50 protein-coding genes and 2 pseudogenes (1 of these 52 running past the window's edge) are annotated in these 57,671 nt (G+C 56.2%); 28 read left to right on the top strand and 24 right to left on the bottom strand.

Annotation, left to right across the window (positions count from 1 at the left end; genetic code table 11):
- From AB1287_RS14505 to AB1287_RS14470, 8 genes are all read right to left on the bottom strand, one after another.
- A protein-coding gene (locus AB1287_RS14505) for a microcin C ABC transporter permease (RefSeq protein WP_312627059.1) crosses the window boundary here: on the bottom strand, positions 1 to 691 show its 5' portion. Its footprint begins 335 nt before the window's first position; 691 of the gene's 1,026 nt are visible here — the first part of the coding sequence; the start codon lies at positions 689 to 691; the stop codon falls past the left edge of the window.
- Entirely contained in the window at positions 691 to 1,785 is a 1,095-nt protein-coding gene (locus tag AB1287_RS14500; RefSeq protein WP_312627058.1) for a microcin C ABC transporter permease YejB, read from the bottom strand. Before AB1287_RS14500 ends, AB1287_RS14505 begins: the two co-directional genes overlap by 1 nt.
- 9 nt (positions 1,786 to 1,794) lie before the next feature.
- On the bottom strand, positions 1,795 to 3,603 hold the full coding sequence (locus AB1287_RS14495) for an extracellular solute-binding protein (protein WP_435618301.1): 1,809 nt from the start codon (positions 3,601 to 3,603) through the stop codon (positions 1,795 to 1,797).
- Positions 3,604 to 3,672: 69 nt separating this feature from the next.
- Complete coding sequence (locus AB1287_RS14490) at positions 3,673 to 5,235, bottom strand: cyclic di-GMP phosphodiesterase (RefSeq protein ID WP_435618231.1); 1,563 nt, start codon at positions 5,233 to 5,235, stop codon at positions 3,673 to 3,675.
- A gap of 190 nt (positions 5,236 to 5,425) precedes the next feature.
- A complete protein-coding gene (gene mepS, locus AB1287_RS14485; protein ID WP_312627054.1) occupies positions 5,426 to 5,995 on the bottom strand; it encodes a bifunctional murein DD-endopeptidase/murein LD-carboxypeptidase in 570 nt (189 codons plus the stop codon).
- Between the two features lie 428 nt (positions 5,996 to 6,423).
- On the bottom strand, positions 6,424 to 7,128 hold the full coding sequence (locus tag AB1287_RS14480; protein ID WP_435618230.1) for a phosphatase PAP2 family protein: 705 nt from the start codon (positions 7,126 to 7,128) through the stop codon (positions 6,424 to 6,426).
- Positions 7,129 to 7,170: 42 nt separating this feature from the next.
- A complete protein-coding gene (locus AB1287_RS14475; RefSeq protein WP_312627050.1) occupies positions 7,171 to 8,148 on the bottom strand; it encodes a CobW family GTP-binding protein in 978 nt (325 codons plus the stop codon).
- Between the two features lie 124 nt (positions 8,149 to 8,272).
- The gene (locus AB1287_RS14470) at positions 8,273 to 9,739 is read right to left on the bottom strand and encodes a mannitol dehydrogenase family protein (RefSeq protein ID WP_435618229.1); all 1,467 of its coding nucleotides are present in this window, start codon (positions 9,737 to 9,739) and stop codon (positions 8,273 to 8,275) included.
- A 207-nt stretch (positions 9,740 to 9,946) separates the two neighbouring features.
- Here AB1287_RS14470 and uxuA point away from each other — a divergent pair, with 207 nt between their 5' ends.
- On the top strand, positions 9,947 to 11,137 hold the full coding sequence (gene uxuA / locus AB1287_RS14465) for a mannonate dehydratase (protein ID WP_435618228.1): 1,191 nt from the start codon (positions 9,947 to 9,949) through the stop codon (positions 11,135 to 11,137).
- A 133-nt stretch (positions 11,138 to 11,270) separates the two neighbouring features.
- Here uxuA and yeiP read toward each other — a convergent pair whose 3' ends face one another.
- Positions 11,271 to 11,843, bottom strand: a complete 573-nt coding sequence (yeiP, locus tag AB1287_RS14460; RefSeq protein ID WP_435618227.1) for an elongation factor P-like protein YeiP — start codon at positions 11,841 to 11,843, stop codon at positions 11,271 to 11,273.
- A gap of 133 nt (positions 11,844 to 11,976) precedes the next feature.
- On the opposite strand from yeiP, the gene AB1287_RS14455 reads away from it, so the two are divergent.
- The gene (locus tag AB1287_RS14455; RefSeq protein WP_312627136.1) at positions 11,977 to 12,231 is read left to right on the top strand and encodes a YkgJ family cysteine cluster protein; all 255 of its coding nucleotides are present in this window, start codon (positions 11,977 to 11,979) and stop codon (positions 12,229 to 12,231) included.
- On the opposite strand, the gene setB is transcribed toward AB1287_RS14455, so the two are convergent.
- Entirely contained in the window at positions 12,228 to 13,409 is a 1,182-nt protein-coding gene (gene setB, locus AB1287_RS14450) for a sugar efflux transporter SetB (protein ID WP_435618226.1), read from the bottom strand. The two genes, AB1287_RS14455 and setB, sit on opposite strands and share 4 nt — an antisense overlap.
- Before the next feature lie 368 nt (positions 13,410 to 13,777).
- Here setB and fruB point away from each other — a divergent pair, with 368 nt between their 5' ends.
- From fruB to fruA, 3 genes are read left to right on the top strand one after another with little or no spacing between them, the layout of a single operon-like run.
- A complete protein-coding gene (fruB, locus tag AB1287_RS14445; protein WP_435618225.1) occupies positions 13,778 to 14,908 on the top strand; it encodes a fused PTS fructose transporter subunit IIA/HPr protein in 1,131 nt (376 codons plus the stop codon).
- On the top strand, positions 14,908 to 15,846 hold the full coding sequence (gene fruK / locus AB1287_RS14440) for a 1-phosphofructokinase (RefSeq protein ID WP_312627038.1): 939 nt from the start codon (positions 14,908 to 14,910) through the stop codon (positions 15,844 to 15,846). The genes fruB and fruK overlap by 1 nt, the downstream gene beginning before the upstream one ends.
- Positions 15,847 to 15,862: 16 nt before the next feature.
- Positions 15,863 to 17,548: a PTS fructose transporter subunit IIBC gene (gene fruA / locus AB1287_RS14435; protein WP_435618224.1), complete on the top strand. Its 1,686-nt coding sequence runs from the start codon at positions 15,863 to 15,865 to the stop codon at positions 17,546 to 17,548.
- A gap of 119 nt (positions 17,549 to 17,667) precedes the next feature.
- On the opposite strand, the gene nfo is transcribed toward fruA, so the two are convergent.
- A complete protein-coding gene (gene nfo, locus AB1287_RS14430; protein WP_312627034.1) occupies positions 17,668 to 18,525 on the bottom strand; it encodes a deoxyribonuclease IV in 858 nt (285 codons plus the stop codon).
- Between the two features lie 85 nt (positions 18,526 to 18,610).
- Complete coding sequence (locus tag AB1287_RS14425) at positions 18,611 to 19,660, bottom strand: YeiH family protein (RefSeq protein WP_435618223.1); 1,050 nt, start codon at positions 19,658 to 19,660, stop codon at positions 18,611 to 18,613.
- A gap of 105 nt (positions 19,661 to 19,765) precedes the next feature.
- Between AB1287_RS14425 and yieE the strand changes: the two genes are divergently transcribed.
- The 3 genes from yieE (at position 19,766) to cirA (ending at position 24,483) form a co-directional block, all read left to right on the top strand.
- Entirely contained in the window at positions 19,766 to 20,632 is an 867-nt protein-coding gene (yieE, locus tag AB1287_RS14420; protein WP_435618222.1) for a DNA-binding transcriptional regulator YeiE, read from the top strand.
- 146 nt (positions 20,633 to 20,778) lie between these two features.
- The gene (gene lysP / locus AB1287_RS14415; protein WP_312627031.1) at positions 20,779 to 22,248 is read left to right on the top strand and encodes a lysine-specific permease; all 1,470 of its coding nucleotides are present in this window, start codon (positions 20,779 to 20,781) and stop codon (positions 22,246 to 22,248) included.
- 270 nt (positions 22,249 to 22,518) lie between these two features.
- Positions 22,519 to 24,483, top strand: a complete 1,965-nt coding sequence (cirA, locus tag AB1287_RS14410) for a catecholate siderophore receptor CirA (RefSeq protein ID WP_435618221.1) — start codon at positions 22,519 to 22,521, stop codon at positions 24,481 to 24,483.
- A 112-nt stretch (positions 24,484 to 24,595) separates the two neighbouring features.
- On the opposite strand, the gene fghA is transcribed toward cirA, so the two are convergent.
- Positions 24,596 to 25,432 carry an S-formylglutathione hydrolase gene (fghA, locus tag AB1287_RS14405; RefSeq protein ID WP_435618220.1) on the bottom strand — a complete coding sequence of 279 codons (837 nt, stop codon included), beginning with the start codon at positions 25,430 to 25,432 and terminating at the stop codon, positions 24,596 to 24,598.
- 138 nt (positions 25,433 to 25,570) lie between these two features.
- Here fghA and AB1287_RS14400 point away from each other — a divergent pair, with 138 nt between their 5' ends.
- The 7 genes from AB1287_RS14400 to mglC all read left to right on the top strand — a co-directional run bounded on the left by AB1287_RS14400 (position 25,571) and on the right by mglC (position 33,752).
- Entirely contained in the window at positions 25,571 to 26,704 is a 1,134-nt protein-coding gene (locus AB1287_RS14400) for a YbfB/YjiJ family MFS transporter (protein WP_435618219.1), read from the top strand.
- Positions 26,705 to 26,818: 114 nt separating this feature from the next.
- Positions 26,819 to 27,484, top strand: a complete 666-nt coding sequence (gene folE / locus AB1287_RS14395) for a GTP cyclohydrolase I FolE (protein ID WP_312627024.1) — start codon at positions 26,819 to 26,821, stop codon at positions 27,482 to 27,484.
- Between the two features lie 19 nt (positions 27,485 to 27,503).
- Positions 27,504 to 28,661, top strand: coding sequence for a DUF418 domain-containing protein YeiB (gene yeiB, locus AB1287_RS14390; RefSeq protein WP_435618218.1), 1,158 nt, complete (start codon positions 27,504 to 27,506; stop codon positions 28,659 to 28,661).
- A gap of 155 nt (positions 28,662 to 28,816) precedes the next feature.
- Positions 28,817 to 29,842 carry an HTH-type transcriptional regulator GalS gene (gene galS / locus AB1287_RS14385; RefSeq protein WP_435618217.1) on the top strand — a complete coding sequence of 342 codons (1,026 nt, stop codon included), beginning with the start codon at positions 28,817 to 28,819 and terminating at the stop codon, positions 29,840 to 29,842.
- A gap of 284 nt (positions 29,843 to 30,126) precedes the next feature.
- Positions 30,127 to 31,125, top strand: a complete 999-nt coding sequence (gene mglB, locus AB1287_RS14380) for a galactose/glucose ABC transporter substrate-binding protein MglB (RefSeq protein WP_312627018.1) — start codon at positions 30,127 to 30,129, stop codon at positions 31,123 to 31,125.
- A gap of 80 nt (positions 31,126 to 31,205) precedes the next feature.
- A complete protein-coding gene (gene mglA / locus AB1287_RS14375) occupies positions 31,206 to 32,726 on the top strand; it encodes a galactose/methyl galactoside ABC transporter ATP-binding protein MglA (protein ID WP_312627016.1) in 1,521 nt (506 codons plus the stop codon).
- A 15-nt stretch (positions 32,727 to 32,741) separates the two neighbouring features.
- On the top strand, positions 32,742 to 33,752 hold the full coding sequence (gene mglC / locus AB1287_RS14370) for a galactose/methyl galactoside ABC transporter permease MglC (RefSeq protein WP_312627014.1): 1,011 nt from the start codon (positions 32,742 to 32,744) through the stop codon (positions 33,750 to 33,752).
- Between the two features lie 69 nt (positions 33,753 to 33,821).
- On the opposite strand, the gene AB1287_RS14365 is transcribed toward mglC, so the two are convergent.
- The 5 genes from AB1287_RS14365 to AB1287_RS14345 form a co-directional block, all read right to left on the bottom strand.
- Positions 33,822 to 34,739, bottom strand: a complete 918-nt coding sequence (locus AB1287_RS14365; RefSeq protein WP_435618216.1) for an SIR2 family protein — start codon at positions 34,737 to 34,739, stop codon at positions 33,822 to 33,824.
- Positions 34,739 to 35,461: an outer membrane permeability protein SanA gene (gene sanA / locus AB1287_RS14360; protein WP_435618215.1), complete on the bottom strand. Its 723-nt coding sequence runs from the start codon at positions 35,459 to 35,461 to the stop codon at positions 34,739 to 34,741. The genes AB1287_RS14365 and sanA overlap by 1 nt, the downstream gene beginning before the upstream one ends.
- A gap of 122 nt (positions 35,462 to 35,583) precedes the next feature.
- Positions 35,584 to 36,468, bottom strand: a complete 885-nt coding sequence (cdd, locus tag AB1287_RS14355) for a cytidine deaminase (RefSeq protein WP_435618214.1) — start codon at positions 36,466 to 36,468, stop codon at positions 35,584 to 35,586.
- A gap of 125 nt (positions 36,469 to 36,593) precedes the next feature.
- Positions 36,594 to 37,289, bottom strand: a complete 696-nt coding sequence (locus tag AB1287_RS14350; RefSeq protein WP_435618213.1) for a CidB/LrgB family autolysis modulator — start codon at positions 37,287 to 37,289, stop codon at positions 36,594 to 36,596.
- Positions 37,286 to 37,687: a CidA/LrgA family protein gene (locus AB1287_RS14345; RefSeq protein WP_435618212.1), complete on the bottom strand. Its 402-nt coding sequence runs from the start codon at positions 37,685 to 37,687 to the stop codon at positions 37,286 to 37,288. Before AB1287_RS14345 ends, AB1287_RS14350 begins: the two co-directional genes overlap by 4 nt.
- A gap of 222 nt (positions 37,688 to 37,909) precedes the next feature.
- On the opposite strand from AB1287_RS14345, the gene dusC reads away from it, so the two are divergent.
- Entirely contained in the window at positions 37,910 to 38,857 is a 948-nt protein-coding gene (dusC, locus tag AB1287_RS14340; RefSeq protein WP_312627004.1) for a tRNA dihydrouridine(16) synthase DusC, read from the top strand.
- Positions 38,858 to 38,864: 7 nt separating this feature from the next.
- Here the strand turns inward: dusC and AB1287_RS14335 are convergent, their stop codons facing one another.
- Positions 38,865 to 39,599: a class I SAM-dependent methyltransferase gene (locus AB1287_RS14335; protein WP_312627003.1), complete on the bottom strand. Its 735-nt coding sequence runs from the start codon at positions 39,597 to 39,599 to the stop codon at positions 38,865 to 38,867.
- Between the two features lie 226 nt (positions 39,600 to 39,825).
- Between AB1287_RS14335 and mdtQ the strand changes: the two genes are divergently transcribed.
- Both mdtQ and AB1287_RS14325 read left to right on the top strand, forming a co-directional pair.
- On the top strand, positions 39,826 to 41,265 hold the full coding sequence (gene mdtQ, locus AB1287_RS14330; RefSeq protein WP_435618211.1) for a multidrug resistance outer membrane protein MdtQ: 1,440 nt from the start codon (positions 39,826 to 39,828) through the stop codon (positions 41,263 to 41,265).
- A 118-nt stretch (positions 41,266 to 41,383) separates the two neighbouring features.
- A pseudogene (locus AB1287_RS14325) lies at positions 41,384 to 42,097 on the top strand (SDR family oxidoreductase).
- A 12-nt stretch (positions 42,098 to 42,109) separates the two neighbouring features.
- Here the strand turns inward: AB1287_RS14325 and AB1287_RS14320 are convergent.
- Positions 42,110 to 42,676 carry a DedA family protein gene (locus tag AB1287_RS14320; RefSeq protein WP_312627000.1) on the bottom strand — a complete coding sequence of 189 codons (567 nt, stop codon included), beginning with the start codon at positions 42,674 to 42,676 and terminating at the stop codon, positions 42,110 to 42,112.
- A gap of 165 nt (positions 42,677 to 42,841) precedes the next feature.
- Between AB1287_RS14320 and AB1287_RS14315 the strand changes: the two genes are divergently transcribed.
- Complete coding sequence (locus AB1287_RS14315; protein WP_312626998.1) at positions 42,842 to 43,429, top strand: Yip1 family protein; 588 nt, start codon at positions 42,842 to 42,844, stop codon at positions 43,427 to 43,429.
- Between the two features lie 176 nt (positions 43,430 to 43,605).
- Positions 43,606 to 44,553: a D-alanyl-D-alanine endopeptidase gene (gene pbpG, locus AB1287_RS14310; protein ID WP_435618210.1), complete on the top strand. Its 948-nt coding sequence runs from the start codon at positions 43,606 to 43,608 to the stop codon at positions 44,551 to 44,553.
- Positions 44,554 to 44,655: 102 nt separating this feature from the next.
- Here pbpG and AB1287_RS14305 read toward each other — a convergent pair.
- Positions 44,656 to 45,209 (bottom strand): annotated as a pseudogene (locus AB1287_RS14305) (N-acetyltransferase family protein).
- A 96-nt stretch (positions 45,210 to 45,305) separates the two neighbouring features.
- Positions 45,306 to 47,069: a D-lactate dehydrogenase gene (dld, locus tag AB1287_RS14300; RefSeq protein ID WP_435618209.1), complete on the bottom strand. Its 1,764-nt coding sequence runs from the start codon at positions 47,067 to 47,069 to the stop codon at positions 45,306 to 45,308.
- Between the two features lie 211 nt (positions 47,070 to 47,280).
- Between dld and bglX the strand changes: the two genes are divergently transcribed.
- The 5 genes from bglX to AB1287_RS14275 all read left to right on the top strand — a co-directional run bounded on the left by bglX (position 47,281) and on the right by AB1287_RS14275 (position 53,527).
- Positions 47,281 to 49,578 carry a beta-glucosidase BglX gene (bglX, locus tag AB1287_RS14295; RefSeq protein WP_435618208.1) on the top strand — a complete coding sequence of 766 codons (2,298 nt, stop codon included), beginning with the start codon at positions 47,281 to 47,283 and terminating at the stop codon, positions 49,576 to 49,578.
- Between the two features lie 217 nt (positions 49,579 to 49,795).
- Positions 49,796 to 50,704, top strand: coding sequence for a glycine betaine ABC transporter substrate-binding protein OsmF (locus tag AB1287_RS14290; RefSeq protein ID WP_435618207.1), 909 nt, complete (start codon positions 49,796 to 49,798; stop codon positions 50,702 to 50,704).
- Between the two features lie 4 nt (positions 50,705 to 50,708).
- The gene (locus AB1287_RS14285; protein WP_435618206.1) at positions 50,709 to 51,866 is read left to right on the top strand and encodes an ABC transporter permease; all 1,158 of its coding nucleotides are present in this window, start codon (positions 50,709 to 50,711) and stop codon (positions 51,864 to 51,866) included.
- Positions 51,859 to 52,806, top strand: a complete 948-nt coding sequence (locus AB1287_RS14280; protein WP_435618205.1) for an ABC transporter ATP-binding protein — start codon at positions 51,859 to 51,861, stop codon at positions 52,804 to 52,806. Before AB1287_RS14285 ends, AB1287_RS14280 begins: the two co-directional genes overlap by 8 nt.
- Positions 52,790 to 53,527, top strand: a complete 738-nt coding sequence (locus tag AB1287_RS14275) for an ABC transporter permease (RefSeq protein WP_435618204.1) — start codon at positions 52,790 to 52,792, stop codon at positions 53,525 to 53,527. Before AB1287_RS14280 ends, AB1287_RS14275 begins: the two co-directional genes overlap by 17 nt.
- On the opposite strand, the gene AB1287_RS14270 is transcribed toward AB1287_RS14275, so the two are convergent.
- On the bottom strand, positions 53,502 to 53,615 hold the full coding sequence (locus AB1287_RS14270) for a protein YohO (RefSeq protein ID WP_097161866.1): 114 nt from the start codon (positions 53,613 to 53,615) through the stop codon (positions 53,502 to 53,504). The genes AB1287_RS14275 and AB1287_RS14270 overlap by 26 nt on opposite strands.
- Positions 53,616 to 53,674: 59 nt before the next feature.
- Positions 53,675 to 54,406, bottom strand: coding sequence for an HTH-type transcriptional regulator MlrA (mlrA, locus tag AB1287_RS14265; RefSeq protein ID WP_435618203.1), 732 nt, complete (start codon positions 54,404 to 54,406; stop codon positions 53,675 to 53,677).
- Positions 54,407 to 54,617: 211 nt separating this feature from the next.
- Between mlrA and AB1287_RS14260 the strand changes: the two genes are divergently transcribed.
- Genes AB1287_RS14260 through AB1287_RS14250 form a run of 3 tightly spaced genes read left to right on the top strand, consistent with a single transcriptional unit; the run spans position 54,618 to position 57,543 of the window.
- Positions 54,618 to 56,306 carry a LytS/YhcK type 5TM receptor domain-containing protein gene (locus AB1287_RS14260; RefSeq protein ID WP_435618202.1) on the top strand — a complete coding sequence of 563 codons (1,689 nt, stop codon included), beginning with the start codon at positions 54,618 to 54,620 and terminating at the stop codon, positions 56,304 to 56,306.
- The gene (gene btsR / locus AB1287_RS14255) at positions 56,300 to 57,025 is read left to right on the top strand and encodes a two-component system response regulator BtsR (RefSeq protein WP_435618201.1); all 726 of its coding nucleotides are present in this window, start codon (positions 56,300 to 56,302) and stop codon (positions 57,023 to 57,025) included. The genes AB1287_RS14260 and btsR overlap by 7 nt, the downstream gene beginning before the upstream one ends.
- 47 nt (positions 57,026 to 57,072) lie before the next feature.
- The gene (locus AB1287_RS14250) at positions 57,073 to 57,543 is read left to right on the top strand and encodes a DUF1456 family protein (RefSeq protein ID WP_312626978.1); all 471 of its coding nucleotides are present in this window, start codon (positions 57,073 to 57,075) and stop codon (positions 57,541 to 57,543) included.
- The last annotated feature ends 128 nt before the right edge of the window (positions 57,544 to 57,671 follow it).

Raw genomic sequence — 57,671 nt, 5'->3', positions numbered from 1 at the left:
TGCGGGTACGCAGAAACTCGGCGCGAACCACGCCTACCAGCGTCATCCAGCCGAACAGCACGGTGATCGCCAGCAACCACCAGAAGTTAGGCTGCACGACGCTTGAGAGCAATATAATGAGAAACAGCGTCGGCATGCCCGACCACACTTCGATAAAGCGCTGGCCCCAGAGATCAATTTTGCCGCCGTAGTAGCCCTGTAGCGCGCCCGCCAGCACGCCCATGACGCTGGAGCAGAGCGTCAGCATCAGGCCAAATAGCAGGGAAATGCGAGTGCCATAGAGAATGCGCGCCAGCACGTCGCCGCCGTTGGCGTCGGTGCCCAGCCAGTTTTGTGCCGAAGGCGGGGAAGGGAAGGGCTTGTCGGTGGCGAAGTTGATCGACGTTGCGCCAAAGCGAATGGGTGTCCAGAGCACGCGGCCATGCTCCTTCAGCTGGTTTTGCAGCCACGGATCCTGGTAGTCTGCGGCGGTGGCAAACTGGCCGCCGAACTCTTTCTCGCTATAAGTTTTCAGCACCGGGAAATAGAACTCACCGTGATACTCCACGACCAAAGGCCGATCGTTGGCGATAAGTTCGGATCCCAGGCTGCAAATAAAAATAATCAGGAACAGCACCAGTGACCAGAAGCCCCGGCGGTTGTGGCGAAAACGTGCCCAGCGGGCCTGATTGACGGAGCTTAAGCGTGGCATCAGCGGCCCTCAAAATCGATGCGCGGATCGACCAGCGTATAGCTGATATCGCTGATGATGTTCAGCAGCAGGCCAATCAGAGTGAAGATGTACAGCGTGCCGAACATCACCGGGTAGTCGCGGGATACCGTGGCTTCGTAGCCGAGCAGACCGAGGCCGTTGAGAGAGAACATGACTTCGATCAGCAGCGATCCGGTGAAAAACATGCTGATAAAGGTGGCCGGGAAACCGGCGATCACCAGCAGCATGGCGTTGCGAAAGATATGTCGCCAGAGAATGTGCTTTTCGCTGACCCCTTTGGCGCGCGCGGTGACGACGTACTGCTTACGAATTTCGTCGAGGAACGAGTTTTTGGTCAGCATCGTCAGGGCAGCAAAGCCGCCAATTACCGTTGCCAGCACTGGCAGAGTGATGTGCCACAGGTAATCGGTGATTTTCTGATACCAGGGCAGCGTGTCGAAATTGGCGGAGACCAGCCCCCGCAGCGGGAACAGATCGTAGTAGCTCCCGCCCGCGAACAGCACGATCAGGACGATGGCGAACAGAAAAGCGGGAATGGCGTAACCGATGATGATGAACGCGCTGCTCCAGATGTCAAAGCGGCTGCCGTTGCTGACCGCCTTGCGGATACCTAACGGAATCGACACCAGATAGATAATGAGCGTGCTCCAGAGCCCGAGCGTTATCGACACCGGCAGGCTCTCTTTGATCAGCTTCAATACGGAGGCGCTGCGAAACAGGCTGTCGCCAAAATCGAAGCGCACGTAGTTCCAGAGCATGCTGAAGTAGCGTTCGTGCATCGGCTTGTCGAATCCGTAGCGGTGGGTGATTTCGGCGATCACTTCCGGATCGAGCCCGCGGCCGCCGCGATACTGACTTTCACTGAGGTTGCTGACGCCGGTGCGGGCATGCGTCGCGCCCATGCCGTCGGCGCCGCTGCCAGGCAGGCTGCTCTTATCGCCGAACTCAATGGCGGCAATCGCCTGGTCAACCGGGCCGCCGGGGGCAATCTGGACGATAAAAAAGTTGATAGTGATAATGGCCCAAAGCGTGGGAATAACCAGCAGCAGCCGGCGAATGAGGTAAGCGCCCATGTTTACTCCTTAGCGCCGGGCTTCCGGCAGTTTCGCCGCTTTGTTCACGTCGTACCACCAGTTGTCAAAGCCCAGTGAATAGACTGGACGTACCGTCGGGTGAGAAAACTTATCCCAGTAAGCCATGCGATCCGAGGCCATATACCACATGGGCAGCTGGTAGTAATTCCAGGTTAATACGCGGTCCAGCGCTCGTCCAAGCGGCAGCAGTTTTTGCTTGTTGCCTTCAGCTTTGATCATTTGGCTAATCAGGTTATCAATCACCGGGCTGCTGACGCCAGGGCCGTTATAGGATGAGTTGATGTAGGCCGATGCCCAGGATATTTGCAGATCGCTGCCGCTCGGCCACGGCATCGCCCGCCACAGGCGCGGCATCATGTCGTAGTCGCGGGTGCGCATGCGGTTGGTAACCTGCGACATATCCACCTGGCGAATATCCATCGTCACACCCAGGCGTTTTAAATTGTGCTGAAACGGCATTACCCACTGATTGTTTCCGGCTGAGGGCAAGAGTAGCTCGAACTGCAGCGGTTTACCGGTTTGGGCATTGACGCGCTGCTGGCCTTTCAGCACCCAGCCCGCGTCAGTCAGCAGCTTGTCCGCCTTCAGTAAATTCTCACGGTCGAAGCCGTTGCCGTTGGATTTTGGCGGTTCATAAATGGCGGTGAAAACTTCTGGCGGCAGCTCTTTTTTCATTGGGGCAAGCAGCACCAGTTCATCAGCATTGGGATAGCCGCGTGCGGCGTATTCCGTATTCTGGAAATAGCTGTTCGTACGGCTGTAAGCGCCATAAAACAGCGCTTTGTTCATCCACTCAAAATCAAACGCCAGACCGATGGCTTCGCGAACTTTGCGATCGGCAAACACCGGGCGCTGAATGTTGAACGTCAGCCAGCGTGTGTCCTGTGCGGAGTCGTTTTTCTCTTCTTCTTTGACGATGTAGTGGTTGCTGAAGTTTTTGCCGATATAACGCGTCGCCCAGTTTTTCGGGCTGCCTTCGGTACGGAAATCAAACGCACCTGCCTTAAAGGCTTCGAATGCCACGTTATCGTCGAGGTAGTAGTCGTAGCGGAGAGTATCGAAGTTCCAGCGCCCGCGGTTGACCGGCAGATTCGCCGCCCAGTAGTCCTTCACGCGGGAATAAACCACGTACTGGCCCATGCGCCAGGAGGTGATTTTATAGGGCCCGTTCGCCAGCGGTGGGGCAGAAAGCGGGTCGCTAAGCTTATGGCTGCGCCAGAATTTTTCGGGCATTACCGGCAGGGTGAACAGGCTCAGCATGTCTTCCTTGCCCGGTTTAGCCAGCTCAAAACGGACGGTAAGCGGAGCGATAGCTTTAACCGTGGTGCCTTTATAGATCAGGCGAAACTGCGGCACGCCTTCGGTCATAAATTTGTTGAAGGTAAAAGCGACATCTTCCGCCGTGACTTTACTGCCATCATGAAAGCGCGCGCGTGGGTTGATGGTAACTTCAGCCCAGGAAAAGTCATCTGCGTAGCGCGCCATGTCGGCAATCAGAGGATAGTAGCTGCCGGGCTCGTCATCTGATGTGGTGAAGAGTGAGTCGTACAGCGACTCTGTGCGCACAGCAGCGTTGCCGCGCAATGCATAGCGGTTGAAGTTATCGAAAGTGCCGAGAGCTGACAGCGTGACGCTCCCGCCTTTTGGCGCGGCGGGATTAACGTAATCGTAGTGGCTGAAGTTAATGGCGTACTTCGGTTCACCGATGACGGCAAACGCGTAGCTTTCCTTGATAGTCTGAGCCTGCGCGTTCAGGGTCAACAGCGCGAGCATCAGTAACACTGTGCGCACAACAATCACCGGGGGTTATTCCTTCTGCGGCCATTTTCGGGCAATTCACTCATCCTGTTGAATAATAAGTGACGTTCAGGTGGTTGTGAAATAATTCTCGGGCTTGCCATGGGCCTCGACCAGTTTTTCCAGCGTTAGCGGGCGGCTTATCCAGTAGCCCTGCAGGAAGTTCACGCCATGCTGGCGCAACCAGTTGGCCTGTTCCTGTGTCTCTACGCCCTCTGCTACCGTGACGAGGCTCATTTTCCGGGCGAGCGTCAGCACGGCGTCCAGCACCGGGGAGGTGACCGTTTCTGTACCGATGGCGTTAACGAAACCGCGATCGATTTTCAGATAATCGAAGGAATAGCGCTGAAGATAAATCAGCGCGCTGTGTCCGGTACCGAAATCATCAATGGCAATTTCGTAACCTTCATGATGCAGCCATTCAAACAGCGTGACGGCCTGGCGCTGGTTGAGCATGTCGCGTTCGGTGATTTCCAGCACCAGCTGGAAGTAGTTCGCCGGCAGCATACTGCTGAGATCCCGCAGATCCTGTTTGAAACTCTCGGCCATCAGATGGGCAGGAGCGATATTGATTCCGAGTTTTGCCCCCGGCGGGAGCAGATTTTGCAGCGCCGGTGCGTCTTTGGCGATGAGCTCGAACAGATGACGGGTCAGCGGCACAATCAGCTGCTGGGCCTCGGCAAAGTTGATAAATGCATCAGGTGGGATCTCTCCGGCTGTCGGATGCTTCCAGCGCATCAGCACTTCCACGCCGCGGATCTGCATGCTCTCAGCTTCCACCACGGGTTGGTATACCACGTAGAACTGATTGCGCTTAATCGCAGAGGTAATTTCTTTGCCCGGGCGCAGGCGAACCGTCAGCACGTAGTAGCAGAGCAGGCCAGACAGCAGGCCGCACATCACGCCCATCAGCAGAGAAAACTGCGTATTCTCGCTGGCCCAGGTGTTGCCGTAGACGTTCACCGTTAGCGGCAAGCCGTTGATTTTCGCCGTGCGAATTGGCGTATCTTTTAACAGGCTGGCCGGCTGTGGCTTAGGGCTATAGGTAGAAATGGCGGTACCGTTCGCGATCAGGGCAATGCCGCTGAACTGATTCTGCCGGGAAGAATAAAGGATCCATGGCATCAGGCTTGCATTGATCGAGGTGAATACGCCCCGATTTTCAAGCAGTGGGCTGCGTACCCAGAGGGCAAAAGCGGGGCGCTGTGGCATCATTGGTGTCCCCGGCAGGATCGTCAGATCCAGCGCTTTGCTGACGTCTACCTGCGGCACCAGCTGTTTCATTGGCACGTTCATCTCGCCCGTGGCGGAAGAGCATTTTGCGTGACCATTTTCGACCAGCAGAAAGGCGCGAACGTTAAGGCTGAAAGCCGCGCGGGAGGTGAGCTCGGAGGAGACATCAGAGCAGCGGCTCATGGTGAGAGGCTGGAGTTTATCTACGGTATTCAGCAGCTCGCCAAAATAGTTGTCCAGATACTTTTGCAGATCGTGAATGATGATATCGAACTGCTGCGCGCGCTTATGGTGGAATATCATCATCTGTACGCTGCCCGCTAACAGAGCAACGACCGCACCCAGCAGCAGGCTGGAGAAGAGGATCTTGCGACCGAGCGAGAAGTAGCGCTTGAACATAGCTTCCTGTATCCGTGATATTTAAAAAGGTAATTCAATGCTTTGGGATGCCGGGGCGCATCTTACCAGCATAGTCTATTTCGCCATCCTGGCGGGCACGGACGGGAGAAGAAAAAAAAAGCACTGCTCAGCAGTGCTTTTTTTTATTGTCTTGCTGTCGGCCAAGGGAAAACTAACAGCAAGACAGGCATCAGGAGCGGCTCAGAACGCGGCGTGCTTCGTTGTAGCGCTTGTTCCAGTAAGGCTCATTCATGCTGGAAATGGTCACACCGCTGCTGGTGGAAGCATGCACGAACTGGTTATTGCCGATGTAGATGCCAACGTGGCGGCCCGTGGATCCAGCGCGGAACAGCACTAAATCACCGGTACGCAGCTGTGTGCGCTTAATCGACTTACCCATTTCCTGCTGCTCGTAGGTGGAGCGGGGTAAATCCATGCCGAACTGTTCACGGAAAGTACGCTGAACAAAAGCGGAACAGTCGATACCGCGTTTGGTATCGCCGCCGAGGCGATATCGCACGCCTTTCCAGCTGGCGTATTGATCCATCAGGCGTGATTTCACGTCGAGATTACGCACCATGGATTCAAATTCATCCTGAGAGGCTTGCAGTGACGAAGGATCTTCGTTACTCACACCAAGTGTCTCAGAATGCATATTCTTTGCGGTGTTTGTCGTGCTACATGCAGAAAGCAGGACCGCGACTGCTACAGCGGGTATTGCCCGCAGGATATATCTCAAAATTGGTTGAGATGTGACCATGTTGATTGTTTTCCCTTGAAGTCCTTAACGATAAACATCGTTATAAAATTGCCAACCGTGAGGAGACTAAATACCTGCCATCAATGAGACAATTCCCGAAGGCTAAAATTGTGCAGTGCCGCACAAATTTATTCACTTTCTGAATAATTTATCTCTGGAATGGCAAAACGAGATTGAGATTACCCTATCGATACAGGGCTGGCTAGCGCTTTTCGGGGATTTTTTATAAGAAAATGTGATAGCGAAAGTGAGGATTTTTCTATGGCGAGAAATAGACCTGAAAATGCGCACTAATTAGCCAATTATCTCATTCTTAAGCAAATTCTGATGAAGATAAAATGACGAAAAGCGTTATTTTCCCCTCAGAAAGTTCTCAGGGATCGAAAACGATCCCTGATGACCATGATTAATTTAGGTTGAAAGTTTGTTTAATTATTGTTGCGCGCGGTTGGGAGAAAACGATCAAACAGGGCGATTGTTTTATCGCTGAGCTGCGTCAACAGAATCCAGGGCATGCCAATCAAAACGGCGGTCAGCGATCCAACGGCAATATCGGTGAACCAGTGCGCACCAATCATTACGCGCGGGAAAGCAAAAACCACAAAAATAATCAGGGCTATGGTGAACGCTTTATGGCCAAAATATCGCCACATAAAGGTGGCAAATATCAGCAGCATCATCCCGTGATCGCCCGGGAAGCTGTCTTTTGACGCGTCCTTAGTCGAAATATGCAGCAGATCGCTGACCCGATAAACATTCGGGAAAAACAGCGACGGGCTTGCGCGTTTGACCGGCATTAGATGCTGGGCAAGCTGGTTCACAATCACTGCAGAAAGCAGCATGACCAGGCCAATAATAACGATCTGACGACGGCCCGCGTTATCTGCCTTCAGCCAGAAGCTGAGCATCAGGCAGCCCATGGCCAACAGCGAACAGCCATCAAAGGCGCGGTTATTGGTTATCGCGAGGAACCAGACGTAGGCCCGGCTGTCGGCCAGCCCCTGGCTGAAGAAGTGAAAAATGCCTGAATCGACAGGGAACCAGAATCCATGGTTAACCGGCAAATACCAGCTCATAAACAGGGCCAGTCCGGCAATATTCAGCAGTAATATAAGAGGAAGTCGAGTTTTCATAGCATATTATTTGGATCAAATGAGCGTCGCAACATACCGACCTCAGGTTAAACGAAGTTTCAACAGAGAGGACTGCAAGGCATTCCAGTCCGTTTCGGCGTGATGAATCAGTTCAATGCGGCTGTCCGGTGGGGCGACGGACTGCGTTTCGATATGCAGATCGCTACCCTGACGATTAATTCGTACCAGCCCTTCTGCAATGCGCATCACCCCTTTCACCCGGGAAACCGGTGCCAGACGGGCCCATTCCAGCAGGCCAATGGTATCAAACTGCGTATCGGCATCGAAAATCCAGCCACAGGCATAATGCCCCTGACCGCTGTTCACGCTGCGGCGCCAGCGCTGATGCTCGGGGAGGCTCAGCGCCGCCAGGCCTCTGTTCGACGGACGGCTGTGCGAATGCGCAGCGCTTTCTGGCAGCACAGCCAGGTTACGGCGCGGTAAGTTTAGTAGCGCACCGTCAATAGCGCCCTGAGTCACTTCCACATGCTGGCGTTCACCGCCAAAGTTCGCCCACCAGTCGGCAAACGCCTGCTGACTTTCCGGTGTTGCCCGATCCTGTTTATTCGCCACAATGATGTCCGCTGCCGCAAGCTGATCGCGGAAGTTTTCGTTGGCGATGACTTTTTCATCAAGCAGTTGACGAGGATCCAGCACGCAGAGCGTGGCGCGCAAATCAATCCATGGCTCATAAACCGGGGCGGTGAGAATGTCGAGGATCTGTTTGGGATGACCCAGACCCGTTGGCTCTATCAGCAACCGATCGGGTTTGCCCTGGCGAAGCAGGGTGTTGAGCCCGACCTGCATCGGCAGGCCGTTCACGCAGCACATGCATCCACCGGGAATCTCTTTCAGCAGCGCGCCGCTGTCGGCGAGCAATGCGCCGTCGATCCCAACCTCACCGAATTCATTAACCAGCACCGCCCACTTTTCATTCGTGGGTTTGTTGGCCAGTAAATGGAGAATGGAGGTTGTCTTACCGCTGCCGAGAAAGCCTGTAATCAGATTCGTTAGCGTCACGTGGTCTCCAGGAAAAACGCGGGTAATAGTATAGCAGCGCGTTCTATCCTGGCGAAAAACGGGGGAAAAGAGAAGCCTGGCCCGCGGACAGAGCGCTACTCTGCCCGCTAAAGCGCAGGAAGTGCTAAAGATTCAGGGTTGAAATAAGCGCATGACGGGCACCGTGCTCGCAAAGTCGCCGCCAGGCCTGCTGCACGTTTTCCACAAAAGCCGCGTTCTTCACTAAATCAGTACCGAAAATTTCGCTAAGAGAGAGCAGGGCAGTGACCCGATCGGCTTCGCTGCTTGTCGACACGATAGTCTGTATTTTTTCCGCCAGCGGATCGCGCACGTCAATCGCGTTGCCGTGCTCGTCAGTGCCGCTGACATAGCGCATCCAACCGGCAACGCCGAGTGCAAGCAGCGACCAGTCGCTTCCACGCTCAAGGTGAACCCGAATCCCTTCCAGCAAGCGCTGCGGGAGCTTCTGGCTACCGTCCATTGCGATTTGCCAGGTGCGGTGTTTTAACGCCGGGTTAGTGAACCGCGTGATGAGGCTATCGGCATAAGCCTGCAAGTCAACGCCCTGGATACGCAGCGTTGGAGCCTGCTCCTGCATCATTAACTGCCGCGCTGCCTGGCGGAAATCCTCATCCTGCATGCAGTCACTGATGTGCTCGTATCCGGCTAAATAGCCCAGATATGCAAGGAATGAGTGGCTGCCGTTCAGCATTCGCAGCTTCATTTGCTCCCACGGCAGTACGTCTTCAACCAACTGGACGCCAGCAAGTTCCCATTCCGGACGGCCCGCGACAAAGTTGTCTTCGACAACCCACTGGATAAAGGGCTCGCAGCTGATGGCGCAAGGGTCGTTGACGCCAACGGCGGTGGCAATCTCGGCCAGAGATTCTTCGGTTGCCGCGGGAACGATACGATCGACCATGGTGCCGGGGAAGCTGACGTTGTCTGCGATCCACTGGGCCAGCTCCGGAGAGCGCTTGTTGGCCATCCCCAGCACCGCGTTTTTTACGACGTACCCGTTGTCGGGAATGTTGTCGCAGGAAAGTACGGTAAACGGTGGCAGGCCACGCTCACGGCGGCGGTGCAGCGCTTCGACAAGAATGCCCGGTGCAGAATGTGGTTCAGCAGGATTTTCCAGATCGTGAACGATCCGCGGCTGCGTGACGTCAAGACGACCGGTGGCCGGATCGATGCAATACCCTTTTTCGGTAATGGTCAGAGAAACAATCGCCACCTGCGGCTCGCAGAATTTCTCAACGATCGCTGCAAGAGTATCCAGCTTTGCATTCAGGCATTCATGCACGGCACCGATGATGATCGGCTGGTTGCCGTTGGCACCTTTCTCCAGCACGGTATAAAGATGATCCTGCGCGCGCAGCTGGCTCATCAGCACGTCGCCGCTGAACAGGCTGATTTCGCACAGCCCCCAGTCGCCGCCTTTGGCGTTCAGCACCCGGTCAGTCAGCAGAGCCTGGTGGGCACGGTGGAACGCCCCAAAACCAAAGTGGATAATTCGCGAGCGCAGCTGCTGTCGGTTATAACGGGGTTGCTGCACGTTGTCGGGGAGCGTGGCTGTGGCGATCGTCGTCATTATGTAAAACACCTGATTAACCATTAATTAACAATGAGCAGTGTAAAGTTATATGACAACAAATTGAATTGGTGTGCCGTATTTATCCGGGGAATGTGAGCTGGATCAATCAATGCCAGCGCGGAAATTGACCCTCAGGCAGAAGCATGTATGGTAGTCGTCATCTGAAGGATAAATATTGGTATAACAACTTAAGAGGGTGAGACAATGGAACAAACCTGGCGTTGGTATGGACCGAATGATCCGGTTTCTCTTGATGATGTGCGCCAGGCCGGCGCGACCGGCGTGGTGACCGCGCTGCACCATATTCCGAACGGTCAGGTCTGGCCGGTCGATGAAATCAAAGCACGTCAGGCGCTGCTCGCTGAAAAAGGGTTGACCTGGTCCGTGGTCGAAAGTATCCCGGTTCACGAAGAGATTAAAACCCAGTCCGGCGAGTACAAAACCTGGATTGCCAACTACCAGCAGAGCATCCGCAACCTGGCGGCCTGCGGCATTGATACCGTCTGCTACAACTTCATGCCGATTCTTGACTGGACGCGTACCGATCTGGAATACCAGCTGCCGGACGGTTCAAAAGCGCTGCGCTTTGACCAGATTGCCTTTGCCGCCTTTGAAATTCACATTCTCAAGCGCCCGGGCGCAGAAGCTGATTACAGCGCCGAAGAGCAGCAGCAGGCCAAAGAATACTTCCACGCAATGAGTGCGGCAGAGATAGAAAAACTGACCCGCAACATCATTGCTGGCCTGCCGGGTGCTGAAGAAGGCTATACCCTGGACCAGTTCCGCCAGCGTCTGGCGGAGTACGATCACATCAGCAAAGAGACGCTACGTGAAAATATGGCCGTTTTCCTGCGTGCTATCGTGCCGGTTGCTGAAGAAGCGGGCGTGCGCCTGGCGGTTCATCCTGACGATCCGCCGCGTCCAATCCTCGGCCTGCCGCGCATTGTTTCCACCATTGAAGACATGCAGTGGCTGAAAGAGACGGTCGACAGCATCTACAATGGTTTTACCATGTGTACTGGCTCTTACGGCGTACGCGCTGATAACGACCTGGTAAAAATGATTGAAACCTTCGGCGACCGTATTCACTTCACCCACCTGCGTGCGACCTGCCGTGAAGCGAATCCAAAAACCTTCCACGAAGGTTCACACTTGTACGGTGACGTGAATATGGTGGCGGTTGTGGATGCGATTCTGGCCGAAGAGTCTCGCCGTAAGAAAGCGGGCGACCTGCGTTCCATTCCGTTCCGCCCGGACCACGGTCATCAGATGCTTGACGATCTGAAGAAGAAAACCAACCCGGGCTACTCGGCGATTGGTCGTCTGAAAGGGATGGCGGAAGTGCGTGGCGTTGAGCTGGCGCTGAAGATGACAAAGTATCCAGACCTGCTGTAACAGAGTGCGTCGGATGGCGGCTGACGCCTTATCCAGCCTACAGCAAATAAGCCGTATACCTGTTAAGCACAGCGTTATCAGTCAATAAAAAAGGCAACTCAAATGAGTTGCCCTTTTTGCGTTCTGGCTGAAATCAGTCAGCGCGACCCATATAACGTTTTTCTTCGATATGGATGCGAATTTTCTCACCCGCGCTGAGGTATTCCGGCACCTGAACAACCAGGCCGGTGGTCAGCGTCGCAGGTTTGTTGCGGGCGCTCGCTGAAGCTCCTTTAATGCCAGGAGCGGTTTCAACGATTTCCAGATCGACGGTCTGCGGCAGCTCTAGCGCCAGCAGCTGGCCGTCCCACAGCAGAACCTGCATGTCCGGCATGCCGCCTTCCGGAATGAACAGCAGCTCTTCTTCAATCTGATCTTTGGTGAAGATGTAAGGCGTGAAATCTTCTTTATCCATAAAGACGTATTCGTTGCCGTCGATATAGGAGAAGTCCACGAAACGACGGTTGAGGCTGACGGTATCAACGATATCGTCGCCCTTGAAGCGCTCTTCCACCTTCAGGCCGGTACGCACGTCGGAGAAGCGCATTTTGTACAGAGTCGCTGCACCACGGGCACTTGGGGACTGGATATCGATGTCTTTCACAATCAGCAGTTTGCCGTTGTAATTCAGCACCATACCTTTTTTAATTTCATTCGCTCTTGGCATTGCAGTAATCCTGTTGGGTAAAGTCAAAAATATCGCGTAAAAGTACTCGTGCCGGGCCTTTCAGGCAAGTGGAATTCGCGGGATTTGTGAAAAGGTGATAAGGTGCGTTTCCGCCATAAAGAGAGAGTGAATGATGGACTGCCGACCGGACTGCGGCGCGTGTTGCACGGCACCGTCGATCTCCAGCCCTATCCCGGGAATGCCTGACGGCAAGCCCGCCAATACCCCCTGTATCCAGCTTGATGAACGCCAGCGCTGCAAGATTTTTGGCTCGCCCCTGCGGCCAAAAGTGTGCGCCGGATTGAAGCCTTCCTCAGAAATGTGCGGAACATCTAAAGTGCAGGCGATGAGCTACCTTATTCATCTGGAAGCGCTAACTGCGCCCTAAACGTCCTTAATCCGCCACAGCCCGATGGTGCTGATAACGCACATCACCAGCGCAATCCAGAATACCGCGTGGTAATTCCAGATTTCCGCCACCACGCCTGCCATTGAACCCGCAATGATCCAGCCCACGCGGGTCGTGTTGCTGTAAAGGGTAGTCGCTGAACCGGCCTGACCGGGCATCAAATCCTGAAAATAGAGCATGCCGATACCGGCGAGGATCCCAATGTAGATGGCGTTCAACAGCTGCATGGCGAGCAGCAGCGCAGGCGAGTGTACGGTCAGCATTCCGATGTAAAAACAGAGTCCGGCAATCACCGCAATACGCATCAGGAAGCGCTTGCCAAAGCGTTTGGCGTAGTAGCCGGCAATCAGCATTGTCGGGATCTCAAGCCCCGCAGCGGTGCCCATCATCACCCCGGCGAGTTTTTCCGGTAAATGCAGCTCCTCAATAATGAACAGCGGCATATTGATAATGTAGAGGCTGTTGGTGCCCCACATCAGCGTGCAGATGCCAAACAGCAACAACGCATCACGGAGGTTGGTGCGCGGTACTTCGATATGCGTGCCTGTCACGGGGCGCTCTTTGCGCATGCTCGGCAAAAACAGCCAGACGATAAGCGCACAAACCACATAGGCCACGGCGGCTGAAAGATACATCGTCGTGAAGCCAAAACCCATCGCCAGCGCGTAGGCCAGCGGCGGCCCAACCACCCACGCCAGTGACACCTGCGCGCGCAGAATGGAACTGAACATCACCGCTTCGCGCCCGGTTTTATCGGCATGTTCGCGGGCAAGGGCAAACATCTGTGGGTTAGACGTTGACCCAAAGCTGCTCAGGAAAACACCGACGAACAGCAAAATGAAGTAGTTACGGTTCCAGGCAAACAGCACGCAGGCCATTACCCCGAGCAGGCAACAGAAGACAATCAGCTGTTTACGGTCGCCCTGTCGGTCTGAACGTCCGGCCAGAAACTGGCTGACCAGAATGCCGATCGCCGCGCTGCCGGTAAAGAAGAAGCCGACCATCGCCGGACGAACGTGAACTTCATTCGTCAGAAACAGGCTCAGAGTTGGCGTTTGCAATGCGCCAGCAATGCCCGTCAGAAAGGCGACTAACAGGAAGGCCGATGAGGTCAGATCAAATCCCCGACGCGGGGCTTCTACGGTGGTGTTGGACATGTCGGATTATCAAAAAACAGGAAGACGCAGGAGTTTACGCTGGCCGTCAGAAAATAAACAGTGGATGGGTCAACTTATACACGAAAAATCAAAATAGCATTTCATAATGAGAATGGCTTTCGCTGAAGGTGGCTGAACGACGCGCTGAAGCACACGCCTGGCGTCAGCAAATGTGGCGAGAATGATAACAAAATGTGGAGTGGCTCTAACTTCTGCGATCAAAAAAACGACTTTGCTTGCGGATTAAACAGCGCTGACACAGACTCATTGAAACGTTTCAGCGTCATCTTTTCATCTTACGGGAAGCAGGGTGGCGTATTTTTTCTCATGTTGGCTGAAACGATTCAATTCAGCGAGAGAGGAGAACCATGTTCCAGTTATCAGCTCAGGATATTCATCCCGGCCAACAGGCCGGGAATAAAGAAGAGGCAATTCGCCTGGTTGCGTCAGCGCTGGTCAGCGCCGGTAACGTGGCCGACGGTTATGTTGACGGAATGCTTGCCCGCGAGCAGCAAACCTCGACGTTTCTTGGCAACGGCATCGCCATTCCACACGGTACCACCGACACCCGCGACCAGGTGCTGAAGACCGGCGTTCAGGTTTATCAGTTCCCGCAGGGTGTGGCCTGGGGCGAAGGGCAAACCGCTTACGTCGCCATCGGCATTGCCGCCAGTTCGGATGAGCACCTCGGTCTGCTGCGTCAGCTGACGCACGTGCTGAGCGATGACAGCGTGGCTGAACAGCTGAAAACCGCGACCACTGCGGAAGCGCTGCGAGCGCTGCTGATGGGTGAAAAACAAAGCGATGCGTTGAAGCTCGATAACGACACCCTGACGCTGGACGTTGATGCGGCAAGTCTGATGACATTGCAGGCGCTGAACGCTGCACGTCTGAAGGAAGCTGGAGCCGCCGACGCGGCATTCGTGGCGCACGTCATTAATGACCAGCCGCTGAACCTGGGGCAGGGCATCTGGCTGAACGACAGTGCTGAAGGCAACCTGAAAAGCGCCGTCGCCGTTAGCCGTGCTGCAACACCGTTCAGCGTTGACGGACAATCTGCAGCGCTGCTGGTGACGGTTGCGATGGCCGACGAACAGCCGACTGCGGTCCTTAACCGCCTCAGTGCGCTGCTGCTCGACAACAAAGCTGAACGTCTGCTGAACGCCGACGCGGCAACGCTGCTGGCATTCCTGACCAGCGATGATGCGCCAGCGGACGATCTGCTGAGCGCGGAGTTTGTGGTGCGTAACGAACATGGGCTGCATGCGCGTCCGGGCACCATGCTGGTGAATACCATCAAACAATTTAACAGTGAGATTACCGTGACAAACCTCGACGGCAGCGGCAAACCTGCGAATGGTCGCAGCCTGATGAAGGTCGTGGCGCTCGGCGTGAAAAAAGGCCATCGCCTGCGCTTTACCGCCCAGGGCGAGGATGCCCAGGTGGCGCTGAATGCCATCGGTGAGGCTATCGCCTCCGGTCTTGGGGAGGGCGCGTAATGAGCAGACGTGTTGCCACAATCACCCTCAATCCGGCCTACGATTTAGTGGGGTATACCCCGGAAGTTGAACGCGGCGAAGTGAACCTGGTGCGCACCACCGGTCTGCATGCGGCGGGTAAGGGTATCAACGTTGCGAAGGTGCTGAAAGATCTCGGCATTGATGTGACCGTCGGCGGCTTCCTGGGCAAAGACAACCAGGATGGCTTCCAGCAGCTGTTCAGCGAACTCGGCATCGCCAACCGTTTCCAGGTGGTGCAGGGCCGTACCCGTATCAACGTTAAGCTGACGGAAAAAGACGGCGAAGTGACCGACTTTAACTTCTCTGGTTTCGACGTCACGCCGGGCGACTGGGAGCGTTTCGTCAACGATTCCCTGACGTGGCTGGGTCAGTTCGACATGGTCTGCGTCAGCGGCAGCCTGCCTGCGGGCGTCAGCCCGGAAGCGTTCACCGACTGGATGACGCGCCTGCGCAGCCAGTGTCCGTGCATCATCTTTGACAGCAGCCGTGAAGCGCTGGTGGCGGGCCTGAAGGCTGCGCCGTGGCTGGTGAAGCCGAACCGTCGCGAACTGGAAATCTGGGCGGGTCGCAAGCTGCCGGAAATGAAAGACGTCATTGAAGCGGCGCACGCATTGCGTGAGCAGGGCATTGCTCATGTGGTGATTTCGCTGGGCGCAGAAGGCGCGCTGTGGGTCAACGCATCCGGCGAATGGATTGCCAAACCGCCGTCCGTTGAGGTGGTGAGCACCGTGGGTGCCGGGGATTCCATGGTAGGTGGTCTGATTTACGGCCTGCTGATGCGTGAATCCAGTGAACACACGTTACGCCTGGCGACCGCGGTCGCGGCGCTGGCCGTCAGCCAGAGTAACGTCGGCATTACCGATCGTACCCAGTTGGCCGCGATGATGGCGCGCGTTGACTTACAACCCTTCAATTAACAGCAGGAGAGGCACAATGAAAACGCTGCTGATTATCGATTCCGGGCTCGGACAGGCGCGCGCCTATATGGCGAAGACCCTGCTGGCCGCGGCGGCCCACAAGGCCCATTTAGAGATTATCGACAACCCGAACGACGCCGAACTGGCAATCGTGCTGGGTTCAACGCTGCCGGCTGATAGCGCGCTGAACGGCAAGCAAGTGTACCTCGGCGATGTAAATCGCGCGGTGGCGCATCCGGAACTGTTCCTGAGCGAAGCTAAATCGCACGCCACGCCGTATGCAACGCCTGCGTCAATTGCGCCCGCAGCGAAAAGCGGTGCCAAACGTATTGTTGCCGTAACGGCCTGCCCGACGGGCGTCGCGCACACCTTTATGGCGGCTGAAGCGATTGAAACCGAAGCCAAAAAACGCGGCTGGTGGGTGAAAGTGGAAACCCGTGGCTCCGTAGGCGCAGGCAATGCGATTACGCCCGAAGAAGTGGCTGAAGCGGATCTGGTGATTGTCGCGGCGGATATCGAAGTGGATCTGGCGAAGTTTGCCGGCAAGCCGATGTATCGCACCTCTACCGGCCTGGCGCTGAAGAAAACGGCCCAGGAGCTGGACAAAGCGCTGGTGGAAGCCGAGCCGTACAAACCTGCGGGTAACGCTCAGGCCGCGGCGAACGAAGGCAAGAAGAAAGGCGGTGCCTACAGCCACCTGCTGACGGGCGTGTCCTATATGCTGCCGATGGTGGTTGCAGGCGGCCTGTGTATCGCGCTCTCCTTTGCCTTCGGGATCACCGCATTTAAAGAAGAGGGTACGCTTGCGGCCGCGCTGATGCAGATCGGCGGCGGTTCAGCCTTCGCGCTGATGGTGCCTGTGCTGGCGGGGTACATCGCGTTCTCGATTGCTGACCGTCCGGGCCTGACTCCAGGTCTTATCGGCGGTATGCTGGCCGTCAGCACCGGCTCCGGCTTTATCGGCGGTATCATCGCCGGTTTCCTTGCGGGCTACGTCGCGAAGCTTATCAGTACCAAAGTGAAGCTGCCCCCAAGCATGGAGGCGCTGAAACCGATCCTGATTATTCCGCTGCTCTCAAGCCTGATCGTTGGCCTGGCAATGATTTACCTGATTGGTAAACCGGTAGCCGGTATTCTGGCGGGCCTGACCCACTGGCTGCAAACCATGGGCACGGCAAACGCGGTACTGCTTGGCGCAATCCTTGGCGGCATGATGTGTACCGACATGGGGGGCCCGGTGAACAAAGCGGCATATGCGTTTGGCGTCGGTCTGCTCAGTACGCAAACCTATGCTCCGATGGCCGCGATTATGGCCGCAGGCATGGTGCCACCGCTGGCGCTCGGCCTGGCAACGATTGTTGCGCGCAATAAGTTCGATAAAGCGCAGCGCGAAGGCGGGAAAGCGGCGCTGGTACTCGGCCTGTGCTTCATCACCGAAGGGGCAATTCCGTTCGCGGCCCGTGACCCGATGCGCGTTCTGCCATGCTGCATCGTTGGCGGCGCGGTGACCGGCGCTATCTCAATGGCAATTGGTGCGAAGCTGATGGCACCGCACGGCGGTCTGTTTGTTCTGCTGATCCCTGGCGCAATCACGCCGGTGCTGGGTTACCTGATGGCGATTGTCGCCGGTACGCTGGTGGCGGGACTCTCTTACGCGGTGCTGAAGCGCCCGGAAGCTGAGGTGGTAGCGAAAGCTGCCTGATGGCGCTTTGCTTATCAGGCCTACAGGAACGGCTGGTTTTGTAGGCCGGATAAGGCGTCTCGCCGCCATCCGGCAAAAGTGAGTAAGCAAAGGGTCGACACGGTCGGCCCTTTTTGTCTTTATGCCGCGACTTCAGCGGTCTGCTGCGCCTTCAGCCAGGCAATCTCTTCGGCCCAGATATCCGGGTTTACGGTTTCCAGAATCAGCGGAATGCCGTCGAAGCGGCTGTCCTGCATGATCCAGCGGAAGCAGTCGTGGCCGATATTACCTTCGCCGAGGCTGTGGTGGCGGTCGACGCGGCTGCCAAAGGTGCTTTTCGCATCGTTAAGGTGCATACCGCGCAGGTACTGGAATCCGACGATACGTTCAAAATCCTCGAAGGTTTTCTCGCAGGCTTCTGCAGTGCGCAAATCGTAGCCCGCTGCAAAAGCGTGGCAGGTATCGATGCACACGCCGACGCGGGATTTGTCTTCCACGCCATCAATAATGGCGGCGAGGTGTTCAAACTCAAAGCCGAGGTTGCTGCCCTGACCGGCGGTATTTTCAATCACCGCCACCACGCCTTCGGTTTGCGACAGCGTAATGTTAATGGATTCCGCGATGCGCGCCAGGCAGTCGTCTACCGCAATCTGCATCAGGTGGCTGCCCGGGTGGAAGTTCAGCAGGGAAAGGCCGAGCTGCTCGCAGCGCTGCACTTCATCGAGGAAGGCTTCGCGGGATTTTTCCAGCGCGTCAGCCACCGGGTGGCCGAGGTTAATCAGGTAGCTGTCGTGCGGCAGGATTTGCGCGGAGGTAAAGTTGTATTTTTCGCAGGCGGCTTTGAAATCGTCAATGACGTCGCTGGTCAGCGGAGCCGCGCGCCACTGGCGCTGGTTTTTAGTGAACAGGGCAAATGCGGTGGCTTCAAGCTCTGCGGCGCGAATGGCAGCATTGGCAACACCGCCGGAGGCGCTGACGTGTGCTCCGATATATTTCATAGAAAACTCCTGTTAAACCCGCCGGTGGGGGAAGTGCATAGCAAGTGCTAATGATAGCGGGTTAACAGGAGTGTGATACAGCGCTTTATGCCATCAGGGCATGAACCGCCACGTTAATCATACCGCCGCCGACAATCAGCCAGCCGAACAGCACCAGCGCCATCAAGAGCGGTTTTGCTCCGGCTTTTTTCAGCGCGCTAACGTGGGTGGTAAGGCCAAGTGCCGCCATCGCCATTGCCAGCAGAACGGTGTCGAGCGTGACCAGCATGTCGACTACGGCCTTCGGCAGCAGGTGGAAGCTGTTGAAAATCGCCACCACGATAAACAGGATCGCGAACCACGGAATGGTGATTTTACTTTTCTCGCCGTTTTTAGCCGGGGAGAGTTGTTTCACGCGCGCCGCCAGAATCAGCAGGAACGGCGCGAGCATCATCACGCGAAGCATTTTGGCGATCACCGCAGCGTTTTCTGCATCCGGGCTGATGGCATGGCCCGCCGCCACAACCTGCGCGACTTCATGGATGGTCGAGCCCATGTAAATGCCATAGGTTTCCGGGCTGAACCAATGTGCAAGCACCGGGTACATCGCGGGGTAGAGGAAAATACCAATGGTGCCGAAAATGACCACGGTGGCGACCGCGACCGTCACTTTGCTGGATTCCGCTTTCAGGACGGGTTCCGTCGCCAGCACCGCCGCCGCGCCGCAGATGCTGCTGCCCGCGCCAATCAGCCAGCTGGTGTGCTTGTCCAGGCCAAATACTTTCTGTCCAAGGAAAGACGCCAGGACAAAGGTGCTGGTGAGCGTCAGTACGTCGATGGCGATGCCGCTGAAGCCAACGTCAGCAATTTGCGAAAACGTCAGGCGGAAGCCATAAAGAATGATACCCAGACGCAGCAGGTGCTGCTTGGCGAACAGGACGCCGCCGTCGCAGCGCTGCCAGATTTTTGGGTAAACCGTATTGCCAATTACCATGCCGAGCAGGATAGCCATTGTCAGTGCGCTAAAGCCCGCGCCAGCGATTGCCGGGATGCTGCCGGTCCACAGCGCCGCGCCGGTAATCAGTGCGGTCAGAGCCAGGCCAGGAACAAAATGCCTAATCGGATGGCGGCGTGGGGTGAGAGTGAGTGCTGTCATAACCTTCTCCTTTATCTGGGCAAAAGGTTACGTCGCGCTGGTTTAAAAATAAAATTGATTATATATTTATAATTAATCTGAATAAGTGGTAAGTGAGCGTCCAATATGCACATCACCCTACGCCAGCTGGAAGTGTTTGCTGAAGTGCTGAAAAGCGGGTCAACAACGCAGGCTTCTCAAATGCTGTCGCTTTCGCAGTCAGCGGTCAGCGCCGCGTTAACCGATCTGGAGGGCCAGCTTGGTGTACAGCTTTTCGACCGGGTCGGCAAACGACTGGTGGTCAACGAACACGGCCGTCTGCTGTATCCGCGTGCGCTGGCAACGCTTGAGCAGGCGACCGAAATCGAGCAGCTGTTCCGCGAAGACAATGGCGCTATCCGGGTGTTCGCCAGCAGCACTATCGGCAACTATATCCTGCCGGAAATTATCGCCCGCTATCGTCGTGATTTCCCGGCGCTGCCGCTGGAGCTTAGCGTCGGCAACAGTCAGGACGTCATCAATGCCGTCAGTGATTATCGCGTGGATATCGGCCTTATTGAAGGGCCGTGTCACGCAGCAGAAATCATTGCCGAGCCCTGGCTGGAAGATGAGCTGGTGGTATTTGCCGCCCCGGGTTCGCCGCTGCTGAACGAAAAGGTGACGCTGGCAAGGCTTGCTGAAGCGCCGTGGATCCTGCGCGAACATGGTTCCGGCACGCGTGAAATTGTTGATTATCTCTTGCTTTCACATCTCCCAGAGTTTCACCTTGGCATGGAGCTTGGCAACTCAGAAGCCATCAAACACGCGGTGCGTCATGGGCTTGGCATCAGCTGCCTGTCGCGGCGGGTCATTGCAGAGCAGCTCGACAGCGGCACGCTGGTTGAAGTGCCGATCCCGCTTCCTCATCTGACGCGAAAGCTGTGGCGCATTCACCATCGCCAAAAACACCTCTCTAACGCATTGCAGCGTTTCTTACGCTACTGCGATGTCTGAGGCGCTGGCGAAGCGACGTGATAAGGGCTTTACTTATAATTTGCGTCTCATCATGAAGCTCTCTTATAAGTGCGCATTTCAACCGGAAGGATCCCCTTTCGTCTGCTACAATCGCGCCTCATTTTTTGGAAGGACAGCATTTTCCCATGGTTTCTGAAACTAAAACCACAGAAGCGCCCGCGCTACGCCGCGAACTCAAGGCGCGTCACCTGACGATGATCGCCATTGGTGGCTCCATCGGTACAGGGCTATTCGTTGCCTCCGGGGCAACCATTTCGCAGGCGGGTCCTGGCGGCGCGCTGCTTTCTTATATTTTGATTGGCCTGATGGTGTACTTCCTGATGACAAGCCTCGGCGAACTGGCGGCCTATATGCCGGTGTCAGGCTCGTTTGCCACTTACGGTCAGAACTATGTAGAAGAAGGCTTTGGCTTCGCGCTGGGCTGGAACTACTGGTACAACTGGGCGGTGACCATCGCCGTTGACCTCGTGGCCGCCCAGCTGGTGATGAACTACTGGTTCCCGGAAACGCCGGGCTGGATCTGGAGCGCGCTGTTCCTCGGCATCATGTTCCTGCTGAACTGGATCTCCGTGAAAGGCTTTGGTGAAGCCGAATATTGGTTCTCGCTGATCAAAGTGACCACCGTCGTTATCTTTATCATCGTCGGCGTCATGATGATCGTCGGCATCTTCAAAGGTGCACAGCCGGTCGGCTGGAGCAACTGGACAACCGGCGACGCACCATTTGCCGGGGGCTTTGCGGCGATGATTGGCGTGGCGATGATTGTCGGCTTCTCCTTCCAGGGAACCGAGCTTATCGGTATCGCGGCGGGTGAATCTGAAGATCCTGAGAAGAACATTCCGCGCGCGGTGCGTCAGGTGTTCTGGCGTATCCTGCTGTTCTATGTGTTCGCCATCCTGATTATCAGCCTGATCATTCCTTATACCGATCCGAGCCTGCTGCGTAACGACGTGAAGGATATCTCCGTCAGCCCATTCACGCTGGTGTTCCAGCACGCGGGTCTGCTGTCGGCGGCGGCGGTGATGAACGCCGTTATCCTGACGGCGGTGCTGTCGGCGGGTAACTCCGGGATGTATGCGTCCACGCGTATGCTTTACACCCTGGCCTGCGACGGCAAAGCGCCGCGTATTTTTGCGAAGCTTTCCCGAGGCGGTGTACCGCGTAACGCACTGTATGCGACCACGGTGATTGCGGCGCTCTGTTTCCTGACCTCCATGTTCGGCAACCAGACCGTTTACCTGTGGCTGCTGAACACCTCCGGGATGACGGGCTTTATCGCGTGGCTCGGTATTGCCATCAGCCATTACCGTTTCCGTCGCGGCTATGTGATGCAGGGGAATGACATCAACAACCTGCCGTACCGTTCGGGCTTCTTCCCGCTGGGGCCAATCTTCGCGTTCGTGCTGTGCCTGATTATCACGCTCGGCCAGAACTACGAAGCGTTCCTCAAAGACACCATCGACTGGGGCGGCGTGGCGGCGACCTACATCGGCATCCCGCTGTTCCTGGTTATCTGGTTCGGCTACAAGCTGGCGAAGGGCACCCATTTCGTTCGTTACAGCGAAATGCACTTCCCGGAGCGCTTTAAGAAGTAATTAACTTAAAGCAGTCTGAAAACCCTCCCATGCGGAGGGTTTTTTTATGCCCGGGCAATAGCTTCTGGACATAATTGCTCACAATTTAATTGATAATTGTTATCATTCTCTTTATCATCTTGGCACTTTCAGGATGAAGCCACTCTCCCGCATCTTGTCCGGGGACGCCAACGGACCAGGGTGACCAGCCACATCTCTCATATTGCTCTTTTTTACGCTCGCCTCGACTGGCGGGGGTTTTGTGGTTGTTTCACCTCATGGAGAATGGAAATGTTCAGATTGAATCCTCTTGTCCGGAGCGGATTATGCGCTTCTGCATTCACGCTGGCGCTGCCGGTTATGGCCGCCAGCGATGACGAAACGCTGGTGGTGACCGCCGCCGCAACGGAGCAGAGCGTCAAGGACGCCCCGGCAAGCATCAGCGTGATCACGCAGCAGGACCTTCAGCGCCGTCCGGTGCAGAATCTGAAAGACGTTTTACAGGATGTTCCGGGCGTGCAGCTCACCAACGAAGGCGACAACCGCAAAGGCGTCAGCCTGCGCGGGCTCGACAGCAGCTATACGCTCATTCTGGTGGACGGCAAGCGCGTGAACTCCCGCAACGCCGTGTTCCGCCACAATGATTTTGATCTCAACTGGATCCCGGTGGATGCCATCGAGCGTATCGAAGTCGTTCGCGGGCCGATGTCGTCGCTTTACGGATCGGATGCCCTTGGCGGTGTGGTGAACATCATCACCAAAAAAATCGGCCAGAAGTGGCACGGCACGCTCACCGCCGATACCACGATTCAGGAACATCGCGACCGTGGTGATACCTGGAACGGCCAGTTCTTTACCAGCGGCCCGCTGATTGATGGTGTGCTGGGCATGAAGGCCTACGGCAATCTCTCGAAACGCGAGAAAGACGAGCAGCAAAAATCAGCGACCTCCAGCACCGGTGAATCACCGCGCATTGAGGGCTACACCAGCCGCGATGGCAACGTCGAATTTGCCTGGACACCGAACGATAATCACGATTTCACCGCAGGCTACGGTTTCGACCGCCAGGACCGCGATTCCGACTCGCTCGATAAAAACCGCCTTGAGCGTCAGAACTACTCGCTGAGCCACAATGGCCGCTGGGATATGGGCAACAGCGAGCTGAAGTTCTACGGCGAGAAAGTGGATAACAAAAATCCGGGACAGGCGGGCGTAATCACCTCTGAAAGCAACTCCATCGACGGCAAATACGTGCTGCCTCTGAGTCCCATCAATCAGCTGCTGACCGTTGGCGGCGAGTGGCGCCACGACAAGCTGAACGATCCGGTGAATTTGCAGGGCAGCGGTAACACTTCTGCCAGCCAGTACGCGCTGTTTATTGAAGACGAATGGCGGATTTTCGAGCCGCTGGCGTTGACCACCGGCGTACGTATGGACGACCACGAAACCTACGGCGATCACTGGAGCCCGCGTGCGTATCTGGTTTATACCGCGACCGATACCATCACCGTGAAGGGCGGCTGGGCCAACGCTTTTAAAGCGCCTTCACTACTGCAGCTTAGCCCGGACTGGACAACCGGTTCCTGCCGCGGAGCCTGTGAAATCGTCGGTAGCCCGGACCTGAAGCCGGAAACCAGTGAAAGTTACGAGCTTGGCCTCTATTACGCCGGGGAAGAGGGCTGGCTGGAAGGGGTGCAGGGCAGCATCACGACCTTCCAGAATAACGTGGACGATCGCATCAGCATCAGCCGTACCGGTAATGTGGATCAGGCGAAAGATTACCCGAACTACGTAGGGCTGAACGCCGATGGCGAACCGATTTTCCGTTACTACAACGTCAATAAAGCGCGTATTCGCGGCGTGGAAACGGAGCTGAAAGTGCCGTTGGCGGAAGACTGGAAAGTGACGCTGAACTACACCTATAACGATGGGCGTGACCTCAGCAACGGCGGCGACAAACCGCTGTCAGAGCTGCCGTTCCACACCGCCAACGGCGTCGTGGACTGGCAGGCAACACAGGACTGGTCCTTCTACGTGCAGGCAAACTACTCAGGTGAGAAACGGGCGATGACGAACGGTGGGGCAACGCCTGGCGGGTACGTTATCTGGAACACCGGCGGCGCATGGCAGGCGACGAAAAACGTCAAACTGCGTGCGGGCGTGATGAACCTGATGGATAAAGATCTGAGCCGCGACGACTACAGCTACAACGAAGATGGACGCCGTTACTTTATGGCGTTGGATTACCGTTTCTGATGGTTTGAAAGGCTCGCGGAAACTGTAGCCCCGGTAAGCATAGTGTAGCGCCGCCGGGGAAATTGCCGGGCGGCGCTGCGTTTGCCCGGCCTACGGTTTATCCGCTGGGGCGCTACTTCAACAAATGCTGCGCATGGAAGCGCAGATGATCTTCGATAAAGGACGCGATAAACCAGTAGCTGTGATCGAACCCTGACTGAATGCGCAGCGTCAGCGGCCATTCGCTCTGGCGCGCGGCTTCGGCCAGTACGGCTGGCTGCAGCTGGTCGGCCAGAAACTGGTCGCTGTCACCCTGATCGATAAGCGTTGGAATAGCGCTTTTCGCGTCGCTTTTCAGCATCAGCGCGCAGCTGTCCCATTCTGCCCATTTCGTTTTGTCCTCTCCGAGATACACGCTGAACGCTTTTTGTCCCCATGGCACGCGGGTCGGGTTCACGATAGGTGCAAAGGCTGACACGCTGCTGTACCTGCCCGGATTTTTCAGCGCCAGAATCAGCGCACCGTGACCGCCCATTGAATGGCCGGAAATCGCACAGCGCTCCGCCACGCTGAACTGTGACTGAATCAGCGCGGGTAGCTCGTCACGCAGATAATCATACATGCGGTAGTGTATAGCCCACGGTGCCTGGGTTGCATTGAGATAAAACCCGGCGCCCTTGCCAAGATCGTAATTATCGTCATCGGCGACGTCATCGCCCCGGGGGCTGGTGTCGGGCATCACTAACACGATGCCGAGCTCAGCGGCGACACGCTGCGCTCCGGCTTTGGTGGCGAAATTTTCATCGGTGCAGGTCAGGCCGGAAAGCCAGTAAAGTACCGGTGGTGGTGTGGATTCGCGCGGTGGCGGCAGAAAAATGCTGAACGTCATCGCGCAGTTCAGCGTGGTGGAGTCGTGCCGCCAGCGTTGCTGCCAGCCTTCAAAACAGCGGTGCTCTTCGAGCAGTTCCATGCAGGGCTCCCGGATATGAACTGAAAAAAGGTCTGCTTCATCATACAGATCGTGCGCGCGAATGCGTAACTTTCACTTCCGCACAAAGACGACATGTTGCATCATAAAAGCAACTTTACATTAACATATGGATTGAACATGGCGCTACGTACCGCGCTGAGCGGCTTTATTATGCTGGTGGTGGCGATGGGAATAGGGCGTTTTGCCTTTACGCCACAGGTGCCGCTGATGATCGCCGACGGACAGCTGACGCTGACCAGCGCCGGACTGGTGGCAGCGATGAACTACCTTGGCTATTTACTTGGCGCCTGGGATGCGATGCGTGCGCATCGAGGCGTGGAAGGGCGCCTGTATGCCGGGATTCTCGGCGCTGTCTTACTGACGTTTCTCTCTGCATGGGTGGATAACGCCTGGCTACACGGCGTGCTGAGGCTGGTCATTGGCGCGATGAGCGGTTGGGCAATGGTGCTGACGGCTGCCTGGACAAATGAACGTCTGGCCCATGCCGGGAAACCGGGGCTCAGCGCTGCGGTGTTCGCCGGGCCGGGGGCGGGGATTGCTCTGAGCGGGCTGCTGGCGGTCTGGATCCATTCGCGGCATCTGAGTGCAGCGGAAGGCTGGTTGCTCTATGGCCTGCTGGCGTTAATCCTGATCGCATTTGTGTCCCGCTGGTTGCCGAAGCCTGGCGATTTTCAGCGGCCGGGCGGGCAGCCTGAGCCTTTACGGCTGACGTCGAATCTGAAGCGGCTGGTCTGGAGCTACAGCCTGGCAGGCTTCGGCTATATTCTTCCGGCGACGTTTTTATCGCAAATGGCGGCGGCACGCTTTCCAGGAAGCCTGTTTGCGCAGTTCCTATGGCCGGTATTTGGCGCAGCGGCGGTGGTCGGCATTGGGCTAAGTATTTTGCTACGCGGCGTGGGCCATAGCTATCAGCGGCTGGCGATTGTGCTGTGGCTTCAGGGCGCAGGCGTGCTTGCCGCCTGGCTGGTGCCGGGCATGAGTGGGCTGGTCATCGGAGCGCTGCTGGTTGGCGGTGGCTTTCTCTGTGCGGTTCAGCTTTCGTTACTGTATGGGCGAGAACTTGCGCCACAGCACACCCGGTATATGGCTGGTTTACTGACTACGGGCTACGCTGTCGGGCAGCTCATCGGGCCGATGACTTCCGCACTCTCCACCTGGCTGACGCAGCGTCTGGAACCGGCACTTGGCGTGGCGGCTATCGCGCTGCTGATCGGCGGGGCGCTGGTCTGGCGACCCGGTACGAAAGGTTAAGCCAATTTCAATAATTATCGCTGTGAATACTGGATTCTGTGCGCGGCCTCACGCACAATGAGTGTTCACTTTGCCCCCAGACGCAAAGGTCGCCACACCTGCAGGAGAAAAAGAATGCCATCACTGAGTAAAGAAGCCGCTCTGGTTCATGAGGCGCTGCTGGCGCGTGGACTGGAAACCCCACTGCGTCCGCCCGTTGAGATGGACAATGAGTCGCGCAAGCGTCTGATTGCCGAGCATATGACCGAAATTATGCAGCTGCTCAATCTCGACCTCAGCGATGACAGCCTGATGGAAACGCCGCATCGCATCGCAAAAATGTACGTCGATGAAATTTTCTCCGGCCTCGATTACGCCAATTTCCCAAAAATCACCGTCATTGAGAATAAAATGAAGGTGGATGAAATGGTGACCGTGCGCGATATCTCGATGACCAGCACCTGCGAGCATCACTTTGTGACCATCGACGGCAAAGCCACCGTGGCCTATATCCCGAAAGACACGGTGATTGGTCTGTCAAAAATCAACCGCATCGTGCAGTTCTTCGCCCAGCGTCCGCAGGTTCAGGAACGTCTCACTCAGCAGATCCTGACGGCGTTACAGACTCTGCTCGGCACGAATAACGTGGCGGTGTCCATTGATGCGGTGCATTACTGCGTGAAGGCGCGCGGCGTGCGTGACGCAACCAGCGCCACCACCACCACATCACTCGGTGGCCTGTTTAAGTCCAGCCAGAACACTCGCCAGGAGTTTCTGCGCGCCGTTCGTCACCACAACTGATTGATTAAGCAGGTATCCGATGGAGCGTAACGTCACGCTGGATTTTGTTCGCGGCGTTGCCATTCTTGGGATCCTGCTTCTTAATATCTCCGCCTTTGGTCTGCCGAAGGCGGCTTACCTCAACCCCGCCTGGTATGGCGCTATTACCCGCAGCGATGCCTGGACATGGGCCGTTCTTGACCTCTTTGCGCAGGTTAAATTCCTTACGCTATTTGCTTTGCTGTTTGGTGCGGGTCTGCAACTTTTACTTCCTCGTGGTAAGCGCTGGATCCAGTCCCGACTCACGCTGCTGGCGCTGCTCGGCTTTGCCCATGGTCTGCTTTTCTGGGATGGCGATATTCTGCTGGCTTATGCGCTGGTGGGGCTGGTGTGCTGGCGCATGGTGCGCGAAGCGCAGAGTGTGAAATCCATGTTCAATACCGGCGTGGTGCTTTATCTCATAGGTATTGCGGTACTGGTGCTGCTGGGTCTGATCTCCGGCGATGCGCCAAACCGTTCGTGGGTGCCGGGACCGGCGAACCTGCAATATGAACAATACTGGAAGCTGAAAGGCGGCGTTGAGGCCATCAGCAATCGTGCCGATATGCTTTCCGACAGCCTGCTGGCGCTGGGGGCGCAGTACGGCTGGCAGCTGGCGGGGATGATGCTGATGGGTGCGGCACTGATGCGCAGCGGCTGGCTGAAGGGCCAGTTTAGCCTGTCACATTACCGTCGCGTCGGCGGGCTGCTCATTGCCATTGGCATCCTGATTAACTTACCGGCAATTATTGCACAGTGGCATTTTGCCTGGTCATATCGCTGGTGTGCGTTTCTGTTACAGGCCCCGCGCGAGTTGAGCGCTCCGTTTCAGACCATCGGCTACGCTGCGCTGGCGTACGGCTTCTGGCCGCAAATCTGTGCTTCCCGTCTGGTTGGGGCGATTACCTGTGTGGGGCGCATGGCGCTTTCCAACTATCTGCTGCAAACGCTTATCTGCACCACGCTGTTCTACCGCTTTGATCTGTTTATGAAATTCGACCGGCTCGCGCTGCTTGCTTTCGTGCCTGTCATCTGGCTGGTCAATCTCTTCTTCTCCGTTATCTGGCTGCGTTATCACCGCCAGGGACCCGTGGAGTGGCTGTGGCGTCAGTTGACCGCACGGGCCGCAGGGGTATCTATTTCAAAAACATCCAGATAACGATCTGGATCACAATCATTAACAAAACGGATGTAACCGTTTCCATCAGTGTGACCTTCTTCACGTAGTCCTTGCCGCGTCGCTGCGAGAATAGCCACCTTGCTCAACACAGGGGGTGACCGTGAGTCGCTGCCATTTTCAACAGGACGGTGGTTATGATCACCATTCGTGATGTGGCCCGCCATGCGGGCGTTTCCGTCGCGACCATTTCCCGCGTGCTCAATAACAGCCCGCTCGTCAGTCCTGAAACGCGCGAACTGGTGATGAAAGCCGTCACGGAGCTGGGCTACCGGCCCAATGCTAACGCCCAGGCGCTGGCGACCCAGGTCAGCGATACCATCGGCGTGGTGGTGATGGACGTATCGGATGCGTTTTTTGGTGCGCTGGTGAAAGCCGTCGATACCGTGGCCCAGCAGTGTCAGAAAAACGTGCTGATTGGCAACAGCTATCATGAAGCAGAAAAAGAGCGTAACGCCATTGAAGTGCTGATTCGCCAGCGCTGTAACGCGCTGATAGTGCACTCCAAAGCCCTGAGCAACGCGGAGCTTGGCGAATTTATGGATCAGATCCCCGGTATGGTGCTGATCAATCGGATCGTACCGGGCTATGAGTATCGCTGCGTGGGGCTTGATAACGTCAGCGGGGCAATGATGGCCACGCGCATGCTGCTTAATCAGGGCCACACGCGGGTCGGCTACCTGGCGTCGAGTCATCACATTGAAGATAACCAGATGCGTCAGGAAGGCTGGCTGCGGGCGATGAGCGAGCAGGGCATTGCCGCACCTGAAGCCTGGATCGGCACCGGCACGCCAGATTTACAGGGCGGAGAAGCGGCGATGGTGGAGCTGCTCGGGCGCAATCAGGGCCTGACGGCGGTGTTCGCCTATAACGACAACATGGCAGCCGGCGCGTTGACCACGCTGAAGGACAACGGCATTGCGGTGCCGCTGCATCTGTCATTGATTGGTTTTGATGATATTCCCATCGCCCGTTACACCGATCCGCAATTGACCACCGTGCGCTATCCGATCGTTTCCATGGCGAAACTGGCAACGGAGCTGGCGCTGATGGGCGCGGCGGGGAAGCTGGACAGGGCGGCAACTCACTGTTTTATGCCAACGTTAGTGCGTCGTCATTCGGTGGCGCTAAAGCAATCTGTGGGGTCGATCACTAACTTATAACGTGCAGCGATGTAACCGCTTTCAATTTGTGAGTAAATTCACAGTATCTTAACATTCGCCTGTCTATGATGTCAGCGTTTGTAAGGCTGAAACGCTATGTAACGGTGATTAATCGGTTTTTATATAGCAACAGAGCGCTAAACAATCAATTAAACGCACGTCTGGAGCGTTACTGAACACGGAAGATGGTTTTGGATAAATTTAACTTCGGCGGTCAGTAACAATTTCATAACGTTGTGCCTGCCGATAATAAGCTACCCTGCATAAAAATAACCGGAGATACCATGAATAAGAAGGTGTTAACCCTGTCCGCTGTGATGTCTTGCATGTTGTTCGGTGCCGCTGCTCATGCAGCAGATACCCGTATTGGCGTCACCATCTACAAATACGACGATAACTTCATGTCTGTGGTGCGCAAGGCTATCGAGAAAGACGGCAAAGCAGCCCCGGATGTTCAGCTGCTGATGAACGACTCGCAGAACGACCAGTCAAAACAGAACGACCAGATTGACGTCCTGTTGGCGAAAGGCGTGAAAGCGCTGGCGATCAACCTTGTTGACCCGGCTGCGGCAGGCACCGTTATCGAAAAAGCACGTGGTCAGAATGTGCCGGTGGTGTTCTTCAACAAAGAGCCGTCCCGCAAAGCGCTGGACAGCTACGACAAAGCCTTCTACGTCGGCACCGACTCTAAAGAGTCCGGCGTGATTCAGGGCGACCTGATTGCTAAACACTGGGCGGCTAACCCGTCATGGGACCTGAATAAAGACGGTCAGATCCAATTCGTGCTGCTGAAAGGCGAGCCGGGTCACCCGGATGCGGAAGCGCGTACCACCTACGTTATCAAAGAGCTGAACGAGAAGGGCCTGAAAACCCAGCAGCTGCAGCTGGATACCGCGATGTGGGATACCGCTCAGGCGAAAGACAAAATGGACGCGTGGCTGTCTGGCCCGAACGCCAACAAAATTGAAGTCGTTATTGCGAACAACGATGCGATGGCAATGGGTGCAGTAGAAGCGCTGAAAGCGCACAACAAATCCAGCATTCCTGTGTTTGGTGTAGATGCCCTGCCTGAAGCGCTGGCGCTGGTGAAATCTGGTGCAATGGCCGGTACCGTGCTGAACGATGCAAACAACCAGGCGAAAGCCACCTTCGATCTGGCGAAAAACCTGGCGGAAGGCAAAGAAGCGGCCGCTGGTACCAACTGGAAAATCGACAACAAAATTGTTCGCGTACCTTACGTTGGTGTGGATAAAGACAATCTGGACCAGTTCATCGGTAAGTAATATTTAATTTCGCAGTCTTTGAAATATCTCCCGTGCTGGATGGTCAGCACGGGAAAACATTCGCGCAGCCAGGGTTAACTATGGTCAGCAATAAAACAGAATCGTCAGGCGAATACTTGTTGGAAATGAGCGGTATCAACAAGTCATTTCCCGGCGTTAAAGCGCTCGATAATGTTAATTTGAAAGTCCGTCCTCACTCTATTCATGCTTTAATGGGGGAGAACGGCGCGGGCAAATCAACATTATTAAAATGTTTGTTTGGGATCTACCAAAAAGATTCCGGTAGCATTATTTTTCAGGGTAAAGAGATCGATTTCCACTCCGCCAAAGAAGCACTGGAAAACGGTATTTCGATGGTACACCAGGAGTTAAACCTGGTTCTCCAGCGTTCAGTTATGGATAACATGTGGCTCGGCCGTTATCCGAACAAAGGTATGTTTGTCGATCAGGACAAAATGTACCGTGATACCAAAGCGATTTTCGACGAGCTGGATATTGATATCGATCCGCGCGCCCGCGTGGGAACATTATCCGTCTCGCAAATGCAGATGATTGAAATTGCGAAAGCATTCTCCTATGACGCCAAAATCGTCATTATGGATGAACCGACTTCTTCCTTAACGGAAAAAGAGGTCAATCACCTGTTTAAAATTATCCGTAAGCTGAAAGAGCGTGGCTGCGGCATTGTGTATATCTCGCACAAAATGGAAGAGATCTTCCAGCTGTGTGATGAAATCACCGTTCTGCGCGACGGGCAGTGGATTGCCACTCAGCCGCTGGAAGGGCTGGATATGGACAAGATCATCGCCATGATGGTAGGCCGTTCATTGACTCAGCGCTTCCCGGAAAAACACAACACGCCGGGTGAAACCATTCTCGAAGTGCGTAACCTGACCTCGCTGCGACAGCCTTCGATTCGTGACGTTTCGTTTGACCTGCGCAAAGGGGAAATCCTCGGCATCGCCGGGCTGGTTGGCGCGAAGCGTACCGACATCGTGGAAACGCTGTTCGGCATTCGTGAGAAATCTGGCGGCACGATTATGCTGCACGGCAAAAAGATTAATAACCACAGCGCCAACGAAGCCATCAACCACGGCTTTGCGCTGGTGACGGAAGAGCGCCGCTCCACCGGGATCTACGCCTATCTGGATATCGGCTTTAACTCGCTGATTTCCAATATTAAGAAATATAAAGGTAAAGTCGGTCTGCTGGATAATTCCCGGATGAAGAGTGATACCCAGTGGGTCATTGACTCAATGCGTGTAAAAACGCCGGGACATCACACGCAAATTGGTTCGCTGTCAGGCGGTAACCAACAAAAAGTCATTATTGGACGCTGGTTATTAACCCAGCCGGAAATTTTAATGCTTGATGAACCGACGCGCGGGATCGACGTTGGCGCCAAGTTTGAAATTTATCAGCTGATTGCGGAGCTGGCGAAAAAAGAGAAGGGGATCATTATTATCTCTTCTGAAATGCCTGAGCTGCTGGGTATTACCGACCGTATTCTGGTGATGAGTAACGGCCAGGTCGCCGGGATCGTTGACACTAAAACTACCACGCAGAACGAAATTTTACGTCTTGCGTCTTTGCACCTTTAAGATCAGGGGCTCCTCATGAGTGCGTTAAATAAAAAAAGCTTTCTCACTTATCTGAAAGAGGGCGGTATTTACGTCGTTCTTTTAGTCTTACTGGCCATTATTATTTTCCAGGACCCCACGTTCTTAAGTCTGCTGAACCTGAGTAATATCCTGACCCAGTCTTCCGTGCGTATTATTATCGCTCTCGGAGTGGCGGGTTTAATCGTAACGCAGGGTACCGACCTGTCTGCTGGCCGCCAGGTTGGTCTGGCTGCGGTTATCGCTGCAACCCTGCTACAGTCCGTCGATAACGCCAACAAGGTGTTCCCGGACCTGGCGACCATGCCAATTCCGCTGGTGCTGCTGATTGTCTGCGCTATCGGCGCGGTGATTGGTCTGGTGAACGGGATTATCATTGCTTACCTGAACGTGACGCCGTTTATTACCACGCTGGGTACGATGATCATCGTGTATGGCATCAACTCCCTCTATTACGATTTCGTGGGGGCGTCTCCGGTATCCGGTTTTGATTCGCACTTCTCGACGTTTACCCAAGGGTTTATTGCGCTCGGCAGCTTCCGTCTCTCGTACATCACGTTCTATGCGCTGATTGCCACGATTTTCGTCTGGATCCTGTGGAACAAGACTCGCTTCGGTAAAAACATCTTCGCTATCGGCGGTAACCCGGAAGCGGCACGCGTTTCAGGCGTCAACGTTGCCCTGAACCTGCTGATGATCTATGCGCTGTCCGGCGTGTTCTATGCCTTCGGCGGGATGCTGGAAGCCGGCCGTATCGGCTCGGCGACCAACAACCTCGGGTTTATGTACGAGCTGGATGCGATTGCAGCCTGCGTGGTGGGCGGTGTGTCGTTTAGCGGCGGGGTCGGTACCGTTATCGGCGTGGTGACGGGTGTTATCATCTTCACCGTCATCAACTACGGTCTGACGTATATCGGCGTGAACCCTTACTGGCAGTATATTATCAAGGGTGCGATCATCATCTTCGCCGTTGCGCTGGATTCCCTCAAATACGCGCGTAAAAAATAAGCTTTCTGTTTCATCCAAACCCGGCAGCGGAGTATCGTTGCCGGTTTTTTTATTTCCGCTCCCGCACTCTTATTCTTCAGCTTTCCGGATATCCCCAATCACAGCTGCATAATAGTGTTGTTCATCCTCTTTACTGCGCCTGAAATGCTGACCGAACGCCTTCCCGACGGTGACACCAACGCTCTCCAGCAGCGCAATTTTGGCGACGGTGGCCTTATCGTCCGCAAAGCAGGCGGGAAGGTAGTAAACAATCTGGTTATTAATCGACACGTTGTTACTTTTCAGCAATCGACAACGTTCGCGCCAGGTTAATAGCCACCAGAGATCGATTTCAACGAAATCCAGCGTCAGGCCGACGATATAAACGTTGCGACGGAAAAAGTTATCAATCCAGCTGAACTCATTTTCGGCAGTGGATAAACGGCGGATCAGCGGTTTGAGATCGTTAAACTCTGCTTTCGAATAGCTGCTGCCGGTCGCGGTGTAATTGCGCATGGCCTGTAAATAACCGCTGTAATGCTCGTAACCCAACGTAATGGATTGAGGGACATTAATGGCGCCATGAATATGCCAGATGAGTTTCTCATCAATCTGATGATGACGAAAAATACTGTATTTCTGCTCTTTGATAATACCGTTATTTTTTATTTCAGCGGCATTTACCAGGCAGCTTTCCAGGGTCAGATCGTAGTTGGTGGTCATGATGTTTCGGCAGCTGAGCGCCATCAGTTGCTGATGAATCTCATTTCCGGTAATCGTTTTAATTCTCTCGGCAATAAAGCGTTTGATGCTGTTTTCTGTTCGTTCGCTGTGCCGGGTTTTTAAAATGGTGAAATAGATTTCTTCGTAGGCGAGGGGGAAAGGCTTGTTCTGGGTATCAATTGTGATGCTGTATTTCTGGCTAAGGCTTTGCAGTACATCGGACCATGAATTGCCGTCGGTCAGATTGTTAATGCCATTCCCTACCAACAGCGCATAGTCGCCCATTACTCTTTCCTTTGTTTATCCTGGATTTCCAGCATTTGCTCAGGGGTGACTGCCGGATAACCCTGCGCATCTTCAGGGATTTCGTGCAGGGAAGGAATAGGCACCAGCGGGCCGAGGAAGCGCGGTTCGCGCTTGAACAGATAGAGATCCGCCAGCGCGCCAAAGCGGGCGCCAAACTCACGTACGCGCACGTTCCACATATCTTTCGGGGATGGCACCGCGTAGCACTGCGCCTGAATGCCCATATGCAGGGCGATAAACAGTGCGCGTTCACAATGGAAGCGTTGGGTGATGATGATGAAGTCGTTGGTGTCGAATACCTTGCGGGTGCGCACAATGGAGTCCAGCGTGCGGAAGCCTGCGTAATCGAGCACGATATCCGCCGGATCGACGCCTCCGGCAATCAAATCTTTACGCATCGTCATCGGTTCGTTATAGCTCTGGAGCGCGTTATCGCCGCTCAGCAGCAGGTAGTTGACCTTGCCGCTGTTATAGGCGTTCAGCGCGCCCTGAATGCGGTAGCGATAATACTGATTGATGACGCCGGTGCGGTAATACTTAGCGGTACCGAGTACCACGCCGACCTGACGATAGGGAAGATCCTGCAGCTCATCGTAGATATACGGCGCAGTTTTCCAGCTTATCCAGCGGTCAAGGCCGAGTGCGGTCAACAGCAGCAGGCCGATCAGGACTAACAGGCTGTATAACACGCGCTTTAACATGGACTTGACTCAGTGGTGGAAGAAGATTCACTCAGGCTACTGTACCCGAGGGGCAAGAGCAAGAAACCGCCGTTTAATTGGGGGGATTTTCATCAGTGCGGGCCTGAGCCCGCACGGTAAGATCAACCGAGGAGAACGCGGTCGATATTCTGGCAGCCAAGCGCCTTCAGGGTCGCTACGGTAGCATCCCACTGGATCAGAGGTGCATCCGCACGTTCGGCCAGCACCGCCCGCTGAATATCAGGATAGTCGTAACCGTTGAGGCTGAGCAGATTCAGTGCGCCCTGTAGCGGCGGCAGCGTTGGATTAAAGGCCGCATTTTCGGCATAGCTACCCGCGAAAATTGTGCCGTCGCGTAGCTCCAGCGCGACGCCGGAGGGTGACTGGCTGTACGGAGCATGACAGCGGTTCGCTGCCTGAATGGCGGCACGGGAAAGGGCATCGCCCTCCAGCGGATAGCCGTGATCCTGGGCATCCATCAGCAGGGTTTTGATCTCCAGATCTTTCGGGCCGAAGGCGTCCGGCAGATAGTCTTTCAACGTATGGGGTTCACGGCCCGGCAGATTGATTTGCAGTTCCAGCCCGCTGTTCAGCTCATTCATAAACTGACGACAGTGGCCGCACGGCGTGTAGTTGACGGTGATCGCCTTAAGGGCCTTTTCGCCGCGCAGCCAGGCGTGGCTGATAGCGCTTTGCTCGGCGTGAACGGTTTGCTGCATTGTCGCGCCAATAAATTCCATATTGCCGCCAAAATACCAGATGCCGCTCACGCCGCGCGCGATGGCGCCAACGTTAAAGTGCGAAAGGTCGGCCCGGGCACAGGCGGCGGCTAGCGGCAGCAGGGCAAAAGCCAGCGCGTCTTCGTCCAGTCCCGTGGCTGATTTCAGCTCAGAGACTTGCCCGGCGCTCAGCATGGCGGGGAAATGCGCATCAGCCAGCCATGGGGCGAGGGCCGTTTGCAGTTCCTCACTGAGTTGCGGGAAAGCAGAATGAAAACGTGGGTGCATGGCAATGGCCTCATTACAGGTTAAGGGATGACAGTGTACGGACCTGATAACGGCTAATGTGTGACTTAGATCTGACTTTTTATGCAACTAATGAAAATAGAATGAAGTTCGTGTGATGCGTCGCATTACCCAAACAGCGCCAGAATCACCGGGAACAGGAACGGGGCGAGCAGCGAGGTAATGATCCCGCAGATCACCAGCGCCAGTGAACTGAACGCGCCTTCCTGATAGTCGAGCTCCGCACAGCGCGAGGTACCTAAAGCGTGTGAGGCAGTCCCCATTGCCAGACCACGCGCCGCTTTTGTGTCAATTCGCATCAGGTTCAGCAGCGTGTGACCAAGCACCGCGCCAAGAATACCGACGAAAATCACGCACACGGCGCTGATAGCAGGGATACCGCCGATGCTGCCGCTGACGGCCATCGCAATCGGCGTCGTGACTGATTTCGGCATAACGGAAGCAGCAATTTCAGGCGTTGCTCCCATAAGCAGGGCGACCGCGGTGCCTGTGGTCATTGCCACTACGCTGCCGACAAAGCAGATGGTGATAATAGATTTCCAGCGGGCGCGGATCTGGTGCAGCTGCTCATAGAGTGGATAGGCCAGCGCCACCACCGCAGGCTGCAGCAGGTCGTTGAGAATTTTGCTGCCCTTGAAGTAATGATCGTAGGGAATGCCGGTGAGCAGTAAAAACGGAATGATCACCACCATCGCCACCAGCAGCGGGTTCAGCAGCGGCATCTTGAAGCGGGCTGCAAGACGGCGCGCGGCGAAGAATACGATAAGCGTCAACGGCAGGGACCACCAGATGTAGTGCATCATTTTTGCTCACCTTCTTTCTGACCGACCACCTTGCGTTCACCGTGGGCTATGTGTGAACTCCAGCTGACAACCAGCAGCACTACCAGCGTGCTGACCGCACAGGACACCACCACCGGGCCAAACTGCGCCCGCAGCACATCAAAGTACTGCATCACCCCGACGCCAATCGGCACGAACAGCAGCGCCATGTAGCGAATCAATACGTAGCAGCCGGGATTCACCCACTTCGCCGGCAGGATTTGCAGCGCCAACAGGACAAACAGAATCAGCATGCCGATGATGCTGCCGGGAATAGTGATGGGTAACAGTGATGCGATAAAAATACCGGCGTAGAGACAGGCGTAAATCAGCACGAAGGCCCGCAGATATTGCCAGATAATGTTCAGTGTTTTGCTCATGGTTCTCGCCCTTGATGAAACGCATTCATCATACAATTAAACCATGTAATGTGCTACCGATCACATCATGAATTCTGAGCATACAAAATATTCCGCAATGGCACGTCAGACAAACGACCAAAAAGCGTGAGAAATCTATGGCTTTCAGTGTAGTACATGAGGGGCTTCAAACCGGGCGATAACAACGCTACCATAGCGCCTCTTTTTTCTCCGGATACTGATATGCGTGTTCTGCTGGCGCCGATGGAAGGCGTGCTCGATTCACTGGTTCGTGGCCTGCTCACCGGGGTGAATGATTACGATCTTTGCATCACCGAGTTTCTGCGGGTGGTGGATCAGCTGCTGCCGGTAAAATCCTTCCATCGCCTGTGCCCTGAGTTGCTGAATGAGAGTCGGACAGCGTCCGGCACGCTGGTGCGCGTTCAGCTGCTGGGTCAGCATCCGCAGTGGCTTGCTGAAAACGCCGCCCGCGCGGTGGAGCTGGGCTCCTGGGGCGTCGATCTGAACTGCGGCTGTCCGTCGAAGGTGGTGAACGGCAGCGGCGGCGGCGCAACGCTGCTTAAAGATCCGGATTTAATCTATCGCGGCGCGAAGGCCATGCGTGAGGCCGTGCCCGCGCATTTGCCGGTGACGGTGAAAGTGCGCCTTGGCTGGGACAGCAGCGACCGTCAGTTTGAAATCGCCGATGCCGTGCAGCAGGCTGGCGCTACCGAGCTGGTCGTACATGGGCGCACGAAAGAGGATGGCTACAAGGCCGACAGAATCGACTGGCAGGCTATCGGCGAGATCCGCCGTCGGCTGTCGATCCCGGTGATTGCCAACGGCGAAATCTGGGACTGGCAAAGCGCCCAGGACTGTATGGCCGCGACGGGCTGCGATTCAGTGATGATCGGCCGCGGCGCGCTGAATATTCCCAACCTCAGCCGGGTGGTGAAATACAACGAGCCCCGCATGCCGTGGAACGACGTCACCGAACTGCTGCGCAAATACAGCCGTCTTGAAAAGCAGGGCGACACTGGCCTGTATCATGTGGCCCGCATTAAGCAGTGGCTCGGCTACCTGCGTAAAGAGTACGATGAGGCCACCACGTTGTTCACTACCATTCGCACCTTGCAGGATTCTACGTCCATTGCCGATGCCATTGAGCACTATGCACAACGTCAACCCTGAAAGAGCGTTAGCCTGGTTTATACGCGCTTAAGAGAAAGAGCATTGGACGCTCTTTTTCTTCACCGAGCGCCGGGTTGGCAGCGATCTGCGCTGCATCCGGCCCCCACTCATCAAGCTGCTCAATCACAAACCCGGCGGCAATCAGCGCATTAATCCACGTCGCGAGCTTGCGATGCTGCTTTTTCACGCCGTCGGCAAACCAGTTGCTGAGGCGCTCGCCCTCCTGCTGGTAATTCGCCACCGGCCAGATTTTCTGCCCGTCCTGCTCGAGGAACCAGCCTTGCTTCATCGCGGCGGTGAAAATCGGGTGCTCTGCGGAGAACACCAGCTTGCCGCCTGGCTTCAGCGCCTGAAACAGCACGGAAAACAGGCCGTCGATGTTTTGCAGGTAGTGCAGCGCCAGCGAGCTGTAGGCCAGATCAAGACTTTCAGATTTGAGCGTGAGCGTTTCCAGATCGGCCTGTTGATACGTAATACCCGTCTCCGGCGTCATCTCACGCGCTCTTGCCAGCATCTTTTCTGAGACATCAAGACCGAGCACGTGGGCCGCACCTTGCTGCTGCGCCCAGCGGCAAAACCAACCGTAGCCGCAGCCTAAATCCACGATCTGTTTGCCCTGAGGCGCTGGCAGCATCTGGCGCAGTGCAGGCCATTCAGGCGCGCCATCCAGCCCTTTGACCGAGCGATCGAGTGTTGCGTAACCGGCAAAAAATTGTGGATTATCATAGATGTTTTGCGTCATACCTTCTCCTTAATACGCCGTCACTGGCGCAGCGAGTATACCGGTTAGCGAGCGAGAAATATGGCAGTAATGGATGTCATCGAGCCTTCATTAATTGTGCAAACACTGTGGAGAAGCATGACGGGAGATGTCCAGGGCTTGCGTTTTATCGCGTGCCACGCTTTCCTAAACGTACCCCGCATTTTCATCATAGAATGCGCGTCCTCTACGAAAACAGACACACAACATGAAACGTACTGCTATTGTTGCGGCAATGCTCAGCCTGCCGCTTGCTGCCGTATTGTCCGGCTGCGCGCCGTCGCACGACACGGCCGCGCCTTTAAAACAGCAATTACCGGCTTCACAGATCGATAATGCCCTTCCGTTTGCCCTGCAAAACGGCTGGCCTCAGAGTCAGTGGTGGCTCGATTATCACGACACGCAGCTGAATCAGTTGATGACCAGCGCGCTCAGCAACGCGCCTGATATGCAGGTGGCGCAGCAGCGCGTTAAGCTGGCGGAAGCGCAGGCGAAAATGGCGCAGTCAGAGCTTGGCCCTGAGGTCGATTTTGGCACCAACGTTGAGCGCCAGAAAATGTCCGCCGAGGGCCTGATGGGGCCATTCGCATCCGACGAAGGCGGCAACACTGGCCCGTGGTACACCAACGGCACCATCGGTCTGACCGCAGGTTGGGATCTCGATCTCTGGGGTAAAAACCGGGCGCTGGTCCAGGCCCGCATCGGCACAGTGAAGGCGCGGGCAGCGGAGCTGGCGCAAACGCAACAGGTGCTGGCGAGCAGCGTGGCGCGTCTCTACTGGCAGTGGCAGACCGAAGCCGCCGTTAAGCAAGTGCTTGAGCAGGTAAAAACCGAGCAGAACAACATTATCTCCGTCGATAAAGCGCTCTATACCCGTGGGATCACTTCCTCCGTGGAAGGTGCGGAAAACGATATCAACGTCTCAAAAACCGATCAGCAGTTGACCGAAGTGGCGGGCAACATGAAAGAGATCGAGGCCCGGCTGATGGCGCTGACCAATAGCCAGAGCAGCAAACTGTCGCTGCATCCGGTAGCGTTGCCCGCGGTGAAAACCCGGATGCCAGCCTCCCTCGGCTATGAGCTGCTGGCCCGTCGCCCTGATCTACAGGAAGCGAACTGGTACATCCAGGCTTCGATGAGCGAAGTCGATGCCGCCAAAGCCGCGTTTTATCCGGATATCAACCTGATGGCCTTCCTGCAGCAGGATGCTCTGCACCTGAGCGATCTGTTCCGCCATTCCGCCAACCAGATGGGGATCACCGCCGGACTGACGCTGCCCATCTTCGACAGCGGTCGTCTGAATGCCAACCTGGACATCGCCGATGCGCAGCGCGATCTGTCCGTGGCGAATTACAATAAAGCGGTGGTCGATGCGGTCAATCAGGTGGCGAAAACTGCCAGCCAGGTGGAAACGCTGATGGAGAAAAACCAGCAACAGCAGCAGGTTATCAAAGACTCCGATCGCGTGGTGCAACAGGCGCAGGCGCGTCTGGCTGCGGGTATGCTTTCCGGATCGCAGATGAGCCTGGCGAAACTGCCCTCGTTGCAGGAACGCATGAACGCGCTGCACCTTCAGGGCCAGTGGGTGGACGCCAGCATTCAGCTCACCTCGGCGCTCGGCGGCGGCTACCACTACAGCGGAAAATAATCTCCTTCGCGTAGCCTTACCTATACTTACCTCCTGAGTTAACGCCAGGAGGTTTTTTATGTCCGCAAAAGTCGCAGTGGTGACCGCATCGGATTCCGGTATTGGCAAATAGTGCGCGATTCAGCTTGCGCGCAAAGGCTTTTCGCTGGGAGTAACGTGGCACTCGGATGAAGAGGGTGCGCGCCAGACCGTACAGGAGCTCACCTCTTTGGGCTGCCAGGCGCAGGCTATTTAGCTCGATCTGAGCCATTTGCCGGAGGGGGCCGAGGCCCTGGAGGTGCTGATTCAGCGGCTGGGGCGCATTGACGTGCTGGTCAACAACGCCGGGCGCATGACCAAAGCGTCAGTGCTCGATGTAACGCTCGACGACTGGCGGCAGACGTTCAGCGTGGACGTGGAAGGCGCGCTGCTCTGTTCACAAATTGCGGCGCGGCACATGATTGCGCAGGGTGAGGGCGGTCGCATCATCAACATCACCTCGGTTCATGAACACACGCCGTTGCCGCGGGCCAGCGCTTATACTGCTGCGAAGCATGCGCTGGGCGGGCTGACAAAATCGCTGGCGCTGGAGCTGGTGCAGCACAACATTCTGGTGAATGCGGTTGCGCCCGGCGCCATTGCCACGGCGATGAACAATTTGCAGGATGACGAGGTGAAACCGGGTTCAATGCCCAATATCCCAATCGCAAGGCCGGGCAAAACCGAAGAGATAGCCGGGATGGTGGCGTGGCTTTGCTCCGATGACGCCTCTTACGTCACCGGGCAATCGCTGATTGTGGATGGCGGCTTCATGCTCGTGAACCCGCAATTTTTAAACGAAAAGCAGCGATAAGAAACGGCGCCGCTACTGCGCTTTCCTGTCTTTTCGCCAGAACCAGACCCGCACGGCAATCACCGCCGCCACCACAATAATCAACCACGCCCAGTGCTTGAGGTGCTGATCGAGCTGATGTAGCCAGGGACCAATCACTTCGCCGCCGAGATAGCCGAGCGTGGTGAACAGCAGCGCCCACACCAGCGCGCCAAGAATGTTAAGCGGCAGAAAAATTTTCGGCGGCAGGCGGCTTGCGCCAATCAGCACCGGGCCAATCACCCGAAAGCCATACATAAAGCGCGTGCCGATCACAAACAGGTAAGGGCGATTCTGAATAAGCCGCTGTGCCTTCCCGATTTTTTTCTGGTGACGCGAAAAGCGTTTAATCAGGCGACCACCAAAGTGGCGTCCGAGCAGATAAAGCACCTGGTCGCCAATCATGCCGCCGAGCGCCACCGAGGCCACCACCAGCCAGAAACGCAGTAGTCCCTGATGAGCCGCCACGCCGCCAAGCAGCGTCACCGTTTCGCCTTCTGCCACCGCGCCGACAACCAGCGCGGCGTAGCCGTAATGGCTAATCAGACTATTAATATCCATGCTGGCTTTACCGCTCCCTGAAAATACAGTCCCTTAAGCATACACCTCTGAACCACAATCACCAGGCAACGGCCAGCGCAGGCTATTTTTGTGCAGGTCAAAATATAATCGCCAGTCTGCATTATACTTAAACGGTGCTGTACGAAGCCGTTAAGAGGGGGCTTTATGAATCATGTCTGGGGACTGTTCTCCCATCCCGATCGTGAAATGCATGTCATTCAGAGCGAAAACGAGTCCGTTTCGCACCATTATACCCACCATGTTCTGGCGATGGCTGCCGTACCGGTCGTCTGCGCCTTTATCGGCACCACCCAGCTTGGCTGGAATTTTGGTGACGGCACCACCGTCAAATTATCTCTGTTTACCGGTTTTGTGCTGGCGGTGCTGTTTTATGCGCTGATGCTTGCCGGGGTGGCGGTAATGGGGCGCGTCATCTGGTGGATGGCGCGAAACTATCCGCAAAGGCCGTCGCTGAAGCGCTGCATGGTGTTTGCGGGCTATGTCGCGACGCCAATCTTCCTGAGCGGCATCGTGGCGCTCTATCCGCTGGTCTGGCTTTGCGTACTGGTGGGCGCCGTGGCGCTCTGCTACACCGGATATCTGCTCTACATCGGCATTCCGACCTTCCTTGGCATTAATCGGGAAGAGGGGATGAGCTTTGCCAGTTCGACGCTCGCCATTGGTGTGTTGGTGCTGGAGGTTCTGCTTGCGCTGACCGTAGTGTTATGGGGTTATGGCTATCGTTTATTCTGAGTTAAACCATAGCTGGCGCTGATGACTTCAGCGCCAGCTATGCAGCATTTATTCACGATTATAGTGTGGCACGGGAAAGCTCTGACGCGGTATGATGCCGGAAATCGCGTTTGTCGATGTGCAAACCAACGCCCATGACATCATAACTTGCATAAATAATTACCAGACTCCTCACGATGCCAAAATTTCGAGTTTCTCTCCTCAGCCTCGTGCTGATGTTGTCCGTACCTTTTGCGCCAGCAGCGAGCGCAAAAACGGCTACCGCCGCCGTGGCGTCGCAGCCGGAAATTGCCTCCGGCAGTGCGATGATCGTCGATCTGAATAGCAACAAAGTGATCTACGCCAGCGAACCGGACCTGGTGCGCCCGATCGCGTCAATCACTAAGTTAATGACCGCGATGGTGGTACTGGATGCCCGTCTGCCGCTCGATGAAATGCTGAGCGTCGACATCAGTCAGACGCCGGAGATGAAAGGGATCTACTCCCGTGTACGCCTGAACAGCCATATCAGCCGTAAGAACATGCTGCTGCTGGCGCTGATGTCTTCGGAAAACCGTGCGGCGGCGAGCCTGGCGCATCATTATCCTGGCGGCTATGACGCGTTTATCCGCGCCATGAACGCCAAGGCGAAATCGCTCGGCATGACGCACACGCGTTACGTTGAGCCGACGGGCCTGTCGATTCATAACGTCTCGACCGCCCGCGATCTCACCAAACTGCTGATCGCCACCAAACAGTACCCGCTGATTGGCCAACTGAGCACCACCAAAGAAGATATGGCGACCTTCAGCAACCCGAACTACACCCTGCCGTTCCGTAACACTAACCATCTCGTGTACCGCGAAAACTGGAATATCCAGCTGACGAAAACCGGCTTTACCAACGCCGCGGGCCACTGCCTGGTGATGCGCACGGTAATGAACAACCGCCCGGTGGCGATGGTGGTGATGGATGCCTTTGGGAAATACACGCACTTCGCGGATGCCAGCCGTCTGCGCACCTGGATTGAAACCGGCAAAGTGATGGCGGTACCGCCTGCGGCGCTGGCGTATAAGAAGCAGAAAGAGGCGCAGATGGAGAACGCTATCCAGAATGCGTCACAGCAGATAGCGCAGGCCGATTGATTGACGGTTGTTGTTGCCCGGCGGCGCTGACGCTTGCACGGGCCTACATGAATCAGCATCCTTTGTAGGCCCGGCAAGCTTTGCGCCGCCGGGCAAGGTAGGTTACTCCGGCAGCGTCCAGTCACCGTCGTTGAGGGGGCGCTGCACAATCAACGTATCCCGCCAGTCACCCAGCTTATAGCCGACGCTGCGTAGCTTCCGGCCACTTCAAAGCCGTGCTTTGTGTGCAACCGCAGCGAGCCTGAATTGTTATTTCCGTCGCCAATGACCGCGATCATCTGCCGCCATGGCCCTTGTTCACAAAGCTCAATTAAGCGTGCCAGCAGTGAGCTGCCCACGCCGCGTCCGGTCATACTGGCGTCGACGTAGATGGATTCTTCAATAGTATAGCGATAGGCCGGGCGAGGGCGGTACAGCGTGGCGTAGGAATAGCCAACGATGATGCCGCGATACAGCGCCACCAGCCACGGTAAACCCTGCTCGTCGACGAGCAGCATGCGTTCACGCATTTCGTCGACGGATGGCGGTACCTCTTCGAAAGAGGCCCGTCCGTTTAACACATGCCAGGCGTACAGGGCGGCAATCGCATGCGCATCGTCCCGGTTTGCTTCGCGAATTTCCACCTCTGTGCCATATAACACATCAACCGCTGACATGATGTTAACTCCCCAGTTTGCCGGGCCAGAGAAATGTTTCTCTGACCGTTTTGTGGCTACTGTAATCGGAGTCAAGCATCAATACACTACCACCCCTTAATTCAGGTGGGCTTTTGCATCAGTTACGCTATTGGCATCTTCCGGCACGACAGCTTCACCCCAGAATTTCTGCTTACTGGTTTTACCAATACCGGGATTCATGCTGTTTGTAGGGTCATTCTCACGATAAAACTGTTTTAAACTCTCGGCGGCTTCATAAAGATGGCCGACGTTGTGTTCGGCAGGATATTGTGCGCCGCGCTCGCGGAGCAGGGCAAGCATTTGCTCCTTCAGCGCATGGGCGTCCACGCCTTTCTTCACGATGTAATCCTGGTGGAACACGTGGCACATAAAGTGCCCGTAATAGAGCTTATGGGTAAGCTGGCTGGCAATTTCCGGCGGCAGTTGTTCAAACCACTCGGTATCGTTGCGGCGCAGGGCAATGTCCAGCGCCAGAATGTCTTCCACTTCGTCTGAGTGTACCGCCTGGTAGCGAATTGCCGCGCCAGCCGCTGCGAAACGATGCAGAAACGCCTTGCTGCCTTCCTCCGGCGTACAGGCGAAGAACGCCCCTTCGGCGTTTTTAAAGAACCCGGTGAGCCAGCTCTGTGCTTCGTCGATGCCTTCACCGGCCATCTTCAGCATTAAATGGTGCTCGTACTGGTTACGGTAGCTTTTCATTCGCTCCGGCAGGTGCGCCGGGAAGGCGTGGCCGAGCTTCTGCATAAAGCGGTCGGTGAAGTGCGGTTTGAACAGCGGCACTTTTTCCAGCATTGCGTCGGTGCGGCCTTTCATGGTGAAGAAGAACGGCATTTTATCGGTGCCGAGCTTATCAATCATCAGGAAGGTATCTTTGCCGTACTGTTCCGCGATGTCGTAGATATCACGATGCATGTATTCCCCGGCTACTGGCAGATTGGCAAAGTTTGCCAGCATATGGCGGCGAATTTCCGTCAGCACGGCAGGCTGATTGGTGCCAATGTAAAACACCTGCTGGCGCTTTTCGGCTTCGAAAGTATCCAGGCGGACGGCAAACACAGCGAGCTTCCCGGCGCAGCCGGAAGATTCAAACAGACGTTCCGGATCCGCGTTATAGCGCGCCGGGGTGTCGGCATCGACGTCGCGAACGCGGGTCACATAATCGTGATCGTGAGCGTGGCGTCCATCGTGCTTCACGTCGCTATCTTTCACACGATCGTCATCCAGCTTGCTGAGGATCTGCTCCGGAGTTTCACCGAGGCTGATACCCAGATGGTTCACCAGCTGAAGTTTGCCTTCCTCGTTGATGCGGGCGAACAGAGACATCTCCGTGTAGGCCGGGCCGCGCTGCACCAGCGATCCGCCTGAGTTGTTGCAGATCCCACCTATCACCGACGCACCAATGCACGACGAGCCGATCACCGAATGCGGTTCGCGCCCGAAAGGCTTGAGCGCTTTTTCCAGCGAATAGAGCGTGGTGCCCGGAAACGCCAGCACCTGCTGGCCGTTGTCGAGCAGATGCAGTTTGTCCAGACGCAGGGTGCTGATAATCACAATCTGGCGGTCGTAGTCGTTGCCGCTCGGCGTGGAGCCTTCGGTCAGGCCGGTGTTGGCCGCCTGCATGAGAATGATTTTATCGGCCTGCACGCAGGCGCTCAGCACTCGCCAGAGTTCTAATAGTGTGCCAGGAAAGACGACGGCGAGCGCATCGCCGTGCCCGGAGCGGAAGCCTTTGCGATAGCGAGCGGTTTTTGCCGGGTCGGTCAGCAGGTGCGAATGGCCCACCAGGCGGGTCAGTTCGGCCAGAAAAGCGGTGTTATCGTTTGTTGTTGTGGAAGACATCTTCTCACTCCTTGTGATGAGGAAAGTGTGGTGAGGCGCTTTTGCGTGTCACAAGGATAGCGCTTTGTGCGCTGAGGGTGTGCAGGAATTCGGTGAAAAATCAGAGTATCACCTCAGCTTTATACATGCAGGCCGTACAGGCTTATGGCAAACTGCTGTTTTTGGCGCGCTTTTGCCGCGATACCCGGCCCGTTGAGAGAGTGAATATACGATGAAATGGCTTTGTTCTGTAGGTGTTGCCGTCAGCCTTGCGCTGCAGCCGGCAATGGCCGATGAGATGTTCGGTAACCATCCTCTGACACCACAGGCGCGGGATGCGTTTGTCACCGCCCTGCTGAAGAAAATGACCGTCGATGAGAAAATCGGCCAGCTGCGCCTGATAAGCGTGGGCCCGGATAACCCGAAAGAAGCCATCCGTGAGATGATCAAAGACGGTCAGGTCGGCGCGATTTTCAACACCGTGACCCGACAGGACATTCGCGCCATGCAGGATCAGGTGATGCAGCTCAGCCGCCTGAAAATTCCTCTTTTCTTCGCCTACGACGTGGTTCACGGCCAGCGTACGGTGTTCCCAATTAGCCTTGGCCTGGCGTCCTCCTTTAACCTCGATGCGGTGCGCACCGTGGGTCGCATCTCAGCTTATGAAGCTGCTGACGATGGCCTGAACATGACCTGGGCACCGATGGTTGACGTCTCGCGCGATCCGCGCTGGGGCCGTGCGTCCGAAGGCTTTGGTGAAGACACTTATCTGACTTCGATGATGGGTAAAACCATGGTCGAAGCGATGCAGGGTAAAAGCCCGGCAGAACGCTATTCGGTGATGACCAGCGTCAAACACTATGCGGCCTATGGTGCGGTCGAAGGCGGCAAAGAGTACAACACCGTCGACATGAGCCCACAGCGTCTGTTCAACGACTACATGCCGCCTTACAAAGCAGGCCTGGATGCGGGCAGCGGCGGCGTAATGGTGGCGCTGAACTCTCTGAACGGCACACCCGCGACATCCGACTCGTGGCTGCTGAAAGACGTGCTGCGTAAAGAGTGGGGCTTCAAGGGCATCACGATTTCCGATCACGGCGCTATCAAAGAGCTGATCAAACACGGTACGGCTTCAGATCCGGCGGATGCGGTTCGCGTGGCGCTGAAAGCCGGGATCGACATGAGCATGAGCGATGAGTACTACAGCAAATATCTGCCGGATCTGATTAAGAGCGGCAAAGTGACGATGGCGGAAGTCGATGATGCCACCCGCCACGTGCTGAACGTTAAATACGATATGGGTCTGTTCAACGATCCGTACAGCCACCTGGGGCCGAAAGAGTCTGACCCGCAGGACACCAATGCCGAAAGCCGCCTGCATCGTCAGGATGCGCGTGAAGTTGCACGTGAAAGCCTGGTATTGCTGAAAAACCGTCTCGACACGCTGCCGCTGAAAAAATCCGGCACCATTGCCGTGGTTGGTCCTCTGGCCGACAGCCAGCGCGACGTCATGGGCAGCTGGTCCGCAGCGGGCGTAGCGGCACAGTCCGTACCGGTGCTGGCAGGCATCAAATCTGCGGTCGGCGATAGCGCGAAAGTGATTTATGCCAAAGGCGCTAACGTCACCAACGATAAAGATATCGTCACTTTCCTCAACCAGTACGAAGAGGCGGTGAAGGTCGATCCGCGTTCACCGCAGGCGATGATTGATGAAGCGGTGGCAGCGGCGAAGCAGTCTGATGTTGTCGTGGCCGTGGTGGGCGAAGCGCAGGGCATGGCGCATGAGGCGTCCAGCCGCACCGAAATCAGCATTCCGCAGAGCCAGAAGGATTTGATTGCCGCGCTGAAAGTAACCGGCAAACCGCTGGTGCTGGTGCTGATGAACGGTCGTCCGCTGACGCTGGTGCAGGAAGATCAGCAGGCAGACGCCATTCTGGAAACCTGGTTTGCGGGCACCGAAGGCGGTAACGCCATTGCCGACGTGCTGTTTGGCGACTACAACCCGTCAGGCAAGCTGCCGATGTCCTTCCCGCGCTCCGTGGGGCAAATCCCGACCTACTACAGCCACCTGAACACGGGCCGTCCGTACAACGCCGACAAGCCGAACAAATACACCTCCCGTTACTTCGATGAAGCCAACGGCCCGCTCTATCCGTTTGGTTATGGTCTGAGCTACACCACCTTCAGCGTGTCTGACGTCAAAATGTCGTCGCCAACACTCAAGCAGGGTGGAAAAGTCACCGCCAGCGTGGACGTCACCAACACCGGCAAGCGCGAAGGGGCGACCGTGATGCAGATGTACGTGCAGGACGTGACCGCGTCAATGAGCCGTCCGGTGAAACAGCTGCGTGGCTTTGAGAAGGTGACGCTGAAGCCGGGTGAAACCCGCACAGTGAGCTTCCCGATTGACGTCGATGCGCTGAAGTTCTGGAACCAGCAGATGAAGTACGCCGCCGAGCCGGGCAAATTTAACGTCTTTATCGGCGTTGATTCTGCCCGCGTGAAGCAGGGCGAGTTCGAACTGCAATAAATCGTTTATGCCGGGCGGCAGTTATGCTGCCCGGTCTGCAATTTCTTCAATGCCCGCAGGCCCGTGCAGGCGTAGCGCCACCGGGCAAATCCCTTCCAGTCTTGCCGCTTCGCTTAAAAGTCACTTTCTAATTCCACTTTTAAGATTTCGTAATCCCGATTCCTGGACTATCTTTTTACTCTAACGCCCTGAAAATACAGTCTCGAGAGGAATAAGAATGATCATCAAAACGTGGAGTATTGCGGGGGCGCTGCTGCTTGCTGCTACCGCTCAGGCAGCCGAGCCGGTGAAAGTCGGCTCAAAAATTGATACCGAAGGCGCGCTGCTCGGTAATATCATTTTGCAGGTACTGGACAGCCATGGCGTGAAAACAGTGAACAAAGTGCAGCTGGGCACCACGCCTGTCGTGCGCGGGGCGATCACTTCCGGTGAGCTGGATATCTATCCGGAATACACCGGCAACGGCGCGTTCTTCTTCAAAGATGAAAACGATCCGGCGTGGAAAAACGCGACCCAGGGCTACGAGAAAGTGAAAAAGCTCGATGCCGAGCAGAACAAGCTGGTGTGGCTGACGCCAGCGCCGGCGAATAACACCTGGACCATCGCCGTGCGTCAGGATCTGGCTGAAAAGAACAAGCTGACGTCGCTTACGGATCTGGGTGCTTACCTGAAGAAAGGCGGCACCTTCAAGCTTGCCGCCTCGGCAGAATTCATTGAGCGTCCGGATGCGCTGCCCGCCTTCGAAAAAGCCTATGACTTCAAACTCGATCAGGCTCAGCTGCTCTCTCTGGCTGGCGGTGATACTGCTGTGACCATCAAAGCGGCAGCGCAGCAAACCTCTGGCGTAAATGCGGCGATGGCCTACGGCACCGATGGCCCGGTGGCAGCGCTGGGTCTGCAGACGCTGACGGACCCGAAAGGCGTACAGCCTATTTATGCCCCAACGCCGGTGGTGCGTGAGGCGGTGCTGAAAGCCTATCCGCAGCTCCCGGAATGGCTGAAGCCGGTATTTGAGAAGCTTGATGAAAAAACGCTGCAAAAGCTCAATGCCAGCATTGCGGTAGAGGGGCTTGAGGCGAAGAAAGTGGCCGCTGACTGGCTGAAACAACAGGGGCTGGTGAAGTAAATTCGTGCGAATATCCTGTCAAAATCGTGTGCTGCTGCTGTTGGTGCTGATTGCACTGGTGGCTGCAGCCCTGCCGTTTGTGAATTACGCGCCTAACCGGCTGGTCTCCGGAGAAAGCCGTCAGCTGTGGCAAATTTGGGCGTTCCCGCCTGCGCTGTTGCTGCTGATACCGCTTGGTTTAGCAGGCCTGAGCCTGCTGCCGGGTCGGGCGGCGTTGGCGATCACGCTGCTGGTTTCTCAACTCCTGTTTATTACCCTGCTGTGGAGCGGTGGGAAAGCGGCGAGCTTTCTTGCACAAACCGGCAGCCCGTTGGCGCGCACGTCGCCCGGCAGCGGGCTGTGGCTCTGGCTTGCCGTGACGCTGCTAATTTGCAGCGATGCCATTCGCCGCCTGACGCCGGGTTCCGCATGGCGTTGGCTGCTGAACGCACAGATCTGGATCCTGCCGGTGGCGCTGCTGTGGTCCGGCGAGCTGGATTCGCTGTCGCTGATGAAAGAGTATTTCAACCGTCAGGACGTCTTTGACAGCGCGCTCACGCAGCACCTGATTCTGCTGTTCGGTACGCTGCTGCCCGGCCTGCTTCTCGGCGTGCCGATTGGGCTGTGGTGCTGGCGTCATCCGCAGCGGCAAACCCGCGTTTTTACCGTCCTTAACATTATTCAGACGATCCCCTCGGTGGCGCTATTCGGGCTTCTGATTGCGCCGCTGGCGGGCCTGGTGAAGCATTTTCCGTGGCTCTCTTCGTGGGGCATCGGTGGGACGGGACTCACGCCTGCGCTGATTGCTCTGGTGCTTTATGCGCTGCTGCCGCTGGTGCGCGGCGTGGTGGCGGGTATGCAGCAGGTCGCCGCCGAGGTGATGGAAAGTGCCGCCGCCATGGGCATGAGCCCGGCGCAGCGCTTCTGGAAAGTGCAGCTGCCGCTGGCCCTGCCGGTGCTGCTGCGCAGCCTGCGGGTAGTGACGGTGCAGACGGTCGGTATGGCGGTTGTCGCAGCGCTGATTGGCGCGGGCGGTTTTGGGTCTCTGGTGTTCCAGGGCCTGCTCAGCAGCGCGCTTGATTTAGTCCTGCTCGGCGTGATCCCGGTGATTGCCCTGGCGGTTGTGGTGGATGCGCTGTTCAGCCTGTGGATAGCCTTACTCGGGGGAGAAACCCATGATTGAATTTCAGCAGGTGAGCAAAATCTTTGACGGTAAAGCGGCGGTGAAAAACCTCGATCTGCATCTGAAAGAGGGCGCGTTTTCCGTGCTGATTGGCACCTCGGGCTCCGGTAAGTCCACTACCCTGAAGATGATTAACCGCCTGGAAGAGCACGATCGCGGCACCATTCGTTTTGCCGGGGAAGATATTCGCCAGCTGCCGGTGCTGGCGCTGCGCCGCCGGATGGGATACGCCATTCAGTCCATCGGCCTGTTCCCACACTGGACGGTGGCGCAGAATATCGCCACCGTGCCGCAGCTGCAAAAATGGACGAAGGCGCGCATCAACGATCGCATCGACGAGCTGATGGCGCTGTTGGGGCTGGAAGCCACAATGCGCGACCGCTTACCCCATCAGCTTTCCGGCGGGCAGCAGCAGCGCGTGGGCGTGGCGAGGGCGCTGGCAGCCGATCCTGAAGTGTTGCTGATGGATGAACCCTTTGGCGCACTCGACCCGGTCACCCGCGGGGCACTTCAGCAGGAGATGCGCCGCATTCATCAACTGCTGGGCCGCACGATCGTGCTGGTTACCCATGACATCGACGAAGCTCTGCGCCTGGCCGACCATCTGGTGCTGATGGATAACGGTGAAGTGGTGCAGCAGGGCACGCCGCTGTCGATGCTGACCTCGCCGGAAAATGATTTTGTCCGTGAATTTTTTGGTCGCAGCGAGCTGGGCGTGCGCCTTCTTTCGCTGCGCGGCGTGGGCGACTATGTTCGTTCGGAGGAGAAAATCCCCGGGGAACCTCTTAAAGCGTCAATGTCGTTACGAGAGGCGCTGTCGCTGTTTGTGGCGCGACGCAGTGAGGCTCTGCCGGTTATTAACGACGATGGCACGCCGCGCGGAACGCTGCATTTTGCCGATCTACTGCGAGGGGAGGTGACGGGTGAAGATCGTCCGTGATCCGCTAATCTGGCTTTTTGTGCTGTTTATCGCGCTGCTGATGCTGATGCCCTACAGCGGGCCGCTGTTCGGCATGCTGTTTCCGGAGCTGCCTCGCCCGCTTTATCAGCAGCAGAGCTTCTGGTCGCTGACGCTGGCCCACTTTGGGCTGGTAGGGGTATCGAGCCTGATTGCAACGGTGATTGGCGTCGGGGCAGGGATTGCCGTCACGCGTCCGGCCGGACGTGAATTCCGCTCGCTGGTGGAGACCATTGCTGCGATGGGGCAAACTTTTCCGCCCGTCGCGGTGCTGGCGATTGCCGTACCGGTTATGGGATTTGGCCGGGAACCGGCGGTGATTGCGTTAATTCTCTACGGCGTGCTGCCGGTTTTACAGGGAACGCTGGCGGGGCTGGCATCTGTGCCGTCCGGCGTCGTCACCGTGGCGCAGGGAATGGGCATGAACGGCTGGCAGCGGCTGCTGAAAGTGGAGCTGCCGCTGGCGGCACCGGTGATGATTGCCGGGATCCGCACTTCCGTTATCGTCAACATTGGCACCGCGACGATTGCCTCTACGGTCGGGGCCAACACGCTGGGCACGCCGATAATCATTGGCCTCAGCGGCTTTAATACGGCTTATGTGATTCAGGGGGCGGTGCTGGTAGCGCTTGCGGCCATTCTGGTGGATCGCGCGTTTGAGCGCCTGGCAAACGTGGTCAGCCGACACCGCCGCGAACGATAAACGAGTAGCCCGCAAGCATCACGCCGCTGATGCCGCCGATGGCCATCAGAACGAAAAGGGTGATCACAGCCAGTTTGGCAGGTTTCATCATGTGCTCCTTATGTTAATCGGGTGATTATACGGTGAAGCACGCTTGTTAATGAACCCCTAATTTCCCAGCCGCAGCACGTTTAGCCCCTGTGCGCGCCACTGCTGCAGCTGTTCCTGCTGACCTGCGGTGGACGTATCACCGCACCACACCAGCAGGGTCTGGCCGTCGAAAAGCTCCGGGCGAAGCTGCTGAAGTGAGTGGGCAAGGACGTCGACTCTCCAGCCCTGTTCGCAGGCGACCCAGCCTTCCAGCCACAGCCGGGTGGTATCCGTAATATTCCAGCCAATCACCAGCGCATCGCGGCCCTGGCGTTTACGTGCCGACGCCATGCACACCGAAATGTAATTGATGAGCACGCCATCAAGGACGCTGAGCAGCGCCTGAAGCGTGGGCTGAGAGCTTTGAAGACGCAGGCGAAGGGGAATAAACAGGTGGGTGACCAGCATTTGTGCGGGATAGTCTCGTCCGCGCTCTTTGATCCATAATCGCAGCCGGTTGAGGTTGCCGCTCTGCAAAAATCTTAGCAGCGTTTCCTGATGCTCACGCCAGCCGCTTTGCTGTTCGGCCGATCCTTCAGTGAGCAGGGTTTTGACTTTACTGACCTGCACGCCGGTGTCTATCCAGCGTTTAATTTCACGAATTCTGTCGATGTCATTATCGTTGAACAACCGATGCCCGCCGTCGGTTCGCTGGGGTTTCAGCAGTCCATAGCGTCGTTGCCACGCACGCAGCGTGACCGGATTGATATCGCACAGCAAAGCCACTTCACCGATTGTGTAAAGCGCCATGTCTCACCTCAGCTCGCGCATCCCCATCATAACTGTAGACGGAGTTCGTCGAACCAGGAAAATATGAGCGTTTTTTGTTCAGAAATGCCGCGGGCGGAGAGGAAAAAGTGTGATCGTTGGCGGGGAATTTACGTTTTGCCTGAGGCGTCAAGGAAACGGCAGACCGTAACCTGTATGTTACGCGCTGTCATGGGTTATGTGGTCTGCGGTTATGTACGAGTTTAATCTGGTGTTGCTGCTGCTTCAGCAGATGTGCGTGTTTCTGGTTATCGCCTGGTTGATGAGCAAAACGCGCCTGTTCATTCCCTTAATGCAGGTCACCGTCCGTCTGCCCCATAAGCTGCTGTGCTATGTCACCTTCTCCATCTTTTGCATTATGGGCACTTATTTTGGGCTGCATATTGAGGATTCCATCGCCAACACGCGTGCCATCGGCGCGGTAATGGGGGGGCTGCTCGGCGGCCCGGTTGTTGGCGGGCTTGTTGGGTTAACCGGCGGTTTGCACCGCTATTCAATGGGCGGCATGACGGCGCTCAGCTGCATGGTGTCGACCATCGTTGAAGGGTTACTCGGCGGCCTGGTCCATAGCGTGCTGGTCCGCCGCGGACGCAGCGATAAAGTCTTTAACCCGTTTACGGCAGGGGCCATCACGTTCGTTGCCGAAATGGTGCAGATGGCCATCATTTTGCTGATTGCCCGCCCGTTCAACGATGCGCTGCATCTGGTGCAAAGCATCGCCGCGCCGATGATGGTGACCAATACCGTTGGCGCAGCGCTGTTTATGCGTATCCTGCTCGATAAACGGGCGATGTTTGAGAAGTATACCTCGGCGTTTTCCGCCACTGCGCTGAAGGTGGCGGCTTCGACGGAAGGGATTTTGCGCCAGGGATTCAACGAAGAGAACAGCATGCGAGTCGCGCAGGTGCTGATTCAGGAGCTGGATATCGGTGCGGTTGCCATTACCGATCGCGACAGGCTGCTGGCCTTTACCGGTATCGGCGACGATCACCATCTGCCCGGCAAACCGATTTCCTCAAGCTATACCCTGAAAGCCATCGAAAGCGGGGAAGTGGTCTACGCCGATGGCAATGAAGTGCCGTATCGTTGCTCAATTCATCCGCACTGCAAGCTGGGGTCAACGCTGGTCATTCCGCTGCGGGGGGAAAACCAACGCGTGATTGGCACCATTAAGCTTTATGAAGCCAAAAACCGTCTGTTCAGCTCCATTAACCGCACGCTGGGCGAAGGCATTGCTCAGCTGCTGTCGGCACAAATTCTCGCCGGGCAGTACGAGCGGCAAAAAGCGTTGCTGACCCAGTCGGAAATCAAGCTGCTGCATGCGCAGGTCAACCCGCACTTCCTGTTTAACGCGCTCAATACCCTCAAAGCGGTGATTCGCCGCGACAGCGAGCAGGCCGGGCAGCTGGTGCAGTATCTCTCAACGTTCTTTCGCAAGAACCTCAAGCGGCCCTCCGAGATAGTCACCCTCGCGGATGAAATCGATCACGTGAACGCCTATCTGCAAATCGAGAAGGCCCGATTCCAGACCCGGCTCCAGGTGCATATCAACGTACCGCCTGCGCTGGCTCACCATCAGCTGCCCGCTTTTACGCTCCAGCCCATTGTCGAAAATGCCATTAAACACGGTACGTCGCAGCATTTGGGTATCGGTGAAATCACTCTCCAGGCAAGGCTCGATCAGCGCTGGCTGTGGCTCGAGATTGAGGATAATGCCGGGCTGTATCAGCCTAATCCGCAGGCCAGCGGGCTGGGGATGAATCTGGTGGATAAACGTCTGCGGGCGCGTTTTGGCGAGGAGTGTGGCATGACGGTCACCTGCGAGCCCGAGCGCTTCACCCGTATCACCCTGCGACTGCCCGTGGAGGAAAACGCATGCTAAAAGTGCTGATCGTCGACGATGAGCCGCTGGCGCGGGAAAACCTGCGCATTCTGCTGGAGAAACAGGCGGATATCGACATCGTGGGAGAATGCGATAACGCCGTTGAGGGCATTGGCGCGGTACATCGCCTGCGGCCTGACGTGGTGTTCCTCGACATTCAGATGCCGCGGATCAGCGGCCTGGAGATGGTCGGCATGCTTGATCCTGAGCATCGCCCGTGGGTGGTTTTCCTGACCGCCTTCGATGAATATGCGGTGAAAGCTTTTGAAGAACACGCGTTCGACTACTTGCTCAAGCCGATTGAGGAATGTCGACTGGAGAAAACGCTGGGCCGCCTGCGCCAGGAGCTGCATCGCCATCAGCAGGATTTGTCCGTGTTTGGCGAAAGCCAGCAGCCGCTGAAGTTTATTCCCTGCACCGGGCACAGCCGGATCTGGCTGCTGCAAATGGAAGATGTGGCGTTTGTCAGCAGCCGGCTGAGCGGCGTGTACGTTACGGACGGTGAAGGAAAAGAGGGCTTCACCGAGCTGACGCTTCGCACGCTTGAAAGCCGTACGCCGCTGCTGCGCTGCCATCGCCAGCATCTGGTGAACATGTCGCATTTGAAAGAGATTCGCCTGGAAGACAACGGCCAGGCAGAGCTGGTGCTGCGCGCCGGTCAGACGGTGCCGGTGAGCCGCCGCTACCTGAAAAGCCTGAAAGAGGCGTTAGGGCTGTAAAGCTGGTACACTTCGCGCAAATCGCATCATCGACAGCTGAAGGTTTTATGGTAAGCAATGATATTCTGCGCAGCCTGCGCTACACCCTGAAATGCAACAACAACGACATGGTCCGTATCCTGGCGCTGGCCGATATGGAATCCACCTCTGCGGGCTTCGACACCTGGATGACCAAAGAGGATGAAGAGGGCTTCGTGCGCTGCCCGGATATTATTCTGTCCGGTTTTCTGAACGGCCTCATTTATGATAAACGCGGCAAAGATGAGTCTGCGCCGGAGCTGGCGCTTGAGCGTCGCATCAACAACAACACGGTACTTAAGAAGCTGCGCATCGCGTTTTCGCTGAAGACCGATGACATTCTGGCGATAATGACCGAGCAAAAATTCCGCGTATCGATGCCGGAAATTACGGCGATGATGCGTGCGCCGGACCATAAAAACTATCGCGAATGCGGCGACCAGTTCCTGCGCTATTTCCTGCGCGGGCTGACCAACCGGGTGCATAACCCGAAGGCGTGATTTTTGCCCGGCGGCGCTGCGCTTGCACGAGCCTACGGGTTTTGTAGGCCGGGTAAGGCGAAGCCGCCACCCGGAAATAAATGCCATAAAAAAAGCCGGAGAGTTCTCTAATGCTGGTCACTTAAGGT

The sequence above is a fragment of the Scandinavium sp. UTDF21-P1B genome, from assembly GCF_040750395.1.
Taxonomy (GTDB): Bacteria; Pseudomonadota; Gammaproteobacteria; order Enterobacterales; family Enterobacteriaceae; genus Scandinavium.
This window is presented reverse-complemented; position numbering and strand designations above follow the sequence as displayed.

Bases quoted from the DNA above. Each gene is read 5' to 3' on its own strand.
- AB1287_RS14500 (WP_312627058.1), bottom strand. From the start codon at position 1,785: ATGGGCGCTTACCTCATTCGCCGGCTGCTGCTGGTTATTCCCACGCTT.
- AB1287_RS14490 (WP_435618231.1), bottom strand. From the start codon at position 5,235: ATGTTCAAGCGCTACTTCTCGCTCGGTCGCAAGATCCTCTTCTCCAGC.
- mepS (WP_312627054.1), bottom strand. From the start codon at position 5,995: ATGGTCACATCTCAACCAATTTTGAGATATATCCTGCGGGCAATACCC.
- AB1287_RS14480 (WP_435618230.1), bottom strand. From the start codon at position 7,128: ATGAAAACTCGACTTCCTCTTATATTACTGCTGAATATTGCCGGACTG.
- AB1287_RS14470 (WP_435618229.1), bottom strand. From the start codon at position 9,739: ATGACGACGATCGCCACAGCCACGCTCCCCGACAACGTGCAGCAACCC.
- uxuA (WP_435618228.1), top strand. From the start codon at position 9,947: ATGGAACAAACCTGGCGTTGGTATGGACCGAATGATCCGGTTTCTCTT.
- yeiP (WP_435618227.1), bottom strand. From the start codon at position 11,843: ATGCCAAGAGCGAATGAAATTAAAAAAGGTATGGTGCTGAATTACAAC.
- AB1287_RS14455 (WP_312627136.1), top strand. From the start codon at position 11,977: ATGGACTGCCGACCGGACTGCGGCGCGTGTTGCACGGCACCGTCGATC.
- setB (WP_435618226.1), bottom strand. From the start codon at position 13,409: ATGTCCAACACCACCGTAGAAGCCCCGCGTCGGGGATTTGATCTGACC.
- fruB (WP_435618225.1), top strand. From the start codon at position 13,778: ATGTTCCAGTTATCAGCTCAGGATATTCATCCCGGCCAACAGGCCGGG.
- fruK (WP_312627038.1), top strand. From the start codon at position 14,908: ATGAGCAGACGTGTTGCCACAATCACCCTCAATCCGGCCTACGATTTA.
- fruA (WP_435618224.1), top strand. From the start codon at position 15,863: ATGAAAACGCTGCTGATTATCGATTCCGGGCTCGGACAGGCGCGCGCC.
- nfo (WP_312627034.1), bottom strand. From the start codon at position 18,525: ATGAAATATATCGGAGCACACGTCAGCGCCTCCGGCGGTGTTGCCAAT.
- AB1287_RS14425 (WP_435618223.1), bottom strand. From the start codon at position 19,660: ATGACAGCACTCACTCTCACCCCACGCCGCCATCCGATTAGGCATTTT.
- yieE (WP_435618222.1), top strand. From the start codon at position 19,766: ATGCACATCACCCTACGCCAGCTGGAAGTGTTTGCTGAAGTGCTGAAA.
- lysP (WP_312627031.1), top strand. From the start codon at position 20,779: ATGGTTTCTGAAACTAAAACCACAGAAGCGCCCGCGCTACGCCGCGAA.
- cirA (WP_435618221.1), top strand. From the start codon at position 22,519: ATGTTCAGATTGAATCCTCTTGTCCGGAGCGGATTATGCGCTTCTGCA.
- fghA (WP_435618220.1), bottom strand. From the start codon at position 25,432: ATGGAACTGCTCGAAGAGCACCGCTGTTTTGAAGGCTGGCAGCAACGC.
- AB1287_RS14400 (WP_435618219.1), top strand. From the start codon at position 25,571: ATGGCGCTACGTACCGCGCTGAGCGGCTTTATTATGCTGGTGGTGGCG.
- folE (WP_312627024.1), top strand. From the start codon at position 26,819: ATGCCATCACTGAGTAAAGAAGCCGCTCTGGTTCATGAGGCGCTGCTG.
- yeiB (WP_435618218.1), top strand. From the start codon at position 27,504: ATGGAGCGTAACGTCACGCTGGATTTTGTTCGCGGCGTTGCCATTCTT.
- galS (WP_435618217.1), top strand. From the start codon at position 28,817: ATGATCACCATTCGTGATGTGGCCCGCCATGCGGGCGTTTCCGTCGCG.
- mglB (WP_312627018.1), top strand. From the start codon at position 30,127: ATGAATAAGAAGGTGTTAACCCTGTCCGCTGTGATGTCTTGCATGTTG.
- mglA (WP_312627016.1), top strand. From the start codon at position 31,206: ATGGTCAGCAATAAAACAGAATCGTCAGGCGAATACTTGTTGGAAATG.
- mglC (WP_312627014.1), top strand. From the start codon at position 32,742: ATGAGTGCGTTAAATAAAAAAAGCTTTCTCACTTATCTGAAAGAGGGC.
- AB1287_RS14365 (WP_435618216.1), bottom strand. From the start codon at position 34,739: ATGGGCGACTATGCGCTGTTGGTAGGGAATGGCATTAACAATCTGACC.
- sanA (WP_435618215.1), bottom strand. From the start codon at position 35,461: ATGTTAAAGCGCGTGTTATACAGCCTGTTAGTCCTGATCGGCCTGCTG.
- cdd (WP_435618214.1), bottom strand. From the start codon at position 36,468: ATGCACCCACGTTTTCATTCTGCTTTCCCGCAACTCAGTGAGGAACTG.
- AB1287_RS14350 (WP_435618213.1), bottom strand. From the start codon at position 37,289: ATGATGCACTACATCTGGTGGTCCCTGCCGTTGACGCTTATCGTATTC.
- AB1287_RS14345 (WP_435618212.1), bottom strand. From the start codon at position 37,687: ATGAGCAAAACACTGAACATTATCTGGCAATATCTGCGGGCCTTCGTG.
- dusC (WP_312627004.1), top strand. From the start codon at position 37,910: ATGCGTGTTCTGCTGGCGCCGATGGAAGGCGTGCTCGATTCACTGGTT.
- AB1287_RS14335 (WP_312627003.1), bottom strand. From the start codon at position 39,599: ATGACGCAAAACATCTATGATAATCCACAATTTTTTGCCGGTTACGCA.
- mdtQ (WP_435618211.1), top strand. From the start codon at position 39,826: ATGAAACGTACTGCTATTGTTGCGGCAATGCTCAGCCTGCCGCTTGCT.
- AB1287_RS14320 (WP_312627000.1), bottom strand. From the start codon at position 42,676: ATGGATATTAATAGTCTGATTAGCCATTACGGCTACGCCGCGCTGGTT.
- AB1287_RS14315 (WP_312626998.1), top strand. From the start codon at position 42,842: ATGAATCATGTCTGGGGACTGTTCTCCCATCCCGATCGTGAAATGCAT.
- pbpG (WP_435618210.1), top strand. From the start codon at position 43,606: ATGCCAAAATTTCGAGTTTCTCTCCTCAGCCTCGTGCTGATGTTGTCC.
- dld (WP_435618209.1), bottom strand. From the start codon at position 47,069: ATGTCTTCCACAACAACAAACGATAACACCGCTTTTCTGGCCGAACTG.
- bglX (WP_435618208.1), top strand. From the start codon at position 47,281: ATGAAATGGCTTTGTTCTGTAGGTGTTGCCGTCAGCCTTGCGCTGCAG.
- AB1287_RS14290 (WP_435618207.1), top strand. From the start codon at position 49,796: ATGATCATCAAAACGTGGAGTATTGCGGGGGCGCTGCTGCTTGCTGCT.
- AB1287_RS14280 (WP_435618205.1), top strand. From the start codon at position 51,859: ATGATTGAATTTCAGCAGGTGAGCAAAATCTTTGACGGTAAAGCGGCG.
- AB1287_RS14270 (WP_097161866.1), bottom strand. From the start codon at position 53,615: ATGAAACCTGCCAAACTGGCTGTGATCACCCTTTTCGTTCTGATGGCC.
- mlrA (WP_435618203.1), bottom strand. From the start codon at position 54,406: ATGGCGCTTTACACAATCGGTGAAGTGGCTTTGCTGTGCGATATCAAT.
- AB1287_RS14260 (WP_435618202.1), top strand. From the start codon at position 54,618: ATGTACGAGTTTAATCTGGTGTTGCTGCTGCTTCAGCAGATGTGCGTG.
- btsR (WP_435618201.1), top strand. From the start codon at position 56,300: ATGCTAAAAGTGCTGATCGTCGACGATGAGCCGCTGGCGCGGGAAAAC.
- AB1287_RS14250 (WP_312626978.1), top strand. From the start codon at position 57,073: ATGGTAAGCAATGATATTCTGCGCAGCCTGCGCTACACCCTGAAATGC.